Here is a 52,022-nt window from a genome sequence, read left to right on the forward strand (position 1 = left end):
ACTTTTTGGGGAGGGTTACACTCTAATCAATACTCTATTATTGGTGGTTACTTTCAAAAAAAATTAACGATGATAGGAGCCTTTACAGTAAAATGGGCATAACAAAACAAACTAGGAATTTATTATGATTCTGCCAATCATAATGGCCGGAGGTACAGGCAGTAGACTGTGGCCACTTTCGCGCGAGCTATACCCTAAACAATTCTTAACAGTAAGAGGGGAGCAATCGATGTTACAGCAAACGGTCGAACGTTTGTCCGGTCTTGAACATTACAAACCATTAATTGTATGTAATGAAGAACACCGCTTCATCGCTGCTGAGCAAATGCGACTTGGCGGATATGGCCATAGTGGCATAATTTTAGAGCCTGTGGGTAGAAATACAGCTCCTGCAATAGCTCTGGCTGCTTTGCAAGCAATTAATCATATAAAACAAGGTGAAGACCCAATACTGTTAGTTCTCGCTGCAGATCATATCATTGAAGATGAGGAAGCCTTCGTTTCTAGCGTAAGCTCAGCACTCCCACTTGCTGAGGCAGGTAAACTTGTAACTTTCGGCATCATTCCTAGCTCTCCAGAAACTGGCTACGGATACATTAAAGCAGGGAAAAGCGAAAAGAATGCGTTTAAAGTTAGTGAATTTGTAGAGAAACCAGATATTGATACTGCAAGAAAATATTTACAATCAAAAGAGTATTACTGGAATAGCGGTATGTTTTTGTTTAAGGCTAGTCGATATCTCGAAGAACTAGAAAAACAGGCTCCAAACATTTTAGCTGTGTGTAAACAGGCGATTGATTGCAAGCATCAAGACCACGAGTTTTTTAGAGTGGATAAAGCCATATTTGAAACCTGCCCGAATGATTCTATTGACTATGCTGTAATGGAAAAAACAGAATCCGCCATGGTAGTACCGATGGATGCAGGTTGGAGTGATGTGGGCTCGTTTGCTGCTCTGTGGGAGATTTCAAATAAAGATGAACATGACAACGCTGTTAATGGTGATGTCATTACTGTAGATTCTCGAAACAATTTTATTTTTTCGGAAAATAAACTAATAGCCTCCGTCGGAGTAGATAATTTGGTTATTGTTGAAACCAAGGATGCCCTTTTGGTTGCTCAGAAAGACAAAGTACAAAATGTAAAAGTAGTCGTTGAGGAGCTAAAAGCAGCAGCTAGGACAGAACAAAAGCTACACCGAGAAGTATACCGCCCTTGGGGAAAATATGACTCTATTGACCAAGGAAAAAGAGATCAAGTAAAAAGGATCACGGTTAAACCTGGAGAAAAGCTATCTATACAAAAACATCATCACAGAGCAGAGCACTGGATTGTAGTAGCGGGTACCGCTTCTGTACAAATTGGTGACCAAACTCGTCTAGTTACCGAAAATGAGTCTGTATACATCCCATTAGGTACGGTACACGCGCTAGAAAACCCAGGAAAAATTCCTCTAGAGATGATCGAAGTGCAGACTGGTAGCTACTTGGGTGAGGATGATATTGTTCGATTTGAAGATCGGTATGGACGAATTTAAAAATGGTAGATAAAACATTATTGGTCTCTCGAGAGGTCATTGCTGAAAGTGGAGTCTTATTCGGTACAAGCGGGGCGAGGGGCTTAGTAACCCAATTTACCCCTCAGGTTTGTGCTGCTTTTACCCTAGCTTTCATCAATGGAATCAAGAAAGAATATAGCTTTTCAAAAGTGGCGTTAGCTATAGACAATCGCCCTAGCAGCTATGCTATGGCCCAGGCCTGTGCCGCTGCACTTCAGCAATTGAATATTCAGGCCATTTATTGCGGAGTAATTCCAACACCAGCTTTAGCATATTCAGCTCAAGAACAAAAGATTCCAGCAATTATGATTACTGGGAGCCATATCCCATTCGACAGAAACGGACTAAAGTTTTATACGCCCCACGGTGAAATAAGCAAGGCCGATGAACAATCAATCTTGCACAATCCAATTAGTTTCACGCCAATTACTGCATTATCAGACTTACCCGTTTGCAATTTCGCGGAAGAACAGTATATCTCCCGTTATACGTCACTGTTCAAGTCTCAGTGGCTAGATGGTAAACGTATTGGTATTTACGAGCATTCAAGTGCGGGGCGAGATATCTACTATAAGATTTTTGAGTCCTTTGGTGCTGAAGTGGTTAGGTTAGATCGAACTAATCAGTTTGTCCCTATAGATACAGAAGCCGTTTCTGAAGAAGATATCATTAAAGCAATCACTTGGTCTGATGAGCACAATCTTGACCTCGTGTTCTCAACTGATGGAGACGGTGATCGACCCTTGGTATCAGATGAGAACGGGAATTGGCTTCGAGGCGACATACTTGGGCTATTAACCTCTAAAAATCTGAAAATAAAAGCTTTATCTGTACCTGTGAGCTGCAACACATCTATTGAACTATGCAATCAATTCGATCATATTGAGAGAACAAAGATCGGTTCTCCATATGTTATCGCAGAATTTAAGGAGCTAGCATCAAAGTACAGTACAGTAGCCGGTTTTGAAGCCAACGGAGGTTTTTTACTAGGAAGCGATGTCACAGTTGAAGGCAACTTATTAAAATCTTTGCCAACACGAGATGCTTTGCTCCCTGCTCTCATGCTACTTGTATCTTCAAAAACTCAGCCAATCTCCGACTTAGTATCAGAATTACCTGCCAGATTTACTTACAGTGACCGCATTCAAAATTTCGCCACAGAAAAAAGCCAGAGTATAGTTGCACGAGGCCGATCCAATGCAGACCTCTTAATCAAGCAATTAGGGTTCGATGACTTAGATGTGGTAACTGTAGATGAAACAGACGGCCTTAGAATGACACTTTCGAATGGTTGTATTGTTCACCTGCGTCCTTCTGGAAATGCGCCCGAATTACGCTGCTATGCAGAACATTGTGAAACTGATTTAGCTGTGGCGGCTGTTAACATGGTGTTAGACAATATTAAAAACTTTAGCTGAATACTTGAAGCCTATATAGAACGATGATAGCGACAGCGCTCCCTAATACTAGGATAAATACCAAATACCTAACCTATAAGGTAAGAAGTGGCTATCCCACTTGTGGATTTTAACCAAGCCTGTCGCAACATAACTCTTTGACTTAGTTAGTGGAATAATCTTTGCTCCCTCAAGGTTCAATACGCACTATATCCCAAGGTGATGCACTCATTAATCAACAGTGTTGGTTGACAGATCGCACGCTGAAAGCAATTACACAGTGCGTTCCGATAAGTCTATAACGCTATCGCTGCGACATTTTATGCTTAGGATCTGGTGTTTTTTACGCTTGCAACTCTGTCATTAGCATCATCGATACTTTATTCAGTTGAAGTGGGGGCAGGCAAACTGACTTAAACAGCATCAACGTTTTCTATCCTAACAAATAGACTCTATATTTCATCAAATATGCTGGTAAGCTACTCCAATGGATGTATCAGGTAGTCAGAGAATAACAATCTAGCGCAACAATAAAATCGAAAAGCGGATAACTGTCAAATCAGATATCAATTAGTGCATCTCAGTTACGTTTAACCAATCTAATTGAGAATAGTGGATCCCTCGCTTATCGACTTCCTTCTCAAACGACCTTTTCAATCTCTCCAAGTTACCTTGTTTCCAAGCATTTCCTGATTGCTGATAGCATTTATCAAAGTCGATGATCCAAACTTTGTCTTGCTCATCGATGAGGATATTATGAATATTGAGATCCGTATGATTGACCTGTGCATCATGCATTTTACGGATTTCGAGGCCAACCTTTCGATACATATCTTCAGAAAGTGGCTTTTCTATCAGAATGGAAACCAAATCCTTTGCATTAGGAATTTTCTCACTCAGTAGATCCGCTTTATAGGTTACGCCATTCTTTATTGCACGAGCAGCAATTGGTCTAGGTACATTGACACCAGCTTCAATCAAAGTGTTTAGCAACTGAAATTCCTGATAGCTGCGAGTTTTTTCCCAGCTTGAAAAGAGATAACTGTCTTCCACTAGTTTTCCAAACAAGCCTCCACGGCGATAATGCCTGAGTGCCGCGTCAATCGTTTCCGTTTGCACAAACCAAGTCGTGCCACGTCCTTGAGCGCTGCCGATGACTTTACCTGCACGTTGCCAAAACTCAGCGTCGAACACCTGCTTAGGATCTTCCTTGAGCAAGGCATCATCATACCAGATGGTTTGGTTGTCCAATTGCGTGGTTTTCATGCGAGAGCATCTCTGATTAAATTCGAATGGCTATTTTACATTTATTGAGCGCCTCTGCATAATCTTCACCATTGCTAGCCAAGTGAATTATTTATGAGCCTTTTTTCTTCCGCCCCTGACTCTTTGTGTATTTTGCGCTTATCTGCCATTGGTGATGTATGTAATACCCTTGCTGCAGTTCAAGCCATTCAGCGTCAGTGGCCACAAACCGACATCGTTTGGATCACCGGCAAGCTTGAAGCCAAACTGATTGAAGACCTACCTGGCATTCGTGTGATCGTGTTTGACAAGAAGGAAGGCTGGCAGGGCTATAAAAAACTCTGGGCTGCATTAAAAGGACAAAAATTTGATGCATTGCTGCACATGCAGTATGCATTTAGAGCCAGTGTAGCGACTCTTGGCATCAAGGCGAAATACAAGCTTGGCTTTGACTCCATCCGCAGTCAGGATTTGCAAACCTTGTTTACCAATATCAAAGTGCCTTCACCTAGTTCCATGCATGTCTTAGATGGACTGCTCGCCTTTGGCCATAAGCTTGGTATTCAAGATATGAACCCAGTCTGGACACTTCAATATTCAGATGCAGATGAACATTGGGCGCAGCAGCAATTATCGACTGGCAAGCGCAACTTGGTTGTCGTACCAGCAGCAAGTAAAGCCTACAAAAACTGGACACCAGAAGGCTACGCCGAACTTATCCAGCACGCCGTCAACCAAGGCTGGCAAGTAACCTTAGCCGGTAGCCCTGCTCAGGTGGAACTAGATCTCGCGACGAAGGTTGAGAACAAGCTGACGTGTACAATCAACAATCAGGTCGGTCAAAGTTCACTAAAACAAATGCTGGCGCTGTTAGACAAAGCTGATTTGGTGCTCGCCCCCGATACCGGTCCTGCTCATATGGCCAATGCGGTCAATACACCTGTTATTGGCTTGTATGCCCACCATAATCCTGAACGCACTGGGCCTTATCAATATCGCCAATATGTGGTGTCTGCTTATAAAGAAGCCATTCAGGCTGAAACAGGAAAATCTGCAGAGCAACTCAGCTGGCGTGCCCGTGTCAAAGATAAAAACGCCATGCAGCGCATTCAACCACAGCAAGTCATCACCATGTTTGATAAAGTAACCACAGAACTCCATTTACAATAAACTCCGATAGACTTCAGAGGTACCACAGTGAGTAAACCAACCATTGCCGTCGCACTTATCGTTAAGAACGAAGCGCAGCACCTGAAAGCTTGTTTAGAAACCGTTCACGACTGGGTAGACGAGATTGTGGTTCTGGACTCTGGAAGTACAGACAATACCGAAGAGATTGCACGCAGTTTTACGGACAAGTTTTTCGTCAATCCTGAATGGCCTGGCTTTGGCCCTCAGCGCCGCTTAGCTCAGTCCTATGTTGAGTCGGACTACGTCCTTTGGTTAGATGCCGATGAGCGTGTCACTCCCGAGCTCAAGCAAAGCATTTTAGATTCAGTGAGTGCAAACAAGGTGGATACCATTTATCAAACGGCCCGTCTAAGCTGGGTGTTTGGACGCTATATTCGTCATTGCGGCTGGTACCCCGATCGTGTATTGCGCTTATACCCAACCAAGTTGACGCAATACAATGACGCTCTGGTCCATGAAAAAGTTGAAGTAACAAAAACCATGAAAGTCGAAAACTTGAATGGCGACTTGATTCACTTTACCTATAACGACATGAATCACTACTTAGTGAAGTCGGCGGGCTATGCCAAAGCATGGGCTGAGCAGCGCGAGAAAAAAGGTAAGAAGAGCAGTATCTCACAAGGCATTTTGCACGCGTTTGGCTGCTTCTTGAAAATGTACGTTGTCAAAGCAGGCTTTCTTGACGGCAAGCAAGGCTTCTTGCTCTCCCTGCTTTCGGCACACTCTACTTTTGTGAAATATGCGGACCTGTGGATTCGCAGTGAAACAGACAAGATGCCGGATAAATTCTAAGTCCTTCAATATAGACAAAGGGCGATATTTCTATCGCCCTTTTTTATTAACTCAGCTTACGACTTATCCATGGTTGTAACTCTCTCGAGACCACATCTATATCAATTCTGGCCATATTTTCCTGACTGGCTTTATCTTCAGCCTGAGGCGGGCAAAAAGCGATATGGTTACCTGCCGAGTTAATCGGCTTCCAGCGTAGAGGAGTTGCTGATCGCTTGCTTGGGAAAAAGCCAACGGTCGGTACATCTATCGCCGCTGCGATATGCAAGGGCCCAGTAGAGCCTGCAACGAACAAGTCGGCACAAGCGATAGAACAAGAGAAATCGACCAAACCATCGTTCTTGTCATACACCACCGAGGCTCTGCCTTTTTCTTTCAGTAGGCTATGTAACTCAGCGGCTTTCTGTTCTTCTCCCGGCCCAGCCGTCAGTATAATTTCAAACGGCTCCGGCATATCGCAGATTAACTGAGTGTATTGCTGGAGAGATAAGTTATTGGCTGAACCACCGCTACCAGCATGAACGAACACCCATTGCTTCTCTACATTCAAATTCAATTGTTGTGAGAGCTTGCGCTTTTGTTGCTGCAGATCGTCAACTGAGAAGCAGAGGTAGGGTGCGCTAGGCTCAACCACATCTTGGCCAATATCCGTTAAAAACGCACGTACTAAGTCCAGGTTGTATTCGTATTCTGGTTTTGCTGATTGTGAACGCTTCTGTTTGATACGTTTGTTATAAAAGATCTGCGCCAGCTTTGTCGCCGGAGCGAGCCGGTAAGGGATTTTTGCTTTCCAGACCAATTTAGCGTTATATATCGTAGAGAAAAGGTTGATGGATGCATCAAAACGCTCCGCTTTTATTTGCTCAATCAAAATCGATTGCGCCTGCTTAGAACCCTTCTGCGTTGGATCAACCAACACTTTATCAATCCAAGGACACAGCTCTGCCAGCGCTACCGTGTAATTAGGCACCAGCGCGGTAATCTGACAATCCGGCATCGACGCTTTCAGCATCGCAAAGCTGGGCCAAGCCAGCATGAAGTCGCCTATTTTGTCGTTACGAACCACCAGTATCTTTTTCATTACACTTCCTAACTCTCAGTCTTTGCTCCCAATGATAACGGCTATGTTGGGTAAATGTGAGCCTTTTTGTTACCATTAAGCGATACCAAAGAATCATCTGAGTAATGAATTGTGAGCAAAAAACGTCTTTCCCGCGTGATCTATCCAGGAACTTTTGATCCGATTACTAATGGCCATTTAGATCTAATAGAACGAGCAGCAGACATGTTTGATGAGGTCATCATTGCTGTTGCGGCCAGTCCAAGTAAGAACACCATGTTTACGTTAGAAGAGCGCGTCGCTTTCGCACAACAAGTGACTCAGCATCTGGATAATGTCAGCTCTAAAGGCTTTTCCGGTTTAATGGTCGACTTTGCGAAGCAAGAAAATGCGAACGTTCTTATCCGTGGTTTACGTACCACCGTCGACTTTGAATACGAATTTGGTTTAACCAATATGTATCGCAGACTGATGCCAGGATTGGAAAGCGTTTTCCTGACACCCGCAGAAGAACATGCATTTATCTCTTCGACAATCGTCCGTGAAGTGGCTATTCACGGCGGTGATGTCACCAATTTTGTCCCTAAAGCAGTGGCAGCAGCGTTAAAAAGACAAGCAAAAGTCTGAGAATGGAAGCGATAGAGAGCTAAACGTTTTAGCTCTCTATCTGGCTACTTCTGGCAATGACTGCAAAAGAAAGTATTACGCTGGCCAATCTTCTGCTCTTCAATTGCTTCACCACAGCTAGGGCAAGCTTCACCGGCTTTGCCATAAATTTTCAGCTCTTGAGCAAAGTATCCTGGTTTGCCATCCGCCTGAGCAAAATCTTTCAACGTTGTTCCGCCCTGTTTAATGGCTGTATCGAGCACCTGCTTGATCTCTTTAACCAAGCGTTGCCACTCTTTAACCGTGAGTGTGCCTGCTGCTCGCGTCGGATGGATACGTGCACTAAACAAAGACTCATTGGCGTAAATATTCCCTACTCCAACTACGACTTTGTTATCCATAATGAACTGCTTCACCGCGACGCGCTTATTCTTTGCCTTGTCCGCGATATATTGCGCATCAAAGTCTTGCGTTAGCGGCTCTGGTCCCATATGGCCTAACGCATCATGTTCACCATCTTCGGTCCACAGCCAAGCCCCAAATCGTCTCGGATCGTTATAGCGCAATATCTTGCCATTAGTTAGCATCAAGTCGACATGATCGTGCTTTCCCGGCTCCATGTAGGCATCCAGTACACGCAACGACCCCGACATACCCAAATGCACAATAGCGCTACCCATATCGGTTTCAATCAGCAGGTACTTAGCACGGCGGGAGATACTTCGAATCACCTGACCTTCCATTTTCTTTAGCTCATGTGGGATGTCCCAGCGCAGCTTAGGGGTGCGAAAAGTCAGCTTAGCAACGGTTTGTCCAGCCAAATGAGGAGTGATCCCCATACGGCTGACTTCAACTTCGGGTAATTCAGGCATAATGGTATAGTGATGGATAGCTCAGGGTATTTAAGGTATCAGATATTCAGAAGCAACTGAAACGGCTATCCATTGATCCTGCCAGTTTTTCAATAGCCAGAATTGCGGGGTTTGATAGAAGGTGATCCTTTGAGGTTCTTCCTGATCACGGTACCAAACTTCTATCGTCTGTGGTGAGGCCAATTGAGGCTTCAATCCATCAAACATTTTCTGATCAACTTCAGTTCCAACTAACCCCGACCAGCGTTCAAATAACTCCTGTGGAGCAAGGCTACTTTGCTTCGTCAAACTCCACTCACCGTTCAAGTACTCTAGTGACCAGTCAGAAAAATGCAGTGCTTTCAACTCCGCCGACGGATTGAGCAGATAAGGGTAAGGACTAACTTCAGCGACCGGTTCGTCATCAATCAAATAGGTTTTGATGATAGTCGGCAAATTGAGGATCGCGATAAACGCGATAATGCCCAATATCATGATGTTATTCCAGCGGCGACGCCGTGAGGTAGAAACACGCATGAATTTGTAATTCCTTATAGGTAACTATAAGAAAAGGTAGCAGAAAACAACAACGAGGGAAATGGAGAGAGGTAGGTTTGACCGTGGCAACGTTACAAAGTATCAGACAATAAAAAACCCAGCAAAATGCTGGGTTTCAAATACAGACTTCTGTTTAAGAAGCTTCAAAGAAGAATCAATTACTTGATTTTAGCTTCTTTGTACATAACGTGCTGGCGAACAACTGGATCAAACTTTTTGATCTCAAATTTGCCTGGCATGTTACGTTTGTTCTTGTCAGTAGTGTAGAAGTGACCAGTACCTGCAGAAGATACTAGACGGATTTTCTCACGTACGCCTTTCTTTGCCATTGCCTATTTCCTCTTAAACGTTTTCGCCGTTTGCGCGAATGTCAACAAGAACAGCATCAATGCCCTTCTTATCGATGATACGCATACCTTTAGCAGATAGACGTAGTTTAACAAAACGTTTTTCGCTCTCTACCCAGAAACGATGAGTTTGTAGGTTCGGCAGAAAACGACGCTTAGTAGCATTGCGTGCGTGTGAACGGTTGTTACCCGTTACTGGACGCTTACCAGTTACTTGGCATACTCGTGACATGAATGTCTTCTCCAAAATCGTTTCAGCTCGATATCAACCTTGGTGGCCGAACCTCTCAGTTTCTAAATATAGAAGTTTGAGGTCTTATACCGCTATGGAAACCCATACAAGGCTATCAAAGGTCGCGCATTATACTAACTTGACTAGCATTGCTCAAGACCCGAACAGATCCTTTTTCAAGGTTTTCGTGATCTTTTTTAGGCAGAGCTGATAATAGTTCAAAAAATGTCGGGGGATTGTAGCAGAATTCGCGCAACTCACAACAAATAATGTGATTTAAATCCATCCATGTTCAGCGAAAGAAAAAACATCGCCATCTCCAACCACAAAATGGTCGAGAATTCGGATATCGACCAAAGCCAGTGCTTCACTAATACGCCGCGTAATTCGGCGGTCGGACTGACTCGGCTCCGCAACACCAGAAGGATGATTGTGCGCAAGAATCAAAGCCGCTGCATTGAATTCTAACGCCCGTTTAACAACCTCCCTCGGATGAACAGACGCCGAATCAATCGTGCCCTCAAACATCATTTCCTCTTTAATTACTCGATGCTGACTATCGAGGAACAGAATATAGAAAGCTTCCCGATGGCGATCGCGCAACACACTCGAAAGATACAGCTTAGTTTGCTGTGCGCTGGTCAGTGCCTCACCGCGTTGCAAAGTTTCACTCAGGTAGCGCCGTGTCATCTCAAGCACAGCTTGCAGTTGAACATATTTGGCCTCCCCTAATCCTTTGTGCTGACAGAACTCTTCCTTACTCGCTGCGAATAAGCTTCGCAGCGACCCGACATCCTTAAGCAGTTTGTCCGACAACTGCAGAACATTCATACCCTGAGTACCTGTGCGCAAAAAAATCGCCAACAGTTCAGCATCGGTGAGCGACTGTGGGCCTCGGCTGAGCAGTTTCTCTCTAGGCATCGACTCTCGAGGCAACATGCAAACGCTTATCCTTAAGACAATAAAGTGAGTGACGTTAGCTTAAACTCTCCTGCTCACTCTCTGGCAATCAAAACCATTATCTTCGTCGCAGTGAAAGATTTTATGCAAATAATAGGTATATAAAAGAGCAAGAAAGAAAAGGGCAAAAACGCACAGAATCTGCAACAACACTTTCCATTTCTAGAGTCTCTATTGGCTGCGTGGTAATCTACGCGCAGTATTTTTTAAGGATGATCATCATGCAAACACTCGCGGGCAAAAAGATCCTACTTGGTATCGGTGGTGGTATTGCCGCTTATAAATGTGCCGACCTAACACGTCGTCTGATTGAACGTGGCGCTGAAGTTCAGATTGTGATGACGAAAGCAGCAAAAGAGTTCATTACGCCACTGACAATGCAGGCGGTCTCCGGACGTCCAGTCTCCGATAGCTTATTGGATCCGGCAGCAGAAGCCTCAATGGGCCATATTGAGTTGGCTAAATGGGCCGATTTGGTCCTACTTGCACCGGCCACCGCTGATCTAATTGCACGTATGGCAGCAGGGATGGGTAATGATTTACTCACCACACTGGTACTTGCGACCGATGCTCCAATTGCAGTCTCTCCGGCCATGAACCAACAGATGTATCGCAACCAAGCAACACAAGAGAACATTGCGACGCTAGAGAGACGCGGCATGCACACCTGGGGGCCTGCAGCGGGTGAACAGGCCTGTGGCGATGTCGGTCCTGGCCGAATGTTAGAGCCAATGCAACTAGTGGGATTGTGCGAACAGTTCTGGGGCGACAAACCTCTTAAAGGTAAATCCGTATTGATTTCTGCTGGGCCAACCCGTGAAGCCATCGACCCAGTACGTTACATCACTAATCACAGCTCAGGGAAAATGGGCTTCTCATTGGCTGAAGCAGCGGCTCAACTCGGTGCAACGGTCACGTTAGTCGCTGGGCCAGTGAATCTTAAAACACCAGCTGGAGCGCAGCGCATTGATGTGGCGAGTGCAGAAGATATGTATAACGCCGTAATGGACAAGGCTGGCGAGCATGATGTTTTCATCAGTTGTGCAGCTGTCGCGGATTATCGCCCAAAAGCGATTTCAGAGCAGAAAATTAAGAAGACGGATGACAGCGAACAAATGACCATCACTATGGTCAAAAACCCAGATATTGTTGCCTCCGTTGCTGGTATGACTCAACAGCGCCCGTTTACCGTGGGTTTTGCCGCGGAAACTCAGGATGTTGAACACTACGCGCGGACTAAACTGACCAAGAAAAATCTCGATATGATTTGTGCCAACGATGTCTCAGTAGAAGGACAAGGTTTCAACAGCAACGACAATGCAATTAACCTATACTGGAAAGATGGTGAGCAATCACTTACCCTTGCATCAAAACAACAAATTGCGAAGCAGATACTTACAATTATCGCCGCAAAGTTAGACAATTAAGTCGCTATTCTAACAATCAGATATTCGTCTATTCCGCCCGTCTTAGCCTGCTAAGTTGGGCGAATGCCCGTGTCTACGGGCATCAACAGTGGTAACAAAAGGAACACGTTCATGGCCGGAACAAGAAAAAGCAACCGCCGGGAAGAAATCTTACAAGCACTTGCACAAATGCTCGAATCTAACGATGGAGGATCTCGTATCACGACTGCCAAGCTTGCAAAACATGTTGGCGTCTCAGAGGCTGCGTTGTATCGCCATTTCCCGAGTAAAGCGCGCATGTTTGAAGGCCTGATCGAGTTCATCGAGGAATCCTTGATGTCGCGCATCAATCGCATTTTGGATGAAGAAAAAGATACCTTGACGCGCATCCGTTTAGTCCTGCAGCTGATTCTGGCCTTTGCAGAACGCAACCCTGGATTAACGCGTATTCTCTCCGGACACGCACTGATGTTTGAAAATGAGCGATTGAGAGAGCGCATCAACCAACTGTTTGAACGTATTGAAACTTCCCTTCGTCAGATTCTGCGTGAGCGAAAAATCAGAGAAGAGAAATCCTTCCCCGTTGATGAAAGCATTCTGGCAGCACAGTTGCTTGGTCAAGTTGAAGGTAGCCTAAACCGTTTCGTTCGCTCAGATTTTAAATATCAACCCACGGCCAACTTTGAAGAATACTGGTCACTCTTGAGTGCACAAATTAAGTAATCACTATGAGCAAAAAAAATAGCGTCGAAAAACCTCAATTTATCCCAGCCCTGCTTCATCCTAAACATTGGGGGGTATGGTTTGGGTTTGGTTTGCTGGCCCTGACCGTCAATCTGCTTCCTTACGCCCTATTACTTAAAATCGGCCGAGGTATTGGTGCGTTGGGCATGAAGTTGGGTAAATCCCGCGTCAAAATCGCCAAACGTAACCTTGAGCTGGCTTTTCCTGAGATGGAGGCCAAAGAAGTCGACCGCATGGTCGTAGAGAACTTCAAAAACACGGGTATGGCTTTGATTGAGACTGGCATTACTTGGTTTTGGCCCACTTGGCGTTTTAAGCGTATTTTGATTGCAAAAGACATCAAAGAGCTCCAGCGGCTCAACGATGAAGGTAAGGGTGTGCTGCTCTGTTGTGTGCATGCGCTGAACTTAGAAATTACTGCTCGTGCATTTGGTGTTCTGGGTTTACCTGGATACGGCGCTTACCGCCCCCACACCAATCCTGCTTACGAGTTCATCCAATACAGAGGACGCACACGTAACGGCAACCAACTCATTTATCGTCGTGATCTTAAACAAATGGTGCGCGTATTACGCCAAGGCCATCGCCTGTTCTACCTGCCGGATCAGGACTACGGCCACAATAAATCTGTGTTCGTGCCTTTCTTTGCTGTTGAAGAAGCTTGTACAACAACAGGAACCAGCATCCTTGCTTACACTAGTAAGAGTGCCATCGTGCCGGGTTCAGGGTTCCGCAACCAAAGCGGCAAATACGAAATCATGGCCGATAAGTCTATCGACCAAGATTTTCCACAAAAAGATGAAACGGCGGCCGCTGCCTACATGAATAAATTCGTCGAAGAGATTATCATGCGCGCTCCGGAACAGTGGATGTGGCTACACAAGCGATTCAAATCGTTGCCAGACCACTCTCTTACTAACTCAAGATATCAATAACATAGGTGCTACTTTCAATGAGCAACAACGATAAAAATAGCATCGATAAACATTTGCATAACCCTACCTTTGAGTGGGCATTTTTACACCCTAAACACTGGGGTACATGGCTGGGCATTTTATTTGCCACCTTGTTGGCCTTTATTCCCTACCGCTGGCGCGATAACTTGGCGCGAAAACTGTCTGTATTTGTGGTACGCAAAAATGGCCGTGTTGTACGTCGTGCGCGAGTGAACCTCAAATACTGTTTCCCTGAAAAGTCAGACCAAGAACGTCAGGAGATTTTGGAAGAAACCTTTGTTAAGGCCGCTCAGTACCTATTTGGCTATTCTGAATTTCTGATTCGCTCTACCAAGCACAACCAAGACCGCGGGGTCATGATCGGCGAAGAGAACATCTTACCGCTGCTCGACGCGGGGGAAAAAGTGATCATCTTAGCACCTCACGCTTGGGCCGTTGATTATCCAGCCGTGATGCTGGCGGCGAAAGGCTATAAAGTCACCACCATCATGAAGCCGCAGCGCAACCCAATCGGCGATTGGCTAATGCAAGTGCAGCGTATGCAATATGGTGGTCGTATCTTCGCTCGGGAAGCGGGGGTAAAACCTTTCGTACGCTCAATTAAAGATGGGTATCTTGGCTACTGGCTACCAGATGAAGACTTCGGCGCCGCCAACTCGGTATTTGTCCCATTCTTTGGTACAGAGAAAGCAACTCTAAAAGGCTTTGGCAAGATGGCGCGCCTATCGAAAGCCAAGGTGATTCCGGTTTTGCCTGCTTACAACGACAAATCGGGTAAGTACGAAGTGCACATTCTGCCAGCCTTAGAAAACTTCCCGACCGGCGATGAAGAAGCTGATGCTCGTGCAATGAACCAAGCGATCGAAGATTTGGTCAGACCGCATCCTGAACAATACATGTGGAACCTGTCGTTATTGAAAACGCAGCGAGACGGGAGCAAAATCTACGATAACTCTCACTAGGCAATAAAAGCTCATGAGAGGCAAGAAGCCAAAAGGGTTGATGCATTAGCATTAACCCTTCTCGATTCAATCGTTAAGCATGTCATTCCGAGAGGGAGGCACGACCGAGTTGGGAATCTTTTCAAGCGAGTAGCAAATCTCGAGAGATTCCCTACTCACTCCTTCGTCGCTCTATGGAATGACGGCCCTATTAGATGCCGTATTCAGCACGATAAGCTTTTACCGCTTCCAGGTGCTCGGTCGCATTACCTTTCTCTTCAAGATAAGTCACTAAGTCACCTAAGCTAACAATGGAGATCACTGCACAGCCAAAGTCACGCTCGACTTCTTGAATCGCAGACAACTCACCTTTGCCTTTTTCCTGACGGTCAATCGCCACCAATACACCGGCCAAGTCTGCTCCATTGGCTTTGATGATTTCCATCGACTCACGAATCGCAGTACCCGCAGTAATCACATCATCAACCAGCATAATACGGCCTTCTAGCGCACTACCAACAAGGTTGCCGCCTTCGCCGTGGTCTTTCGCCTCTTTGCGGTTAAAGCAGTATGGCGTGTCTATCTCGTGATGATCCGCCAATGCAACGGCTGTGGTCGTCGCAATTGGAATCCCTTTGTATGCTGGGCCAAACAAAACATCAAACTCGATGCCAGAATCTGCCAGCGCAGCGGCGTAGAATCGACCCAAACGCGCTAAATCTCGACCCGTATTGAAAAGACCAGCGTTAAAGAAATACGGGCTCTTACGACCTGACTTTAAAGTAAACTCACCAAACTTTAGTACTTCTTTCTCTAATGCAAACTCAATAAATTCACGCTGGTATGCTTTCATCACTTTCTCTCTAAATAAAAGGTCTAGTTGTCTAGACGGTTTATAAACAGTTCAAAACTTAGCCTTGGCCAAATTTTGATAAAAAAATAGCCCCCGTTGTGGGAGCTATCTAAATCAATTTTCTAACGCCGCCTTCTGCGCCGCTACAATCTCGGTGACCCCTTTGGTCGCCGACTCCAATAACTTCATCAGCTCAGCATGGGTGAACGGTTCGCCCTCTGCGGTACCCTGAACTTCAATCATGCGGCCATCTTCCGTCATGACCACGTTCATATCCGTGTCTGCGGCAGAGTCTTCGACATACTCTAGGTCACACAATACATCTTCACCTAGGATACCGACTGAAACAGCAGCAACATGGCCTTTCATCGGGTTTTTCTTCAGCTTACCGTTTTCAATTAGGTGCTGGAACGCATCGGCCATTGCCACGCTAGCGCCTGAAATCGATGCCGTACGTGTACCGCCATCAGCCTGAATTACGTCACAGTCGACAGTGACCATAATCTCACCCATCGCTTCTAGGTCAACAACGGCACGAAGGCTACGTGCAATCAGACGCTGGATTTCCATGGTACGGCCGCCCTGTTTACCACTTGCCGCTTCACGACGCATACGTGAATGCGTTGAACGTGGCAACATGCCGTATTCAGCCGTCACCCAGCCCTTGCCCTGACCTTTTAGCCAGCGTGGCACATTCTCTTCAACGGTCGCATTACACAATACTTTTGTGTTGCCGAATTCCACTAAAACTGAGCCTTCAGCGTAAGCCGTGTAATTACGAGTGATTTTGATTGGGCGAATTTGATCCGCCTGACGGTCATTTGGACGCATGGGCATCTACCTTAGTTATCTACCTAACGAGAGGGGGAGACGAATTTGGTTGGAGCAGGATTCTAGCAGAAAGCAGGATATCGGGAAAGCACCCCACGGTGTTGCGTTCCAAATCTCGCGCATTCTGCTACTATTGCAACGCGTTATTTTCAAAGATGATGAAATAGGAAAATTCGATGATCTATAGTATGACCGCCTACGCACGTAAAGAAGTGAAAGGCGATTGGGGTACCGCTGTGTGGGAAATCCGCAGTGTGAATCAACGTTACTTGGAAACCTACTTCCGCCTACCGGAACAGTTCCGAGGTTTAGAACCCGTTCTTCGCGAGCGTTTTCGCAAGCGCCTAGCACGCGGTAAAGTGGAATGTGCATTGCGTTTTGAAGCTAACCCAGCAGCAAAAGGCGAGCTAAGCATTAACGAAGGCTTGGCACAACAAGTGATCAATGCCGCTAGCCAAGTGATGAAGATGACGGGTGACGAAAGCCGTCTTAACCCCTTCCAGATCATGAACTGGCCGGGTGTGATGGAAACTTCTGAGCAGGACATGGATGCGGTAAACAAGGATTTGTTGGCGGCTTTTGACCAAGCAGTAAGCGAATTTATCGAAGCCCGTGGCCGTGAAGGCGAAAACATGAAGGCGCTAATTGAACAGCGTTTATCAGCCATTACTGACGAAGTAGTTAAAGTTCGTGCTCGCATGCCGGAAATTCTCGATTGGCAACGTGAGCGCCTGTTTGCCAAATTTGAAGATGCTAAAGTTGAACTTGACCCTTCAAGGGTCGAACAAGAGCTGATTTTATTGGCGCAGAAGTCAGACGTAGCAGAAGAGCTGGACCGCTTGGACTCTCACGTTAAAGAAGCGACCAATATCCTGAAAAAAGGTGGCGCATGTGGCCGTCGTCTCGACTTTATGATGCAAGAGTTCAACCGCGAGTCAAACACGCTCGCATCCAAGTCTATCAGCACTGACATCACCGCATCTGGCGTTGAGCTAAAAGTGCTGATTGAGCAGATGCGCGAGCAGATCCAGAATATTGAATAGCATTTCACCGTTATTCAGTTAACTTAAATGCTTTGAAAATAAAGGGTTCCTATTGGAGCCCTTTATTTTTTGGGGAGGATTATAATGCCGTTATGACCCATCAATTAACACCCGAATCTCTATCGCTTTTTACTAGCCACCCTTCCAATGACATGATTCAAGGCATACCCCGCGATTGGATTGCCTTGTCACGCTTCATCAATTCTCCACTGCGCATTTTTCGTCATAATCACCAATAAAACGAATGATGACTGTATAGGCGGACAGTAAAGAGAAGGCAACGCATTGCTGGAAAATATTCTTTATGGTGCCTGTCTTTGTTATTTATTGTTATTTATTTTTAGATCAAATATTAAAACACGTACGGTCGCCCTGTATGATTTACACTCTCACAAGAAAAGAGTTTATTAATATATAAAATATAATAATATTAGTTACATTGAACATAATCACCCATATTACGCACCAAGAAAAATAGTTATGATTTCATGCTCTTTATTCAATAATGTGAGTAAATCATGAGCAGGAATCCTCCACCGAAAGGTCGAAGCTATCCATTCGCACAGCGCGGTAGTGCTTTTTGGGAAAAGTGTCATGTCACATATGATCAAGCGGTTGATATGTATTATGACCAAACCGCGATGCAGCAACATTTAGGGCATAATCCTATTGTGAATTCATTGGTTTATAAAAGAGTCACATATCCAAACATTTTTGATGCCCAAAGAGCATATACACAGGATCAGAATGCTTTTTACCAAAAGAAAGAGCAGGAACAGCTTGCGTTTGAAGCAAGAGGCATCAAGGCATTTAAAAACATGAATGATGCGATCCGTGGTCGCTTAAATCCTACGGAAGATGGTTTGGCTAATCCGCTTGAGCGTCCGTTAAAACCAATGGGTGACGTATCAAAGGGCATTTTCGAACAGTTTACGAATGAAGTTGTTCATGAGCCGTCAGATAGAAGTGCAGAGACAGCCTCCGTTCAGCCCAATTTGCCTGAAATTCAAGCCAGCGAAGATGGACGCGAATCCGTTCAAGAACAGTGGCAACCTGTGGCGGGAGATTTTTCGTTATTGGTTTTTGAAACAAAAAATAAAATGGATACATTTTGTCATCATAAAGGTAGTTCAGATTGTAATGATGAAGCTATATGTCCAAAAGATATGAGATATGGAGATGAATCAAGAGATGTTATTGAGTCTTATGGATTGATGCAACCATTTAAAAATAAAATGCGTTATTCACCCTCAATGGGGTATGACGTGGTTTCAGAAGACCAGTTTGCTTTACCAGCTAGTGAACATTTTAAGCGTATGCGTAGTTTGGCAAATGATGCGGTTTTAGGTGTTGGCTTTTCAACCGAGGGCGAAACGCAAGGTATCTTTTTTGAAATGGTTGATAAATTTGAGCGCAATGAGGGCGGTTACTACAGTAATCCATTGCTAAGTAAGGCATTGCAAGGACATGAGACAACTCAACGTTTTCATGAAGCTCTAAAAAAATGCCTAGGTGACAACGTTAAGGATGGTAGGTTACCCGATGATATTCTCAGTGTTTCAAGTCAATACATGATGTCCTTAGAAGGTGAGAGGCTGCCTAAGTTTGATTCAAGTCCACTTGGCAGAGACCTTTCTAACGGTACAGTGCTTAGTGTTCACGATATTTGGTCATTGCGTGTTTATGTTGAGCGACTTGAATATAAAGGAAATAAAATTAGAGGGATATTTAAGTATGAAGTTCAAGATCACTTTGGACTCGATACTAATGACATTAATCATGATTTTAGCGATGGTATTAAAAAGCAATACGAACAGTTGGAAGGATTTCGCTCTTGGTATTTGCTTCAACACTTTAAAGGATACGGTTATAAACCATTCATCACTAAAATAGACTTTGAACTATGAGAGTATTAATTAGATATATTTTGCTTACTATCCCTCTGCTTTTCTTAGGTTTGGCGTGGTTTGGTGTGGTCTTTGGAATAGATTTAATCCCTGATGGTTTCTTACGTGATGATACCGTTGAATATAGCGGAGATGGTAAAAAACCAACGGGACTTGTTTCACAAAATTTATTTGACTCCATCGCTATTGTTGCAATGATCCCTGGCTTTTTTATTGGTTCGATATATACGGCTTATAAAAAACTTTGGTGGTGGTTTGCTGCTTACATGTTTCTAGGTTTTGGCTTTTGGCTTTACCTTAAGTTGCCAGGGTGAGATCGTGAACGTTTTTTAGACAAAACAGCGCTCGATTTGACGATCACATTTAGCTGTGATCTTATACTCCCTTTTTAGGGAGAGCATCATGGACATTGACCACTTCAAAGAACATTTTCAAACGATTACCGACCAACGCCAAGGTGCAAAAGTCACTTATTGCCTGTTTGAAGAAATATAAGGACAAAGAAATATAAGGACAGGCACTATTAAAAAGTAACAAACAAATCAATTGCGTACATTATCTCCACCGCTGCAACTTTCTCACTTTGCCTGTTTTCTTGTGATGCTTATTGACTCACTCTTATCCTACAGAATAAGGAGGGAAAGTCATGACTACACCGCGAAAACAGCAAGTCTGTTTAGAGGCCACTCGTTATTATCACTGTGTCTCTCGTTGTGTTCGTCGTTCATTTTTATGTGGATATGACACGCAACATAAACGTGATTACGAACATCGAAAGTCATGGGTTGAGAAGCGGATACATCTTCTTTCTCAAATTTACACCATAGATGTGTGCGCCTATGCCGTCATGAGTAACCACTACCATATTGTGGTGCATATTGATAAAGAACGGGCATCCACTTCGTTGGGAAAGGCTGCATGGTACAATGAAAGGCACTTACGATGCATTCTAAAACAACTGGGAATCGATGAAGCTAAACTATTGGTTGGCGTTTTTAGTTCTACTGCTCTGGCAGGTGGTATCCTTGGGGTTTTGGCTGTAGCTTCTATCCCTGCTACGTTTTTGGCTGGAACACTCATAATAGTAGGATCTAGCTTTGCAGTTTGGACTATTGATAAAACTACTGATTTTCAAAGTAAAGTTGTAGAGGGTGCTATTGAAAATTTTAATTAGTGTATTTTTAATAGCTATCATAGCCCTGCTAGGGTATGTGGCATATTTATGTGCAAGCCCTTTATTTGCTCGATTGAACAAATAGAGAGCGTTCCTTTTTCCTATGTGCCATTCCCATTTATGGCATTGTTTGGTTTTTTTGTTCTCGTTATATCGATAGTTTTTATTTTACTTCCATTACAATTTATTCGAGGTAAAAGAAAAGGGTCTATTCGATGGTTCTATATTCCAATGCTTATTGGTGCATTGATAGGAACTGGCGTTAACTATGCTAATTTTTATTTAGTGATTAAACCCAATAATATGATTGAGTGTCCTGAAAAAGTAGGTTACAAAAAAAACTTAATGAGTGACTATGTTTCTGATATTTCCTTGTGCGAGAAGTTCTAAAATTTGTCGATTATCATAATTGGTTTAATCCGCACCTAAACCAATCTTTTTCTGGTTCGATGTTTCTCATCTCGGGAAAAGGTCACAACCATTAAAGCTCTTACACCTGAGCAACAGAAAATCCAAGAGTTAGAAGTTTAAAAACCGAATGGGTCCCAGCGACTGGTTACCTGACCCAAATTCAGGCCAAGAGAAACATCAGCTATTACCTGATGAACTACTACAATAGGCAACGGCCCCATCAAACAAATGATGGGCTATCGCCAGTGGATGCCGAGAATCGGCTTAAATCTGTGTCCGGAATTTGTTGACCACTACAAAGCAATACGAACAGTTGGAAGGATTTCGCTCTTGGTATTTGTTTCAACACTTTAAAGGATACGGTTATAAACCATTCATCACTAAAATAGACTTTGAACTATGAGAGTATTAATTAGATATATTTTGCTTGCTATCCCTCTGCTTTTCTTAGGTTTGGCTTGGTTTGGAGTGGTCTTTGGAATAGATTTAATCCCTGATGGTTTCTTACATGATGATACATTTGAATATAGTGGAGATGGGAAAAAACCAACAGGTTTTATATCTCAAAGCTGGTTTGATTCCGTATCCATTGTAGCTATGGTTCCCGGTTTTTTTATAGGCTCTATATACACCGCCTACAAAAAACTTTGGTGGTGGTTTGGGGCTTATATGCTTATCGGTGGTTTACCCGTTGGTATTTTTTCTATCGCGGTGTATTTGGGATGATTTAACTAAAATTCTTTAATCCGTATCGACATGTAGGAGCCAAGGCGGGATCGCACTTGGTTAACTAATGTGATCTAATTATGCTAAACCCTTAGAAATACAGTCAGTTTGAACCTTATAGAACACTAATCTGTCGTAAAAGATTCTCGATCGGACATCAAAGGAGTCAGGTCTTACTTTTTGCCACTATTCTACTAATTCTTGAGTCATGTAACCCAAATAACTCCCCTAGCTGCTTAGGACGAAACTGTTTAGTGGGAATTTCTGCGATATCACCCTCTATCACATTTGAACTTTCCATGTGGCGGTTAATGAACTCTTCACTGCCCAGAACACTTGTTGTTTAAGGTTGTTCCATAATAGGGTTAAAGCCATGCTCAAGTTAATTGACTAAAAACAAATCAAACAAACATGTTGCATATTAATCTAAAAGAGATGATTAGAATCAGGATAATTAAAAAAGCCCCGCTCTAAGAGCGGGGCTTTTTAGTTTCAAAATCTTATTACAACAGTACCAAGTACGTCAGGAATATAGCCGATAGAGCGTAAATCACTGGATGCACCTGTTTACCTTTACCTGCCACAACCATGGTAAATGCATAGCTGATAAAACCCATCGCCATACCGTTGGCTGGTGAAAAACTTAGAACGGTGAACATGATGGTAAAGAATGCCGCAATGCGGGATTCTTTTTGTTCCCAGCTAATTTGCCCTAAACGCCCGATCATATAAATGCCAACAACGACCATCGCTGGTGCCACCATGGCGGCTGAAAAAATCGAAAACAATGGATATAGGAATAGAGAGACTAGGAACAAGCCCGCAACCATCACGGCGGCCAATCCGGTTTTGGCACCCTGAGAAGAGGCAATGCCAGACTCTGAGAAGGCAGTAATAGAGGTGGTTCCCAGAACTGAACCAATCACTGTGCCACCAGCATCTGCGACCAATGCAGAACGTGCATTGGGTACTTTACCATCCTTATCGATGATCCCTGCATCACGGCCAACACCAACAATCGTACTCAGGCCATCAAAGAAGTCGACAATCAAGAAAATAATCACAATAAACAACAGGTCAAACATTTTGTCCGCTGTTAATCCTGAAAAATCAAACACCGCACCAAAGCTGCCCGCTAAGCTTGGCGGAGCAGAGACCAATTGCTCTGGAATCGGCGCGTTGTTGGTCCCCATCACCATGTCAGCAAAGACAGTTAACACAATAGCAGTAACAAAAGAAATAAAGGTCGCGAGCTTGATATCGCGCACCATGCAACCCAAAGCGACAAAGATACTGATGTAAGCAATGATGACCTGTGGGTCTGTCACCTTGCCCATGCTGACCAAAATGATCGGGTTAGAAACAATAATGCCGGCATTTTTAAGACCAAGAAAGGCAATGAACAATCCAAGCGAAACGGTAATCGCCAGCTTAAGATCTTCTGGTATCGACTCAATCATCGCTTTGCGGATATTGGTCATCGACAGAATCAGGTACAACACACCGGATAGAAAGATACCAAACAGCGCTTCATGCCACACCAAGGCAACCGAGCTACTCAGTAACATCCCTTTGAAGAAGCCATTCATGCTCATGCCTGGTGCCAACATCACTGGGTAATTACCCCAAATGCCCATGATTAGCGTTGCTACTGCCGCTGCGATCGCCGTCGCCGTAAACACCGCACCTTTATCCATGCCGGGAATGCTACCCAGAATGGCTGGGTTAACCGCCAGAATATAGCTCATTGCCAAAAACGTAATAAAGCCTGCGTACAGCTCAGTACCTAGGGTTGTGTTACGTTGAGTGATTTTAAATACCGATTCCAGTACACCGGACTGATTCTGGTTTTTCAGGGTTGATTCGAGACTCACAATGAAACCTTTACAAGTGGGGTAAATAGTAAACGGATCCAATGCTGTATTGAAGAGAGAGGGGGCAAAGAAACTGTAGTCACCGAGATAGGCTCAGCGGTAGAAACGTCCAATCCATTTCATCAGACATATACAGCATTTAATCGTTTGCGCGGATTTTAAGGATCTTGAGTGAAATCTCAATGCTTTTATGCAAATTTAGCAAACGTTTGCTTCGAACGTGTATTGGTCACACCAATACTAGGTTCATTCACTACTGAACGTAAAACCGAACTGGAACCGTCCAAGTTAAGGTCGCACCGCTGACTTCATCTGGTGGTAATGGCAATGGCATAGCACGGTAGACAAGATCCACCGCCTCTTTATCGAGCGATTCTGTTCCGCTACTGCGTACCAGTTTGACGCCCAGTACTTGCCCCGCTCTATCCATAGTAAAAGTAATCAAGGGCACACCTTGTTTACGCATCCGCTTGGCGCGGCGCGGATACTGCTTATGCTGCTCAAGGTGCAGCACCAGTTGCTGCTTCCAACTCATCTTAACTTGTTTGAGGTGTTGGCTAAATGCCCCAGACACGCCTTGAATCTGCTTATGTTCTTTTTCGACTTCAAGCTTGGGAGCGCTCTTTTTAATCTGAGCGACCGAAGCCTGTTGGCTGACTGAAGGTGTCTCGGCTTGCGGCGTTTCCAACTGTTTTTGAACCTGTGCAACAGGTTTGCTCTCTACTTTCGTTTTTGGCTTCGCCTCTATTGGTTTTTCAGGCGTCGCAATCTCTGAGGAGCGCTGTGCTTCTTTGGCTATAATCGGAGATGGCTCCGGCACACTCTCGACCTCTTGTTGGATCTTCTGTTGTGGATCAATCGGCTCTGTACGAGCCATTGATGCCATAGAATCCATCGACTCATTTTGCTCAGGACCAGAGTTTAACGCGGGCTTTTCAACATGTGGCGCCGCGACGGGTGCAACCAAAGCAACACTGACGGGAATCGCTGCTGGCGGCTGAATAAATTTAGCTTTAGGTTGGTACAAATAATATACCGCAACAGCCAGATGAAAACCGACACTAATGATGATTCCAGGTAGCAACCATGGGCCAAAGCTATCATGCGCTATGGATCTGCCTAACTGACTGCCTCTCATTTCTCTGGTTGTTCCAATCCGACCAGAGCGATCTGTACATAACCCTCTGCAACCAAAGCGTTCATCACTTTCATCAAGCTTTGGTAATCCAGTGCTTTGTCAGCACGTAAATAGATCCGCTGCTCTTTATCAGGCAGTACTTGGGCTAGCGCTTGAGGCAGTTGTTCGAGAGTCACCGTACTCTCCTCGCCTAATGTCAGCGCCAGATCAGTGCTAACAGTCAAGTAAAACGGAGCCTTAGGTTGAGGTGTCGGTGCAGCCGAAGACGTGGGTAAATCGACCGGTATATTGACCGTCGCCAGTGGTGCCGCCACCATTACAATGATCAGCAACACCAGCATGACATCAACAAACGGCGTGATGTTGATCTCATGATTGACCACCAACTCGTCCTGCTGCGAAGCAACTTTAAATCCCATCTCTATGCTCCGCTCAGGCTGCCAACTTTTTTCCATCGATAGAAACGGGCTCTCTATCGAGATCTCGGCTCACCAGCACCATCAGCGCTGCAGAGATATCTGCCATAAGCGCGCGATACTGGCTGACACCGCGAGTAAAGTGGTTATAAAGCACTACCGCAGGAATCGCGGCCACCAAACCAATCGCCGTTGCCAACAACGCTTCTGCAATCCCCGGCGCTACGACAGCTAATGTGGTGTTTTGAGATTTGGCGATGCCGATAAAGGCATTCATGATCCCCCAAACGGTGCCAAATAGCCCGACAAAAGGGCCAACGGAGCCCACTGTTGCCAGCACTCCGGTACCTCCAACCATCGCACTGCTTAAACCAGCCTGAACTCGTTCGAGCCTGAGCTGTAAGCGCTCTTTGATACCGTCCTCATTATCTGCTCGGGCAGACAACGCCAGTTCTTTTTCTGTAGCTTCAATCAACGCCAGCCCAGCGCCTTCTGCACTGCCGCAGCGCAGCTTGCCTTCGACCAAGGTTTCAGAATCAAGCAATTCATTAACAATATAACGCGCACGGCGACACGCTAGGTTCAACTGGATTTGCTTTGCGATACCAATCGCCCAAGTCACACCTGAGGCCACCAGCAGTAAAATCATCACCGCTTTGACCACCCAGTCAGCCGATTGATACATGCCATAGGGGGACATGTCGTGTTGAGCAGTAGCGGCGACCAAATCCGGTGGCGACATGTTGTCGCTCACCGGTGCAGGAAGCGCAGAGATTTCAGCCTTCTCTGCGATGGTCGCACTTTCCTGCATAACGGGTTGTGACCCGGTTTCTGACGTTGTTTCAGCCCAGCTGAATGGGGCCGCTAAAAAAAAGCAAATAATCAGTAGTGATCTGGATAAGCATTCCATTGTTTTACTCACATTCGGTTTATCTGTGCGCACTATGCCTAGCCAAACACGTGCACCTCTATCAGTAACACCGAACCACAATGAAAAATCCGTAAAAGTTTTTTAATTATTTTTTGAAAAAACAATAAGCCATTGATTATTTTCAAAATCTTTTTTCTAGTTTTAGACTGTATTGATGCTGCTTGTAACTGTATGCCCAATCTACATTACTCTTGGTCTGATTGGCTTTGACTTCGATGAGCGGTTGAAATCCGGCAAACAGCTCTGGCAGCGTCACCACTAAGGTATAATTTTGCTCAGTATCGTCGCGCCGCTCACCGAGCACCGCATTGAAGTCACCATAAATACGTTGCCTCAGCGAAGCGAATAAGGTCACATCAGTGTTCAGCGACGTGAAGGTTTTATTCACACCCAATCGACCTCCCCACAAATCGTATTCATGTACAGCCTGTCGGTTTTGTTTCAATGTCCAATCTAAGCCACCAAACAATAGCCACTCATCGGGTAACTGATGCCAATAGGTGCCAAAGACCGACCATTGCCAGTCGGACTGGTAAGCAAAGGTTTGATTACGATAATCGAGATATTCACCTTTTACTTCAAATTTGATGGCAGAAGTCTGACCAAGATTAGCAAACCAATCTGCCTTGAAACCGCCCGAAGCAAACAGAGCCTGATTCGCTAAGGCGCGATACTCGAACTGCGGCGCAATACTGATCTGATGTTTGGCGGTCTGATAGCTGTAGCCAAAGGTCACATTTAAGGTCTGCTCGTTATGTTCTTTGTGGTTTTGGTAATTGGAGCCATAGGCAAAACTGCGTAGCTGCAAGCCATGATGACCACTCAGCGAGAAGCGTCGATTTAAACTGGCGTCGTAGTCAATACCATAGGCAGATTTAACCTTGGGAGCACTGCGCTCTAAAAAGCACTGACCATTGGTGAAATACACCAGACATTCATAATGTTTCGAGGACAAATTCAGGTTGTCATTGTAGGTCGGCCCAAAGGAAAACGCGCCTTGCCAATCATCACGATACTCCAGTGCACTAACGAAGCTTTCTACCGTATTCCGGACTCCCGCCGCTCTTGGATTATCAGCAGGTAAGCGGTTGAGAATGTTATTAAACAACGACAAAGAAGCACTGTTTTCTCTGTCTTCAAACCAGACGCGAGCTAACTCCAGTTCTGCGGGCAAAAAGTTCTCCTGCATCTCAAGTAATGTCGTGTAGTGCGTTTCTGCCCGATCATAATCACGCGCATTGCGTGCCAGTGCCCCCGATGCGTAGTGCACCAGCATAGGATCGAAATCCGCCAACGCCATATACCTTTGCAGCAGATTATCTGCCAGTGCCCATTGACGTTGCCTGACCGCGAGATGCAATGCCGGTCCAAGCTCATTAGCGGTATTCTCTACACTCGACTCAGTGCTTGATGCCGACTGTTCGGCTAGGCGTTCTTTTTCCAGTTCTTCTTCGATAAGTGCATTTTCGTTCTGACGGGAAGATAACGCGTCACGTTGCTGGATACGTAAGTCGGTATCCTGATCCGCATAAGAGCAAGAGGAGTAAATCGCGCTCACCATAAACAGTGAGCCAAGAATAAAGTTACGGTCGATTTTCATTGATGTGTTTCAATCGGAGAAAAAATGGGAGCAAGTCACTTGCTCCCCAAAAGAGAAAGACAAAAACAAAAATTAGTTTTTGCTACCGCCAAAGGCAGTATTGAGCGTGCTGTCGCCAGCAAACTTAGCAAAGCCTGCTAGAAAAGCGGCATCTGCGCCAAAGAAGTGGCCCTGAGAGTGACCGATAGACATGCCATTCGCCACAGCTGTTCCAGAGAATTCCGCTGTAGAGGCATTAATAGCGTTGTTGTACAGATTGATCGCCAAATTGCTGTTTGATAGAGCACCGTTAAGTGTTTGAGCACCAAAGTCCGCCGTGAACTGGCCGCTCAACGTCGCGCCATTATTGATGCCAGCGACTGTATAGGTCGCTGAACCAGAGGTAGGTACCGTCGTGCCTGTGTCATTGCCCACGTAGTACACTGCACGATCCACAGCTTGACCATTTTCAGTACCTGAAGACCATTCACCAAACCAGATATCTTGACCCGCAACCTGAGAGAAAACGTATTTAGAGTTGTTGTGGTCACTGCCAGAGGTATACACATCACCATTTTGGCTAGCAAAAACAGTTAGACCATCAAAGTCGACCTTCTTGCCACCTGTGCTACCGATACCTGCTTTACCTTTAGAGTGGATAAACGGAACCCAGACTTCAGATTCACCCACCTGACGCTGTGAACCATCACTGATGGCACCATCAAAACCAGCATGTGCCAGTGAGCTTAGGCCCAGCATGGCCGCTGAAATCCATGAAAGTTGTACGATTTTCATTATTCAATCCTTATAGGCTATATGTTGTCATCTGCTGCTCAGACGTCGCTATCCGCTGTCTTCAACAGCTTCATTTCATACACCGGATGAAATAAAGGAACCCGTAAATAAGCATGAAAAAAACCGCAGTCTTAGCTGCGGCTTTTTGGTTGAAGTTAGAATCGGCTGGTCAATTTAACGCTGATGGTTCGCCCCGGTGCTGGAATCCCAGTCACGGCTCCAGGTTCGAGATAGTACATATCGGTTAGGTTACTGCCCCGTACTTCAAACTGAAGGTGTTCGTTGTAGGCGTAACCAATATATGCATCCACAGTGGTTACATGATCGCGTTGAACATAGTCTTCTGAATGACTGTCTGCCGCATAATAGGTGCGAGTTCCAGCAATCCACTTCTTGTTAAAGAATCGTGCCCCAAAATGAACACTACCACTGATTTCAGGGGGGATTTTATTGGCAAGATAACTAGTATCGCTAAAGCCACCACGTCGACATTGTTTATACTCCGCGGAGCCCGTGCTAGCAATGTCCGCCATAAAACGCTGCGTGGCTGCACTTTCATCACACACTTCGTATTCTAGATTGTAGGCAACGGATAAATCACCAAAATAATCGCCATCGTCATAATCCAGCTGCAACTCTAAGCCACTGGTACTTAGCTTCTCTAAGTTGGTAAAAAAATTTGTACTCGATGACGTATTTCTGTCCATCACATCTTCAATCACCTGATCAAAGTAGGTCAGTTTGATATTGGCGTGATCGAAATAGTAAACATAGCCTAGCTCCCAGAGTTTGGAACGCTCGGAGTTAAGTGGCGATGACACCGATGGCACCGCCGAAAAGCCCATCGTACTCTCAAACATGCTAGGAAAACGCAATGATTCGGCGTAGCGAATATAACTGCGGCTGTCTTCGGTCATTAACCAAGTTAGAGAAGCCGATGGCATCCAACCGCTGTCACTTGATTCGGTATTGGTATAGGTGCTGGCAGAGGAAGCACTGATGGATTGTGCGGAGCAACTGCCCGCCACATAGTTAGGGTCGTTGGCAGCGGTAATACAGCCATTGTCTGATGCACTGTAGTTATTCTGCCCATCATGGCGCCACTCTGACTCAATATCTTCCACATAAGATGTGTGTTTGGCAGCGTCAGCGACTCCCTGAGCTACTAGCGCATCCTGCTCAATAACTTTGGCAGCTAACTGTGTCTGCACAACGGGAATAAGGAAAGGGGGGACATTGTTTATTGCCTGCCTTAAATCCGCAATCTCTTCGTTTAAAGGGGTATTCTCATTTCTGATGCTACTTTCAATACCAGATAAATATTCCGCACGATTCTCCTCAGTAATCGGCACATTCATCTGGTAAGAAAGCTTATAGCCTTCACTGCCATATTGAGATAACGCTTGAGTATCGCCCGCTGCCAAGCGATTTTTGACATAGTTATCGACGGCTTTGTAGTAGCCATAACGAACACCCGCGTTAAAGATCAACGACTCCGTAGCCCGCCACTCAATATTGGCGCTGCCATTGTATTCCGTTCGCTCCCCCGCTCGCGCTTGTTCAAATTCCTCAATCACAGCGTTCAAGTCGCCTTTAGGTGCCAGCTCATGGAATTGGTAGTTACCAGAGAGAGTGAAATCGACATCACCACCAAGCCGCATTGTGTTACTGACACTCAAGCCATAGCGATCTTCTTCAGCATTTATTCGTGCTGTGTTCTTAATGATAGTTGAACCATTTGTCAGACCATTTGGCGAACCGGATCCCGAATTTGAACTAACATCGGACAAGGTCATCCACAAATTGGATTTAAAATCGATATACGGATTATCAGGCTTAGAACGCAGTTTGAGATTGTAGGCTTGCAGTCTGGTATCGTTTAGCGGCCATTGAGCCACACCTGATAAGTACCTTGCTTCAGCACGACTGGCAAGGATTTCACCATGAGTGCTTTCGGTATAGCGAGCCCCTACCTCGACTTTAGTATCGTAGTTTAGCTTAAAGGCAAATTTACCTAAAAAGGATTCCATTTTAGAAGAAGTATTCGGTACCTCATATCCAGGGTAATAAACCAAGGCTAAGTGCTCTGGGCGAACGACTGTCTGTCGCCCTCCTAATTCTTCTCCTTCCTCCAAAGGCTGTCGGTAAAATCCCGCGTCATTCTTGCCTGAAAAATAGTTACCGCGATTACGATAAGCGTAAGCCGCGAGCCATTCCACTTTTGGCCCAATGCCCGACACCGCAAGTCGGTAAGCGGTATCTTCACCATTTAATGGATTATCATCCTGACGCTGATCAGGATTAATAACCAAAGCAGGGTCGTTATACAACAGTTCACTCGCAGGGTTATCGATGTTGGCATATTCCGGAATGGTGCTAACGTCTTGTCCTGTATATAGCCTCGGCTCTTCTGGTGCCGTTGAATTGCTGCTGCTTTCGACAATAAATTCCATACCAAACGTCTCGCCGGGTTGGACGATATCTCGTGGAGATAAAGTCGTAATTGCCACCGCTCCGCCCACTGAAGTGTTCACTTCTGGATTGATTTGCGCGCCTTTATGTACCGTCATGCCGCCAATCAGGTTTGGGTCGAGGAAACTCCGGTTAGACGCCCCGCGATAACCATTATTCACCGTAATCGCCTGCTCAGTACCATCAATAATCACAGGGACGCGTCCCGGCCCCTGAATACCGCGAATGTTCGGGTCAATACCACCGCCATTACGCGCATCGCCACTGTGCACGTTAGCCATCCCTTTGAAGATATCCGAGGCATCCGCCCCTTTGAAACGTTCAATTTCTTCCTTGCCACGATATTCAGTCGCAGTGTCTTTATCGTAGACATTGGCTTCCCCCGCTTCGTCTCGGCTTACGCCACCATCAAGACTGGTCCCGACCTGAATCGCATCCAGCGACCATTCATCACCACCGTCCACTAGATACGAGCCATCAACCTGCTTTTGCGCACTGAGTCCGGCATCCGCCAGTAAAATACGAAACGCGTCGTCTGGTTGATAATCTCCCTGTAAACCTAAGCTGTATTGACCCTGACTCAGGCTAGCGTCAATCGAATACTCAATACCTGCCTGAAGCGCAAACTGATTCAGTACGCTATCTAAGTCGCCTGCAGATATATCGAAATTCTGTGCCTGAGCAGATAGCGCCACAATCGGCAATGCTAGACAAGCCAAGCCGAGTTGAGTACGAATTGTCATAGACAAAAGGTTCGAGGTGAAAGGAGACGGCACGTTTATGTCCTTATTCGCTGGGTTAACTAGTGATTACACCGAGCGAATGAGTCAAAGCCTCAATCGATAAGAGAAAAATTATGCAAGTTGTCAGTCACTCATGCACTTTTGCTGGAAATACTGATCCAAAAACGAGTACGGAAGTGCACTTCAATAGGCAACAGCTGGCACAGGTTTTCCAGTGTTTGGTCGGTATCTCGAATCGAATACACGCCGGAGATACGCAACGCTGACAGCTCAGGGGATACCTTGATTACGCCTCGGCGATAACGGGACAGCTCTGTAATAAATTCCGGTAGCGGCGTATCGTGGGCGAGGATTTTTTCTTCTAACCACAGCGCATCCGTGGCGAGCAAGCTCTGCTTTCGGCCTTGATGGTAAGCGCTAAACTCGCTTTTCTCCCCAGCGAGCAGATGCTGGCCTTGTGCCTGTCGCTGAGACTTCGCGATTACTTCACCTTCGAACACACTGACCCGCGTCTGTTCAGATTCAAGGCGAACACTGAACTTAGTCCCGATCGGCGTCACGCTGCCCTGTGGAGTGATAACATGGAAAGGCGTCAGGTGATGGCCAGTGGTGAGCATAATTTCACCTTCCATCAGGCGAATAATTCTCTGATGCTGATTGAAGTCGATACGAATACGGCTGGCAGTATTGAGCACCACCACAGTGCCATCTGATAACCTTACCGGCTTTACTTCTCCTGTGGCAGAGGCATATTCCGTTTCACCCTGTAGCATGGCAGCATCGCTAGAAAGCACCAAACTCATGGTGGCTAGAGAAACGCCTCCCCAAATCAACACTTGTCTGCGTGACACGCGTTGACGATAGGTTCCTAGAACCTTACTCCCCGAATGCGGATCCGGCAGTGAGGTCAGTTTTTGCTGTAATGACTCCATTTGCCGCCAAGCATAATCATTATCCGGGTGACGAGTACGCCAAAGATCCAATGCACGCTTATCCTGCTCGGTCACATCGTCAGACCACATACGTGCCATCCATAAAGACGCCTGTTCAATTGATTTACGAGATACACGCTCCATGCTCAGTAATAACCTTCCATGGCAACCAACATGCAACCTTGCAACGCTTTGGCGACATACTTTTCCACTGAAGACACCGACACGTCCAGACGCTGAGCAATCTCCTTATAACTCAAGCCTTCCATCTGCCTCAGGACCAAAGCCTGACGGACTTTAAATGGCAGTTTATGCAACATCGCATCAATCTCCACCAGCACTTCCACCATCATGGTCTGAGTTTCCGGCGATGAGATCACATCCTCTGGCTGCTGTTCGAGCAGCTCTAAATAGGCTGATTCAATCCGGCGGCGGCGATAGAGGTCAATCACCAAGCCTTTCGCAATATGTGTCAGATAACGACGGGAATCTTTACGCTCGGGCAATTTACCACTAACAAGAAGGCGCAAATACGTGTCCTGAACCAGATCAGCACTGACTTGAGGGCAGCTCAATCTCCGCTGAATAAACAACGAAAGCCAGCCATGATGCTCTCGATACATGCTGTCCACTTCGTTGACATCCACAGGGCTGATGGCCGTCATAATTTGCCACTCCTTCTTTCAGTTGCATAAGATCACAAATGAAAATAATTATCATTAAAATTTATTCATAAGCAACGATTATTGAAAAAAAGTGTGCTATGGGAATTCAATCTACTGTCTAAATCATAAATAAATCAGTTAATTACGCTTAAAATTTAGACAAAAAATAATTTAACCACACAACATCCCATTTAAGGGACTGATTGATAAGGAGAAGTTGAGATCCATCAGAGGCATTCAACTGAGCATTCCACAGGAAGAAACGCGTCGATTATCTGCATTTTAAAAACGGCAGCTCACCACGCAAATACTTGTGATGATCCTAAGGATCATGCTACTCTTCGCCTCCATTTTTCTGACCTTATTTTCATCACTTCGGTGATCCTTCATGGTCGGTGCTATCTTTAACATGTCGGCTTTCCAAGTCGGCACGATCAAATCAAACGTGGAATTGTACCTATGGGCAAAGGCACTCTTTATATCGTATCTGCACCAAGCGGCGCTGGTAAATCGAGCTTGATTTCAGCCATGCTGGAAACCAATCCGACTTACGCCATGAAAGTGTCTGTATCGCACACAACACGTGGCATGCGCCCGGGTGAACAAGATGGTGTCCACTACCATTTTGTACAGAAAGAGTACTTTGAAGAGCTGATCGACCAAGGTGCCTTCCTTGAATACGCCGAAGTGTTTGGCAACTACTACGGTACTTCTCGCCCGTGGATCGAAGAAAATCTCGATAAAGGCATTGATGTCTTCCTTGATATCGACTGGCAAGGAGCACGCCAAATCCGCGAGCAAATGCCTCAGGCGCAGAGCATTTTTATTCTGCCACCGTCTAATGGTGAGCTTGAGCGCCGCTTAAATGCTCGCGGTCAGGACAGCGATGCCGTTATCGCCAAGCGCATGGCCGAAGCAAAATCAGAAATTTCACATTACAACGAATATGACTATGTGATCGTCAATGACGATTTCGATAGCGCACTGATGGATTTTAAAGCCATCATCCGTGCAGAAAGATTGAAGCAAGATAAGCAAGCTGCTAAATATAAAGGCATGCTTGACGCGCTTTTAGCAGAATAAACAAGCTGTTTCTCAAGAAATACTGTCTCTGCATACTCTGAACTAGACACTGGGAACACAGAGACTGTATAATTTCTCGTCATACAAAATTTTAGTTAACTAATTTGGAGTCCTCATGGCACGCGTAACTGTTCAAGACGCTGTTGAAAAAGTTGGCAACCGTTTCGACCTAGTTCTCATTGCGGCTCGCCGCGCTCGTCAAATGCAAACTGGCGGTAAAGATTCACTAGTGCCAGAAGAGAATGATAAGGCAACGGTTATCGCTCTGCGCGAAATCGAAGAAGGCCTGATCACTAAAGAAATCCTAGATGCTCGAGAGCGTCAGGAACAGCAGGAACAAGAAGCAGCAGAACTAGCCGCTGTAAGCAGCATCGCTCACAGTCGTTAATCTGACTTTCTTCTCATCAACTATCTTCCGGGCCTAAAGTTTGTATCTATTCGATAGCCTAAAAGACGTTGCCCAAGAATACCTATCAGAGCCTCAAGTTGAGGCTCTGCGTCAATCTTATGTGGTAGCGAAAGACGCCCATGAAGGGCAAACCCGCTCAAGCGGTGAACCTTATATCATCCACCCCGTCGCCGTTGCTCGTATTCTGGCCGAAATGCGTCTGGATATTGAAACGCTACAAGCGGCTCTGCTTCACGATGTCATTGAAGATACAGAAGTCACCAAAGAAGAGTTAGAAACTCAGTTTGGTACGACAGTGGCTGAGTTGGTTGATGGTGTATCTAAGCTGGATAAGCTTAAATTTCGAGACCGCAAAGAAGCTCAGGCTGAAAACTTCCGCAAAATGGTTCTTGCCATGGTGCAAGACATTCGCGTTATTCTGATCAAATTGGCTGACCGCACGCACAACATGCGCACCTTAGGTGCTCTCCGTGCTGATAAAAAACGTCGTATCGCCCGTGAAACGCTGGAAATATTCTCGCCGCTTGCCCATCGCTTAGGTATACACAACATAAAAACTGAGCTTGAAGAGCTCGGCTTTGAAGCGTTATACCCAAACCGCTACCGCGTTCTTAAAGAAGTGGTCAGATCAGCGCGTGGCAACCGTAAAGAGATGATCCAACGCATCCATAGTGAAATCGAAGGCCGTCTTGAAGAAGTCGGCCTCAAAGCCCGTGTGTTTGGTCGTGAAAAAAACCTCTTTTCCATCTATAACAAGATGAAAACCAAAGAGCAGCGCTTCCATACCATTATGGACATTTATGCGTTCCGCGTTGTGGTTGAGGACGCCGATACCTGTTATCGAGTACTCGGACAGGTTCACAGTTTGTATAAGCCACGTCCAGGTCGCATGAAAGATTACATTGCGGTACCTAAGGCTAACGGATATCAATCTATTCACACTTCGATGGTTGGCCCTCACGGCGTACCTGTAGAGGTCCAGATCCGTACCGAAGACATGGACCAAATGGCTGATAAAGGTGTTGCAGCTCACTGGTCTTACAAAGGTAATGGCGATCGCACTGGCACAACTGCACAAGTGAAAGCTCAGCGATGGATGCAAAGCCTTCTTGAGCTCCAACAAAGCGCAGGTAATTCATTTGAATTCATCGAAAACGTGAAATCAGACCTGTTCCCAGACGAGATTTACGTTTTCACACCGAAAGGGCGCATTGTCGAATTACCAGTAGGGGCTACCGCTGTGGACTTCGCTTATGCTGTCCATACGGATGTAGGCAACACCTGTGTTGGCGCGCGAGTTGATCGTAATCCTTATCCTCTCAGCAAGTCGCTGAAAAATGGCCAGACGATTGAAATTATCAGCGCACCGGGAGCTCGCCCGAATGCAGCGTGGCTCAATTATGTGGTGACTTCACGTGCGCGCACCAAGATCCGTCAGGTTCTGAAAACCATGCGTCGCGAAGAATCGGTCACGCTTGGTCGTCGCTTGCTCAATCATGCGTTGGGCGATATGTCCCTGTCTGACATCGACGAAGAAAATATCAATCATGTACTTTCTGAGCTAAAAGTCGACAGCGTGGAAGACTTACTGGCAGATATTGGCTTAGGTGAGCTGATGAGTATTGTGATAGCTCGTCGCTTACTGGGTGATGTCGATGAACTCACCGAAGTAGTAAGCAGCGATAGTAATAAGCCGAAGAAGAAGCTGCCAGTCCGTGGAGCGGAAGGGCTACTGCTGACTTTCGCCAACTGTTGTCATCCAATTCCAGACGATCACATCATTGCCCACGTCTCACCGGGTCGTGGATTGGTTGTTCACCGTGAGACATGTCCAAATGTTCGCGGATATCAGAAAGAACCAGACAAATATATGGCCGTGGAATGGTCAGAAGAGTACGACCAAGAGTTCATCACTGAACTGTATGTTGATGTGCAAAATCGTCAAGGTGTTTTGGCTGAACTGACTAATGTGATCTCCAAAACTGGCTCGAACATTCATGGTCTTTCTACCGAAGAGAGAGATGGTCGACTTTACACAGTGACCGTATTGCTCACGACCAAAGATCGTGTTCACCTTGCTGGAATCATGCGTAAGATTAAAGCGATGCCGAACACACTAAAAGTGCGCCGTCGCAAAAACTAACAACATACTCGCACAGAGTTATGCCCTTGGAATGACAGTTTCAAGGGCTTTTATTTTACGACTACTATGAACTCAGAACGTTACAACCGAATCCAACAAGTTCTCAAGTCTCGTCAGGCTGACCTGACTTTCTGTCTTGAAGAAGTACATAAACCCAATAATGTTTCAGCAGTGATCCGCACCGCTGACGCAACTGGTATTCACAAAATTCATGCTGTATGGCCCAACGAGATGCGCACGCTCAGCCATACCTCTGCTGGCGCACGAAACTGGGTCGAAGTCGAAACCCACGATTCTATTGGTGAAGCGGTTGCCGAGCTCAAGTCTCAGGGCATGCAGATATTGGTGACTAATTTGTCTGAAACTGCAGTCGATTTTCGTGAGATCGACTACACCAAACCGACAGCGATTATTCTTGGTAGCGAGAAAATTGGCGCTTCAGAAGAGGCCAAACAACTGGCTGATCAGGATATTATCATCCCGATGATTGGGATGGTGCAGTCACTCAATGTCTCCGTCGCGAGCGCGGTTATCATGTATGAAGCTCAACGCCAACGCCAAGAAGCTGGCATGTACTCCAATCAAGTCAGCACATTACCGCAAGACACTATTCATCGCATTTTGTTTGAACGGGGTCATCCGGTCCTGGCCAAAGTCGCTAAACGGAAAGGACTGCCTTACCCATCATTGGATGAAGAAGGCCAGATCATCGCCGATGACGAATGGTGGGCAGAGATGCAGAAGAAGTAACGTTCCCCTTGTCGATCGTTCGTCATCCTCAAGAGTGAGGGACGAACGAGTTGGGGATCTCTTTTGGTGAATCAATGAATTAAGAGATTCCCTACTCCTTCCTTCGTCAGTCTATGGAATGACAGACTTTCACTTCTCCCTATATGAAATATACCTAAACAGGCTAGCTCTTCCCTCAATTTTTCCCTGTACAAAAACACAGCTCAGTGGTTAACTATTAGGGTAATCGCCTATGTAACTTACTGAATAACTTACCGAGCTTTGTTATGTCCCAATTACTATCTGCTATCCCTTTGACTTCTCTGACCGGCGTCGGTGCCAAAGTGGCAGAAAAACTGGCGAAAGTCGGGCTAAATTCAGTACAAGATCTTTTATTCCATCTTCCTCTGCGATACGAGGACCGCACTCGCGTTTACCCCATTGTTAAGTTGCATGCCGGGTTATGGGCCGCCGTACAGGGTAAAGTCATGAGTGTCGATACTTTGTTTGGTAAGCGCAAGATGTTGTCGGTAAAAATCAGCGATGGCAATGGCACCATTACGTTACGCTTTTTCAATTTCACAGCAGGCATGAAAAACAATTTTGCTGAAGGCAAAACTATCCACGCCTACGGTGAAGTCAAACGTGGCAGTTTTGGACTGGAAATCGTCCATCCCGATTATAAGTTTTACGCCCCAAATCAGCCTAATGAAGTAGAACAAAACCTAACGCCGGTTTACCCAACCACGGACGGCTTGCGCCAAATCACCTTACGCAATCTGACCGATCAAGCATTAGCCTTGATTGACAAAGCCGCGGTCCAAGAGCTTTTACCCGCTGGTCTGTATAACCAGCAAGTTTCGCTCGCTCAGGCGCTGCACACCATTCACAGGCCGACACCAGATATTGATTTGCAGGCCTTTGATGAAGGCAAACACCCAGCACAAATACGCCTGATCATGGAAGAATTATTGGCGCAGAATCTCTCAATGCTTTCCGTTCGCAGCAAAGGTCAGCAGGATGTTGCTCTGCCTTTATCTGAGCGTAACCAACTTAAACAGCAGTTGCTGGATCAATTACCTTTTTCTCCAACCAAAGCACAATCTCGAGTTGTAGCTGAAATTGAGCAAGATTTGGCAAAGCCTCACCCGATGATGCGCTTGGTTCAGGGAGATGTGGGATCGGGAAAAACTTTAGTCGCAGCATTAGCAGCGCTTAGGGCGCTAGAGCATGGCTACCAAGTGGCGTTAATGGCACCGACTGAACTGCTGGCCGAGCAACATGCGATTAACTTTGCTCAATGGCTGGAGCCTATGGGCATCAATGTTGGTTGGCTAGCTGGCAAACTGAAGGGCAAAGCCAAAGAGGCTGAGCTGGCGAAAATTGCCAGTGGTGAAGCGCAAATGGTAGTAGGTACTCATGCGCTTTTTCAGCAACACGTCGCCTTTCATCACCTAGCCTTAGTCATCATAGATGAACAACACAGATTTGGTGTCCATCAACGTCTTGAACTCCGTGAAAAAGGAGAGAAGCAGGGTGCATTTCCTCATCAGTTGATCATGACAGCAACACCCATCCCACGAACGCTAGCGATGACCGCCTACGCCGATCTCGAGACTTCCGTCATTGATGAGCTTCCCCCGGGGCGCACGCCTATCCAGACCGTCGCCATTCCAGATACGAAAAGAGATGATATTGTCGAACGAGTACGTAATGCCTGCCTCAATGAAGGTAAACAAGCATATTGGGTCTGCACACTGATCGATGAGTCAGAAGTATTGGAAGCTCAGGCCGCCGCCGATACCGCTGAAGAGCTAAAAAGAAAGCTGCCTGACGTTAACATTGGCTTAGTGCATGGCCGGATGAAACCAGCAGAAAAACAAACCGTCATGCAAGATTTCAAAGACAACAAGTTACACCTGCTGGTTGCCACAACTGTCATCGAAGTAGGGGTTGATGTCCCCAATTCAAGCTTAATGATCATTGAAAACCCGGAGCGATTGGGATTGGCTCAGCTCCACCAGTTACGCGGGCGAGTGGGTCGAGGTAGTGTAGCCAGCCACTGTGTACTGCTCTACCATTCTCCATTGTCTAAAACAGCACAAAAGCGTTTAGCAGTACTTCGCGAAAGTAATGATGGATTTGTGATAGCTCAACGCGATCTGGAAATTCGCGGCCCCGGTGAACTTTTGGGTACTAAGCAGACTGGAATGGCCGACTTTAAAATCGCCGATCTGGTTCGCGATCAGCATCTCATACCTGAAGTACAGCGTGTCGCACGTCATATTCATGATAACTTCCCAGACAATGCAGCTGCGATTATCGACCGCTGGCTGGGAGACCGAGACATGTATTCGAAGGCGTAGATTAAACGGGGACGCTTCGCTATGGAACAAGGACGTGGGACCGGACTTCGTCCTCACGGATAACTGGATAACTGGATAACTGGATAACAAAAAAGAGGGTTGGCGTGAAAACGTCAACCCTCTTAGTTTGAATAAACAATACGGCATCTTAATATATGGAATGTTCGTGCATTATTCAGGTACTACTCGAACTAGTCATCCCGCTCTCCATAGGGCGAAGCGCAGCGATCCCGAGGACGAAGTACGTTCTCGCTCATTAGTCCTTAACCTTTAAAATCTCATCCCAAGGTAAGTTCTCATCACCAAGAACCAAGAAGTTTGGGTTTTCCAAGGTTTCACGCTCATTGTAGGACAGAGGCTCAAGCTGAGTACTTAGAATCCGGCCACCCGCCTCTTCAACAATGCACTGAGTCGCAGCGGTATCCCACTCTCCGGTCGGCCCAAGGCGGAGGTAGCAATCCACAGCACCCTCAGCGACCAAGCACGCTTTAAGTGCTGCCGACCCCAAAGGCACCAAATCATAATTCCAACCGCTGCTCATACGACTAGTAATACGATTGATGTCCTGACGACGGCTGATCGCTATCGCGATAGGGTGTGCCTTACCATCATGGTTGTGGGATTTGATCCGCACACTTTCATCCATATCGGGAATCTTCCATGCCCCTTTGTCTTTATAGGCATAGTAAGTCACACCAGACACAGGGCCATAGACGACGCCCATTACTGGTTGATGATTTTCGACCAGTGCAATAATGGTCGCAAAGTCTCCGCTGCGAGCGATAAATTCCTGAGTCCCATCTAGTGGATCAACCAACCAGTAGCGACTCCATTGTGAGCGTTTTTCGAGGCTGATGTCTGCCGCTTCTTCGGACAAAATCGGAATATCCGGTGTTAGTTCAGCAAGCTGTTCCATAATAAGCTTATGGGCCGCGATGTCGGCACTAGTGACAGGTGTTTCATCACTTTTGGTGTAGGCTTGGTATTCTTTTTTCTCATAAATATCGAGAATTAGTTGGCCTGCCGAGCGGGCAATATCAATTACGGCTGGCAAATGGTGGGAGAGGTCTTCTGTCATTGGCATAGTCAATCCTTCACGCTCTACATTGATTATGGTTTTAAGATACGTAGAGCAAGCATCAGCGCGGTAATACTGCGCGCCTCACAAAAATCGAGGTGAGTCAGAAGTTCTTCGGCTTGGGCGAGTGGCCAGCGAATCACTTCCAGTGGTTCCGGTTCATCCCCTTCTAGTTGTTCTGAGTATAGATCCTCTGCGATAAACAGGGTCATTTTGCTTGAGAAATAAGAAGGGGCGAGCACTACATCTTTCATTGGCGTCAGTTTGTTGGTTCCCAAACCGATTTCTTCTTTTAGCTCTCGGTCTGCTGCTTGTGCTGGAGATTCTCCAGAATCAATCAAACCTTTAGGAAAACCAAGCTCATAACGCTCTGTACCCGCCGCATACTCACGAACCAGTAGTATGTCTCCTGCTGCGGTCACCGGTACCATCATCACGGCATTACGACCACTCGGCTTCATGCGTTCATAAGTCCGTTCGACACCATTGCTAAAACGTAAATCAAGTGCCTCAATAGCAAATAATTTGGACCGAGCTACTGTTTGTTTTTCCAAAATTTCTGGTGGATTCCGTTTAGACACTTGCTTGCTCCTTAGCGGTAGAGGAAGTCATTAATATATGAGAAAACTGCTATGTTTGAAAACAAAAAAGGGCTGACTTTTTCGTCAACCCTTTGTAGTACATATGGTTAAATCTTATGTTGAACCATTTATCAGTAGTAAGAGTGCTCGCCGCGATCATGCTCTGTTGCATCGCGAACCGCAGACAGTTCTCCTTCGAACTGTTGCAGTAACTCTTTTTCAATACCTTCTTTTAGCGTCACGTCGACCATAGAACACCCATTACAGCCGCCACCGAAGGCAACAATCGCAACACCGTCATCGGTAATCTCTACTAAGTTAACGTGGCCACCATGACCTGCTAATTGGGGGTTAACCTGCGTTTGGATTGCATATTCAACACGCTCAACCAATGGTGCATCATCAGAGACTTTACGCATTTTCGCGTTAGGCGCTTTCAACGTCAGTTGAGAGCCCATCTTGTCAGTGACGAAGTCAATCTCAGCATCTTCAAGGAATGGTAGACTCAACTCGTCAATGTAAGCGGAGAAACCTTCATACTTGATCTCAGTGTCTGAAGCTTCAATCGCTTCAGTTGGGCAGTAAGAAACGCCACATTCGGCATTTTGCGTCCCTGGATTCACAACAAATACGCGGATGTTTGTCCCTTCTGGCTGCTGGCTCAAAAGGTTAGCAAAGTGTTTTTGGGCATTTTCAGTAATAGTAATAGGATTTGACACGACGAATACCTGAGTAAATTTGTAGGTTATTTAAGCGCCATTTTACTCCTGATTTCCTCAAGATCTAGCCTTTTAGATCAAATCAGCGCTACTTTAGCGATTAGAAGGTTCAGGAGTGCGGCAAATGCAGTAAATATCAATAGTTTTCACACCTGCATCAAGCAACAATTGGCATAATTGATGCACCGTACTGCCTGTAGTTAACACATCATCGATAATAGCAATATGCTCGGCTTTTATCGATTGATTCAGACAAAAAGCCCGGCGAACATTCTCCTTACGCTGCTTTTTATTCATTCCTTGTTGTCTGTCCGTTGCTCGCACCTTTTTAAAGAGCGCTTTACAAGGTACGGCCAGTTCTCGTCCAATTTGGTATGCCAGATGCTGACTTTGGTTGTAGCCTCGATAACAGTAATGACGCCAATGCAAAGGGACAAACGTAATTAGGTCTGGTCGAGTATCGATACGCGGTACCAAAAGCAAAGCCAAGGTTTTAGCTTGCCAGTACTGGCCTTGATATTTCAGGCGGTGAACATAGCTCGATAGAGGCGGTTGATAATCCCCAACGCAGTATAAATTTGTCCACAACGGTGGTGAAACTAAACACTCTCCGCACATATCAACAGATTCAGGCGTCACTAGACCGCACCGTCTGCAACGCGCAACTGGCGCAAAACATTGCTGACAAAAGCTACAAAACAAGGGATGTGTCGCTTGCGATTCAATTATCATCTGGCATAAATCACAATGGCTTGGCAACAGGTAGGCTGTGTGTTTCTTGATCCAATCGGTTAACATGGCGCTCAATATCTTAGAACTCAATAGTTAACTTACCGCTTTAATTCAGGTGTAAAGGATGGAAAACGTGGTACAAAATGAGATCAAACCAACAACGCCATATTGGCAATCAACTGGTCATGGTAGCGATTTGGTCTTAGTACATGGTTGGGGAATGAATGGCGCTGTATGGCATCAGGCCGCTGAGCTGTTAAGCGAGCACTTTCGGGTACACGTTGTTGATCTACCTGGGTTTGGACATAGCCATCAATTGCATTTCGAAACGATGGAAGAGCTCATACAACAAGTGCTGGAGAACGCCCCTGACAATGCAATTTGGCTCGGCTGGTCTTTGGGCGGCTTGGTGGCAACGCATATCGCTATTCATCACCCTGAGCGCATCACTAAACTGATCACCGTGGCAAGCTCACCTAAGTTTTCAGCAGACAAACGCTGGCGCGGAATACAACCTCAAGTATTGAGTGCGTTTACAGAACAATTGGTCGACGACTTTCGTGTTACCGTAGAGCGTTTTATGGCGTTACAGGCAATGGGTAGCCCTTCTGCCCGACAAGACGTCAAAAACCTCAAGAAAGCCATCCTGTCTCGTCCAGAGCCAAATCCTCAATCCCTACTCACTGGCTTAAAGCTACTGGCACATGTAGATTATCGTCAGGCGCTACCTAATATCTCAATACCCACCCTACGCTTATACGGACGCCTTGATGGTTTGGTACCGGCTAAAGTCGCTACTGAGGTGGATACACTGATGCCAACCAGTAAGAGCTATGTATTTAGCGCTTCATCACATGCGCCATTCATGACCGAATTTAATGAGTTTTGTCAGCAAGTTACTCGCTTTTCTACTGACAGATAGCAATTATTTTATCCAACACGCTAAAATTATGACTCTACAGGCCGATAAGTAACCAAGCCAAGAAAACGCTGTTTTATTGTATTTTTGGCAGGGCGTGAGGAGGTTAAATGCTCGTATCACCTACAAATGTAAGTGTACCGCTGATCGCCCCATCGGTTAATGTGCAAACGGAGCAGGCAGCCAGAGACAATAAAGTCCGCGAGCCCGTCACTCCCACTGTGGCATTAACCAAAAGTAACGCTGAACGTAAAGTTAAAGCCGATGATAAAAGGCGACAACAATCCTCTTGGGATCCGGCTGAGCACCCAAGCTATGAAGCCAGCGAACAGGAAGACGTTAAAGCCACTTATCAGGAAGATCCGAAAGATACGCTCGAACGGATTTTTCAATTGATTGCTCTGGACAGCTACAGTGAAGATCAGGGCAAGGGCTACGCGATGCGCTTTCGGTTACCAAGGCACATAATCGATGCGGCGATAACTGAAGGCAAAATGGCCAAGCGCAGAACCGTGATTAAGTTTCACTACGGTGATGCGGTTGCACCCAATACACCTTCAGATGTCATTGCGGTGTTGTAGTACCTAAAGATTGAATTAGGAAATACCGAAAAAAATCCCCGCTATTGCGGGGATTTGTATTCTTAGCCGAAGCTATTTTTTGGCTTTGGCAAAAGCAGCGGCAAATGCCCCGCCCATCGCGCCATTTGCTGGCTCTTCACGACGACGTTGGCTACCTTTGTTGCTTTGGTTCTGACGTTGTTGACCACGTGGCGCGGTAGAACGCTGAGAGCGGTTATCTTGGCCCGGTTCATCATTAAGACGCATAGATAGGCCAATACGCTTACGCTGAATGTCCACTTCCATCACTTTGACTTTAACGATATCCCCCGCCTTAACGACTTCTCTTGGATCAGAGACAAATCGATCGGTTAAAGCAGAAATATGCACTAGGCCATCTTGATGCACGCCAATATCAACGAAAGCGCCAAAATTCGCCACGTTGGATACCACGCCTTCCAGCACCATACCCGGTTCGAGATCTGACACTTCATTTACGCCATCAGCGAACGCTGCGGTTTTGAATTCGGGGCGAGGATCTCGCCCTGGCTTGTCCAACTCTTTGATGATATCGCTGACCGTCGGAACACCAAAATTGTCATCGGTGTAATCCACGGCGTGCAAGCCACGCAGGAACTGAGTGTCACCAATCAATGCGCGAATGTCTTTGCTATTTTTCTCTGCGATGGCTTTCACAACAGGGTAAGCTTCTGGGTGAACCGATGACGCATCCAGCGGGTTATTACCATCCATAATACGGAGGAATCCGGCACACTGCTCAAAGGCTTTTGGCCCAAGGCGAGCGACTTTCTTCAGTGTAGTACGTGCTTCAAAGCGGCCATTTTCATCACGGTAGTCAACAATGTTCTGCGCAATAGTACTCGACAGCCCAGCTACTCGCGTTAACAAAGCAGGAGACGCCGTATTCACATCGACACCAACGGCGTTTACACAGTCCTCGACAACCGCGTCCAGACGCTTAGCCAGCATCGACTGGCTGACGTCGTGTTGATACTGGCCAACACCAATCGATTTAGGGTCAATTTTCACCAGCTCTGCCAGTGGATCTTGTAGACGGCGAGCAATCGACACTGCGCCACGCAGTGACACGTCCAAACCTGGGAATTCTTTGGCAGCCAGCTCTGACGCCGAATAGACGGACGCGCCCGCTTCACTGACCATAATCTTCTGCACTTTAAGGTTATTTCGCTTAATCAGATCAGCGACAAAACTGTCCGTTTCACGCGATGCCGTGCCGTTACCAATGGCAATTAGGTCGACATTAAACTGCTGTACCAGCTTCGCCACCACCTGAGCCGATTTGTCATACTGTTTTTGCGGCGGATGAGGGTAGATGGTTTCTGTTGCTAGCACTTTACCTGTTGAATCTACCACCGCGATTTTCGACCCCGTTCTCAAGCCCGGATCGAGACCTAGCGTAGCTCGTGGACCAGCTGGAGCCGCCATCAACAAATCCTTCAGGTTTGTGGCAAACACTTCAATCGCCTCGATTTCAGCACGCTCTTTCATCGCTCCCATCAGCTCAGTTTCCATGTGCATCGACACCTTGATGCGCCACGCCCAACTGATCGCTTGCTTACGCCACACATCCGCTGGGGCTTGGCTCAGTGAAATACCATAGTGATCGGCAATAATGGTTTCGCAATACGACTGGCGTGCGCCCTCTTCCTGCTCAGGGTCAGCATTCATCGCCAATGTTAAGAAACCTTCATTACGGCCACGCAACATAGCCAGTGCACGGTGTGATGGCACCTTGCTTAAGGCTTCGTTGTGCTCAAAGTAATCTTTGAATTTTTCGCCTTCGCGCTCTTTGCCTTCCACAACGCGAGCCACCAGCTCTGCGCTACGGTTAAGATGCGTACGAATTTTTTCCAGCAGGTTGGCATCTTCAGCAATACGTTCCATCACAATGGCACGCGCGCCATCAAGCGCCGCTTTCGTGTCTGCAATACCTTTGTCTGCATCAAGGTATTGAGCCGCTTCTTGCTCCGGCTCCGTCTGTGGTTCGTTCCATAATTTGTCTGCCAGCGGTTCCAAACCAACTTCAATCGCAATCTGACCTTTGGTGCGGCGCTTAGGTTTATAAGGCAGATACAGGTCTTCCAGACGAGTTTTACTGTCCGCCTGATTGATTTCAGTTTCGAGCTCAGTCGTCAATTTACCTTGCTCCTGAATGGATTTTAGAATCGTCTGACGACGATCATCCAATTCACGCAGGTAAGAGAGGCGGCTGTCGAGATTACGCAGTTGGGTATCATCCAAACCACCTGTCACTTCTTTTCGATAGCGGGCGATAAATGGCACCGTATTGCCATCATCGATGAGATTAACAGCAGCGTTAACTTGCTCAGTACGAACATTCAGTTCGTGAGCAATCATTTGACAGATAGCTTGGCTCATCCGTTGATTCTCTTAATTATATTGTGTGAAGGAGTTGGTCTGCTCTAGACATGGGGGCAAATCATGGATTTTGCAATGTTTTAAATCTTGCCCTGAAAAAATCACCGACGCCTGATAGACACGGTGCACATTTGTGTCAAAACTGCAGTCGCAATTGAAATATATTCATTACATTTAAGTAAGTTATATCATTTCGAGTTAGTTAATAAGCATCGATACATCGATTTAGTTTGGGAAATTATTGCATGAAGAAGCTCTCTTTGATTCTGACTTTGACAAGCGCCCTAATGACAGCCCCGCAAGCTTGGTCTGAAACCCTTTCCACTACCACACAAAACCCTGCCTACCAGCTGGATAACGCACTGATTCTCGGACGCATCGAAAATGTCTACTATGGCGATATTCCAGAACTCAAAGGCGTACCCTTTATGGGCAAGATCGATACTGGCGCCGACACCACATCGATTCATGCTGAAAACATTCACATCACTAGCACGCACCCAGACTTTGAAGACTTGACCGATGATGACCTACTATGGGCAGTGGTCAATGATCGGCGAAGAAACAAGCTAAAGAGAAATACAGAAACCTACTTGTCTTATCAGGTCACGATTGCCTTTACCATTCGCCACCCGTATACCGGCGAAAACATCAACATCAAAGATGATCTCGAACGCATCAGCATCATCCGCAGCCGCTCCAGCGAAAAACCGATCCTTCGTCCAGCAGTACGAATGCCACTGACGATCGGTGGCCGCACCGTGGATGCCATGATTAACCTCACCAAACGTAGCCAGTTCTCGTCACCCATCCTGATCGGTAAAACGTTTCTTGAAGATAATGCTTGGGTGATGGCGAGTTATGATTACCTCCAAGAGCAGCCGCATGCTCAAGTCATCGGCAAAAAAGAAACAGTAGAAGTTGGCGGCGTGCCCTATAAGGTCAGTGTTGCGACCACTAGCCGTTACACCAACGCCCATGCTTTGGATGTAAAAATCGACAAAAAGGCTCAATCAGTCTCGTTCAAATTGGAAGATGACAAAGGCAAACGCAAACCCATGACTCTGCCATTGATTCGTATCTTGAGCACCAGCAATGGTCAGCGTCCGCTGGTTTACCTACCAGTCAAGCTCAACCATAATCACACTCAGCATTGGCTGGTTTATTTACGTGACCGCAGCCATTTAAACAGCCAGATCAGCCTTGGACGAGATGTCGCCAGTGAACATTTCGTTATCGATACCGACAGCGAAAACCTGCTCAAAAAAGCCGATACTAGCTTCAAGACGGCCCTCAAGTCTGATCCATTGGTGATCTCACCCAAAGAGACCATCACCATAGACCAAGAGTTCAGCATTCCTGCACAGCCTAGTTTTATCGTTAAAACTCCACTACTGAGAGTCAAAGAGTTTGAACTCAGCAAGAAAAGCGGCAAGGAACAGGTCAGTTTCACTCTTGAAAACCGCCAAGGTGAAATCAAAACATTGACTAAGCCTGTCCTGCGTAAACTCAAAGTCGGCAAGTCCGTTCGTCCGGTTGTGGAAGGTGTATTCGAGTTAGGAGACAAAAAACGAGAACTAGAATTTGCTATCGATAGTCTTGGCAAAAGTGACACCAAACCTTTCTTTGTCATGGGCCACAGCATGGCGAAAAGCAATGTACTACTCAACACTCGTACAGAGGATCTACTCAGCCCAAGTCCGCTATTCAGAGCTGGTCACATTGAAGTCGTTCAAGTCGAAGATCTGGCTTTTCCGGTCAAACTAGATACAGGAGCGGATGTCAGCTCAATCAATGCCAAGAACATCAAGCAATATCAGAAAGATGGCAAAGATATGGTCACGTTCACCTACGAAAATGATGTCGGGATGAAACAGGAATTCACTCGAGAAGTAGTCGATGTGATGCGCATTACAGCCAAGAAAGGGGAAAAAGCCAACGTGCGCCCTGTGGTTGAAATGCGAGTCAGGCTGGGAGAGTTGGATAAGATCATTCGCGTTAACCTCCAAGACAGAGGGCGCTTCCACTACAGCATGATTTTAGGCAAAAACTTCCTCAAATATGGGGCCATTGTTAGCAGTGATAAGGACTACATCATTACTGAAAAACCGGACTACGAAAAATAAAAGACAAGTGCCGCGCTCATCTGCGCGGCCCCCTTTTCAACGGCTATAACAAATACTGTTCACAAACCACTCTTTCTCGCCTTCCGGCGTTTTGACGCTGAATTCGTCATCCACTTCTTTCTTTAACAGGGCTCGCGCCATTGGCGAGTCAATCGAGATATAATCTTTGGCGCCACCATAAATTTCATCAGGGCCAACAATGCGAAACTTTTTCACTTCTCCAGCTTCATTTTCCACTTCGACCCATGCACCAAAAAACACTTTTCCTTCCTGCTGCGGAGCGTAATCCACCACTTTCACCTGCTCAAGACGCTTGCGCAGATAACGTACACGACGATCAATTTCACGCAGACGTTTCTTATTGTACTGATAATCCGCATTTTCTGAGCGATCACCTAAACTCGCTGCCCAAGTCACTTTTTTAGTCACTTCTGGGCGATCTTCTTTCCATAGAAAATCGAGTTCTTTTTTAAGTCGGTCAAAGCCTTCGCGTGTGATTAGGTTTGTTTTCATATTTCTGACGCTAGTGAATTGAATATGGCGTATACATTAGCTAAAAAGGACTTAAAAAGGTAATAATCGTTAACAATTCTTTGCGCCACTTTCATCAGAACAATGTTACATTTTGATTCGTGAGAAAGGGCTGTACATTAGCTCTGACAAAGCGCTGTCTTATTTAATAGGTGGAATCATTACATGCAAGAAAATCATAAGATCTTAGTCGTTGATGACGATGCACGTTTGCGTGCATTGCTGGAGCGTTACTTGTCTGAACAAGGATTCCAAGTACGTAGTGTCGCTAACAGTGAGCAGATGGACCGCCTTTTAACCCGTGAAAACTTCCACCTGATGGTATTGGATTTAATGCTACCAGGTGAAGATGGCCTGTCTATTTGCCGTCGCCTGCGCAACGCTAACAGTACCTTACCGATCCTGATGCTCACTGCAAAAGGTGATGAAATTGACCGAATTGTTGGCTTGGAAGTTGGCGCAGACGACTACCTGCCAAAACCATTTAACCCACGTGAGCTGCTGGCACGCATCAAAGCAGTATTGCGTCGTCAGACAACTGAACTGCCCGGTGCACCTAGCTCAGAAGAGTCGGTGGTCGAATTCGGTGAGTTCAGCCTAAACCTTGGTACACGTGAAATGTTTCGCGGTGAGGAGTCAATGCCTCTGACCTCAGGCGAATTTGCGGTGCTTAAAGCACTGGTTACCAATGCCCGTGAGCCGATGTCACGTGACAAACTAATGAATATGGCCCGCGGTCGTGAGTATTCTGCCATGGAACGATCCATCGACGTACAGATTTCTCGTCTGCGTCGTATGCTGGAAGTTGATCCGAGTAAACCTCGTTATATTCAAACTGTATGGGGCTTAGGCTACGTTTTCGTACCAGACGGCAAAGAAGCATAATTGCTCACCTGATGAGAGTGCGAGACTGTGTCTCGCACTTTTTGTTTTCACCTCAATCAAGGCCACCAATATGCGTATTCGCAGTTCCTTTACTCAATCGATTTTTATCTTTCTTACCTTATTGATTGCCAGTCAGGTTTACTCCTACTACGCCGTGTTTAACTATGCTTTGATGCCCAGCCTTCAGCAGTTTAATAAGATCCTCAGTCACGAAATCAATTTAATGCTCGACGATTCAGCAGCCATCGAGGGTGGATTGCAGATGGATGCTCCACTAAGACGCAGAGTGTTAGAACAGCTTGGCGTCACCATCCACGCCGACGATAGCCCGATAGCAGATGAGTATTATCATGCTGTCAGTATTGATCTCATGAGCGAGGAGATGAGCAAAGAACTCGGTTCACCGACCGATGTACGCATGATGCTAGGTACTGACAGCTACATTCTGTGGATGAGAATCGATTCATTGCCCGGTTCGCTGCTGCGTATTCCGCTATCTGAACTGCAGGAAGAAGACTTTGCGCCCTTATTTCGCAATAGCTTAATTATGGCGTTACTCATTGTCGCCGGTGGTTGGCTTTTCATCCGTTTACAAAACCGACCTTTGATTGATCTAGAAAAAGCCGCCAAAGGTGTTGGTCGAGGGGACATTCCTCCGCCATTACCTGAGAAAGGCGCGACGGAAATCCGTTCGGTGACAAGGGCATTCAATCAGATGTCTAAAGGTATTCAGGCTCTAGAAGAAGACCGTACTCTGCTCATGGCCGGTATCAGTCATGATTTGAGAACCCCTCTGACTCGGATCCGGCTTGCTACTGAAATGATGTCACCGGAAGATAGCTATTTGGCTGAAGGCATCATCAGTGATACCGAAGAGTGTAACGAGATCATCAGCCAGTTTATGGACTACCTAAAACCCGTCAACAAAGATTCATTCATCGACGTTGACCTTAATGACATCGCCAATGATATTGCAACTTCAGAAGGTGGTTATGAGATTCAAATTGAAACTGAGCTGCAACAGCCCCTTAGGTTTACCAATGGCAGCCCGATCGCGATTAAACGAGCAGTAAGCAACCTAGTTGTAAACGCCATACGGTATGGTGATGGTTGGGTCAAAGTCAGCACCGGTGTCACTGCAGATAATAAACGGGTTTGGGTGTGTATAGAGGACAACGGTCCGGGTATAGAGCAAAGCCAAGTAAGCAAGCTGTTTGAACCTTTCACCCGCGGCGACACCGCCAGAGGCAGTGAAGGTACAGGCCTTGGACTCGCCATAGTGAAGCGTATTGCTAGCCAACATAAAGGGACGGTGCTAATCAATAATCGCAGCGGTGGTGGCTTACGGGCGCAGATCAGTTTTCCAGCAGTCGGCAAATAGCCTCTCTGTCTCGTCCTAAAATACG

The 52,022-nt window shown here is 46.0% G+C and carries 49 protein-coding genes, 1 pseudogene and 1 riboswitch; of the genes and pseudogenes, 26 read left to right on the forward strand and 24 right to left on the reverse strand.

What is annotated here, in order from left to right; all coding sequences use genetic code 11:
• Nucleotides 1-124: 124 nt before the first annotated feature.
• Together TW84_RS15950 and TW84_RS15955 are read left to right on the forward strand one after the other, a co-directional pair.
• Nucleotides 125-1,537, forward strand: a complete 1,413-nt coding sequence (locus TW84_RS15950) for a mannose-1-phosphate guanylyltransferase/mannose-6-phosphate isomerase (RefSeq protein ID WP_045976627.1) — start codon at nucleotides 125-127, stop codon at nucleotides 1,535-1,537.
• Nucleotides 1,538-1,539: 2 nt separating this feature from the next.
• Nucleotides 1,540-2,976 (forward strand): phosphomannomutase, encoded by a 1,437-nt coding sequence (locus tag TW84_RS15955; RefSeq protein ID WP_045976628.1) that lies wholly within the window; start codon nucleotides 1,540-1,542, stop codon nucleotides 2,974-2,976.
• Nucleotides 2,977-3,525: 549 nt separating this feature from the next.
• Here TW84_RS15955 and TW84_RS15960 read toward each other — a convergent pair.
• A complete protein-coding gene (locus tag TW84_RS15960) occupies nucleotides 3,526-4,221 on the reverse strand; it encodes a 3-deoxy-D-manno-octulosonic acid kinase (protein WP_045976629.1) in 696 nt (231 codons plus the stop codon).
• 93 nt (nucleotides 4,222-4,314) lie between these two features.
• Here TW84_RS15960 and TW84_RS15965 point away from each other — a divergent pair, with 93 nt between their 5' ends.
• Together TW84_RS15965 and TW84_RS15970 are read left to right on the forward strand one after the other, a co-directional pair.
• Nucleotides 4,315-5,370: a glycosyltransferase family 9 protein gene (locus TW84_RS15965; protein ID WP_045976630.1), complete on the forward strand. Its 1,056-nt coding sequence runs from the start codon at nucleotides 4,315-4,317 to the stop codon at nucleotides 5,368-5,370.
• Nucleotides 5,371-5,397: 27 nt separating this feature from the next.
• Nucleotides 5,398-6,183 carry a glycosyltransferase family 2 protein gene (locus TW84_RS15970; RefSeq protein ID WP_045976631.1) on the forward strand — a complete coding sequence of 262 codons (786 nt, stop codon included), beginning with the start codon at nucleotides 5,398-5,400 and terminating at the stop codon, nucleotides 6,181-6,183.
• A 46-nt stretch (nucleotides 6,184-6,229) separates the two neighbouring features.
• Here TW84_RS15970 and TW84_RS15975 read toward each other — a convergent pair whose 3' ends face one another.
• Complete coding sequence (locus TW84_RS15975) at nucleotides 6,230-7,264, reverse strand: glycosyltransferase family 9 protein (protein WP_045976632.1); 1,035 nt, start codon at nucleotides 7,262-7,264, stop codon at nucleotides 6,230-6,232.
• A gap of 111 nt (nucleotides 7,265-7,375) precedes the next feature.
• On the opposite strand from TW84_RS15975, the gene coaD reads away from it, so the two are divergent.
• The gene (gene coaD / locus TW84_RS15980) at nucleotides 7,376-7,870 is read left to right on the forward strand and encodes a pantetheine-phosphate adenylyltransferase (protein ID WP_045976633.1); all 495 of its coding nucleotides are present in this window, start codon (nucleotides 7,376-7,378) and stop codon (nucleotides 7,868-7,870) included.
• 44 nt (nucleotides 7,871-7,914) lie between these two features.
• Here coaD and mutM read toward each other — a convergent pair whose 3' ends face one another.
• The 5 genes from mutM to radC form a co-directional block, all read right to left on the reverse strand.
• Entirely contained in the window at nucleotides 7,915-8,721 is an 807-nt protein-coding gene (gene mutM, locus TW84_RS15985) for a bifunctional DNA-formamidopyrimidine glycosylase/DNA-(apurinic or apyrimidinic site) lyase (RefSeq protein ID WP_045976634.1), read from the reverse strand.
• Between the two features lie 30 nt (nucleotides 8,722-8,751).
• Entirely contained in the window at nucleotides 8,752-9,237 is a 486-nt protein-coding gene (locus TW84_RS15990; protein WP_045976635.1) for a hypothetical protein, read from the reverse strand.
• 179 nt (nucleotides 9,238-9,416) lie between these two features.
• Nucleotides 9,417-9,587 carry a 50S ribosomal protein L33 gene (gene rpmG, locus TW84_RS15995; protein ID WP_004410866.1) on the reverse strand — a complete coding sequence of 57 codons (171 nt, stop codon included), beginning with the start codon at nucleotides 9,585-9,587 and terminating at the stop codon, nucleotides 9,417-9,419.
• A gap of 13 nt (nucleotides 9,588-9,600) precedes the next feature.
• Entirely contained in the window at nucleotides 9,601-9,837 is a 237-nt protein-coding gene (gene rpmB / locus TW84_RS16000) for a 50S ribosomal protein L28 (RefSeq protein WP_004410867.1), read from the reverse strand.
• Between the two features lie 276 nt (nucleotides 9,838-10,113).
• Complete coding sequence (gene radC / locus TW84_RS16005) at nucleotides 10,114-10,788, reverse strand: RadC family protein (RefSeq protein ID WP_045976636.1); 675 nt, start codon at nucleotides 10,786-10,788, stop codon at nucleotides 10,114-10,116.
• Nucleotides 10,789-11,018: 230 nt separating this feature from the next.
• Here radC and coaBC point away from each other — a divergent pair, with 230 nt between their 5' ends.
• The 4 genes from coaBC to lpxM all read left to right on the forward strand — a co-directional run bounded on the left by coaBC (nucleotide 11,019) and on the right by lpxM (nucleotide 14,865).
• Nucleotides 11,019-12,224, forward strand: coding sequence for a bifunctional phosphopantothenoylcysteine decarboxylase/phosphopantothenate--cysteine ligase CoaBC (gene coaBC, locus TW84_RS16010; RefSeq protein WP_045976637.1), 1,206 nt, complete (start codon nucleotides 11,019-11,021; stop codon nucleotides 12,222-12,224).
• A gap of 111 nt (nucleotides 12,225-12,335) precedes the next feature.
• Nucleotides 12,336-12,926: a nucleoid occlusion factor SlmA gene (gene slmA, locus TW84_RS16015; protein WP_045976638.1), complete on the forward strand. Its 591-nt coding sequence runs from the start codon at nucleotides 12,336-12,338 to the stop codon at nucleotides 12,924-12,926.
• A 5-nt stretch (nucleotides 12,927-12,931) separates the two neighbouring features.
• The gene (gene lpxL / locus TW84_RS16020; RefSeq protein ID WP_045976639.1) at nucleotides 12,932-13,882 is read left to right on the forward strand and encodes an LpxL/LpxP family Kdo(2)-lipid IV(A) lauroyl/palmitoleoyl acyltransferase; all 951 of its coding nucleotides are present in this window, start codon (nucleotides 12,932-12,934) and stop codon (nucleotides 13,880-13,882) included.
• Nucleotides 13,883-13,899: 17 nt separating this feature from the next.
• Nucleotides 13,900-14,865: a lauroyl-Kdo(2)-lipid IV(A) myristoyltransferase gene (gene lpxM, locus TW84_RS16025; RefSeq protein WP_045976640.1), complete on the forward strand. Its 966-nt coding sequence runs from the start codon at nucleotides 13,900-13,902 to the stop codon at nucleotides 14,863-14,865.
• Nucleotides 14,866-15,055: 190 nt separating this feature from the next.
• On the opposite strand, the gene pyrE is transcribed toward lpxM, so the two are convergent.
• Together pyrE and rph are read right to left on the reverse strand one after the other, a co-directional pair.
• The gene (gene pyrE / locus TW84_RS16030) at nucleotides 15,056-15,697 is read right to left on the reverse strand and encodes an orotate phosphoribosyltransferase (protein WP_006963407.1); all 642 of its coding nucleotides are present in this window, start codon (nucleotides 15,695-15,697) and stop codon (nucleotides 15,056-15,058) included.
• A gap of 114 nt (nucleotides 15,698-15,811) precedes the next feature.
• The gene (gene rph / locus TW84_RS16035; protein WP_045976641.1) at nucleotides 15,812-16,528 is read right to left on the reverse strand and encodes a ribonuclease PH; all 717 of its coding nucleotides are present in this window, start codon (nucleotides 16,526-16,528) and stop codon (nucleotides 15,812-15,814) included.
• Nucleotides 16,529-16,704: 176 nt separating this feature from the next.
• Between rph and TW84_RS16045 the strand changes: the two genes are divergently transcribed.
• From TW84_RS16045 to TW84_RS16070, 7 genes and pseudogenes are all read left to right on the forward strand, one after another.
• Complete coding sequence (locus TW84_RS16045; protein WP_045976643.1) at nucleotides 16,705-17,571, forward strand: YicC/YloC family endoribonuclease; 867 nt, start codon at nucleotides 16,705-16,707, stop codon at nucleotides 17,569-17,571.
• 518 nt (nucleotides 17,572-18,089) lie between these two features.
• Nucleotides 18,090-19,478 (forward strand): DUF3289 family protein, encoded by a 1,389-nt coding sequence (locus tag TW84_RS16050; RefSeq protein WP_045976644.1) that lies wholly within the window; start codon nucleotides 18,090-18,092, stop codon nucleotides 19,476-19,478.
• Nucleotides 19,475-19,792: a hypothetical protein gene (locus TW84_RS16055; protein ID WP_045976645.1), complete on the forward strand. Its 318-nt coding sequence runs from the start codon at nucleotides 19,475-19,477 to the stop codon at nucleotides 19,790-19,792. The genes TW84_RS16050 and TW84_RS16055 overlap by 4 nt, the downstream gene beginning before the upstream one ends.
• A gap of 332 nt (nucleotides 19,793-20,124) precedes the next feature.
• Nucleotides 20,125-20,652: a transposase gene (locus TW84_RS25345; RefSeq protein ID WP_045976646.1), complete on the forward strand. Its 528-nt coding sequence runs from the start codon at nucleotides 20,125-20,127 to the stop codon at nucleotides 20,650-20,652.
• A gap of 521 nt (nucleotides 20,653-21,173) precedes the next feature.
• Nucleotides 21,174-21,353, forward strand: a pseudogene (locus TW84_RS25100) (IS3 family transposase); the annotation flags it as partial.
• On the forward strand, nucleotides 21,350-21,466 hold the full coding sequence (locus TW84_RS25205; protein ID WP_275041676.1) for a DUF3289 family protein: 117 nt from the start codon (nucleotides 21,350-21,352) through the stop codon (nucleotides 21,464-21,466). The pseudogene TW84_RS25100 and the gene TW84_RS25205, both read left to right, overlap by 4 nt.
• Nucleotides 21,463-21,789: a hypothetical protein gene (locus TW84_RS16070; RefSeq protein WP_045976648.1), complete on the forward strand. Its 327-nt coding sequence runs from the start codon at nucleotides 21,463-21,465 to the stop codon at nucleotides 21,787-21,789. Before TW84_RS25205 ends, TW84_RS16070 begins: the two co-directional genes overlap by 4 nt.
• Nucleotides 21,790-22,292: 503 nt before the next feature.
• Here the strand turns inward: TW84_RS16070 and TW84_RS16075 are convergent.
• From TW84_RS16075 to TW84_RS16115, 9 genes are all read right to left on the reverse strand, one after another.
• Nucleotides 22,293-23,663 (reverse strand): NCS2 family permease, encoded by a 1,371-nt coding sequence (locus tag TW84_RS16075; protein WP_045976649.1) that lies wholly within the window; start codon nucleotides 23,661-23,663, stop codon nucleotides 22,293-22,295.
• Nucleotides 23,664-23,719: 56 nt separating this feature from the next.
• Nucleotides 23,720-23,819: riboswitch (purine riboswitch) on the reverse strand.
• A 97-nt stretch (nucleotides 23,820-23,916) separates the two neighbouring features.
• Complete coding sequence (locus tag TW84_RS16080; RefSeq protein WP_045976650.1) at nucleotides 23,917-24,801, reverse strand: TonB family protein; 885 nt, start codon at nucleotides 24,799-24,801, stop codon at nucleotides 23,917-23,919.
• The gene (gene exbD / locus TW84_RS16085) at nucleotides 24,798-25,220 is read right to left on the reverse strand and encodes a TonB system transport protein ExbD (RefSeq protein WP_045976651.1); all 423 of its coding nucleotides are present in this window, start codon (nucleotides 25,218-25,220) and stop codon (nucleotides 24,798-24,800) included. Before exbD ends, TW84_RS16080 begins: the two co-directional genes overlap by 4 nt.
• 13 nt (nucleotides 25,221-25,233) lie before the next feature.
• A complete protein-coding gene (exbB, locus tag TW84_RS16090) occupies nucleotides 25,234-26,208 on the reverse strand; it encodes a tonB-system energizer ExbB (protein WP_084720247.1) in 975 nt (324 codons plus the stop codon).
• Nucleotides 26,209-26,269: 61 nt separating this feature from the next.
• Complete coding sequence (locus TW84_RS16095) at nucleotides 26,270-27,748, reverse strand: surface lipoprotein assembly modifier (RefSeq protein WP_045976652.1); 1,479 nt, start codon at nucleotides 27,746-27,748, stop codon at nucleotides 26,270-26,272.
• Between the two features lie 72 nt (nucleotides 27,749-27,820).
• Entirely contained in the window at nucleotides 27,821-28,522 is a 702-nt protein-coding gene (locus tag TW84_RS16100; protein ID WP_045976653.1) for a Slam-dependent surface lipoprotein, read from the reverse strand.
• A gap of 155 nt (nucleotides 28,523-28,677) precedes the next feature.
• Nucleotides 28,678-31,770 (reverse strand): TonB-dependent receptor, encoded by a 3,093-nt coding sequence (locus tag TW84_RS16105; protein ID WP_045976654.1) that lies wholly within the window; start codon nucleotides 31,768-31,770, stop codon nucleotides 28,678-28,680.
• A 98-nt stretch (nucleotides 31,771-31,868) separates the two neighbouring features.
• Nucleotides 31,869-32,813, reverse strand: a complete 945-nt coding sequence (locus tag TW84_RS16110) for a FecR domain-containing protein (protein WP_045976655.1) — start codon at nucleotides 32,811-32,813, stop codon at nucleotides 31,869-31,871.
• A gap of 2 nt (nucleotides 32,814-32,815) precedes the next feature.
• The gene (locus TW84_RS16115) at nucleotides 32,816-33,334 is read right to left on the reverse strand and encodes a sigma-70 family RNA polymerase sigma factor (protein WP_045976656.1); all 519 of its coding nucleotides are present in this window, start codon (nucleotides 33,332-33,334) and stop codon (nucleotides 32,816-32,818) included.
• Nucleotides 33,335-33,793: 459 nt separating this feature from the next.
• Here TW84_RS16115 and gmk point away from each other — a divergent pair, with 459 nt between their 5' ends.
• From gmk to recG, 5 genes are all read left to right on the forward strand, one after another.
• Nucleotides 33,794-34,417, forward strand: coding sequence for a guanylate kinase (gmk, locus tag TW84_RS16120; RefSeq protein WP_045976657.1), 624 nt, complete (start codon nucleotides 33,794-33,796; stop codon nucleotides 34,415-34,417).
• A 115-nt stretch (nucleotides 34,418-34,532) separates the two neighbouring features.
• Nucleotides 34,533-34,805 carry a DNA-directed RNA polymerase subunit omega gene (rpoZ, locus tag TW84_RS16125; protein ID WP_006957184.1) on the forward strand — a complete coding sequence of 91 codons (273 nt, stop codon included), beginning with the start codon at nucleotides 34,533-34,535 and terminating at the stop codon, nucleotides 34,803-34,805.
• 40 nt (nucleotides 34,806-34,845) lie between these two features.
• Nucleotides 34,846-36,969, forward strand: coding sequence for a bifunctional GTP diphosphokinase/guanosine-3',5'-bis pyrophosphate 3'-pyrophosphohydrolase (spoT, locus tag TW84_RS16130; RefSeq protein WP_045976658.1), 2,124 nt, complete (start codon nucleotides 34,846-34,848; stop codon nucleotides 36,967-36,969).
• A 66-nt stretch (nucleotides 36,970-37,035) separates the two neighbouring features.
• On the forward strand, nucleotides 37,036-37,719 hold the full coding sequence (gene trmH / locus TW84_RS16135; protein ID WP_045976659.1) for a tRNA (guanosine(18)-2'-O)-methyltransferase TrmH: 684 nt from the start codon (nucleotides 37,036-37,038) through the stop codon (nucleotides 37,717-37,719).
• Nucleotides 37,720-37,985: 266 nt separating this feature from the next.
• The gene (gene recG, locus TW84_RS16140; protein ID WP_045976660.1) at nucleotides 37,986-40,064 is read left to right on the forward strand and encodes an ATP-dependent DNA helicase RecG; all 2,079 of its coding nucleotides are present in this window, start codon (nucleotides 37,986-37,988) and stop codon (nucleotides 40,062-40,064) included.
• A gap of 256 nt (nucleotides 40,065-40,320) precedes the next feature.
• On the opposite strand, the gene cysQ is transcribed toward recG, so the two are convergent.
• The 4 genes from cysQ to TW84_RS16160 form a co-directional block, all read right to left on the reverse strand.
• A complete protein-coding gene (gene cysQ, locus TW84_RS16145; protein WP_045976661.1) occupies nucleotides 40,321-41,148 on the reverse strand; it encodes a 3'(2'),5'-bisphosphate nucleotidase CysQ in 828 nt (275 codons plus the stop codon).
• Between the two features lie 26 nt (nucleotides 41,149-41,174).
• Entirely contained in the window at nucleotides 41,175-41,723 is a 549-nt protein-coding gene (nudE, locus tag TW84_RS16150; protein ID WP_045976662.1) for an ADP compounds hydrolase NudE, read from the reverse strand.
• Between the two features lie 131 nt (nucleotides 41,724-41,854).
• Nucleotides 41,855-42,442, reverse strand: coding sequence for a Fe-S biogenesis protein NfuA (gene nfuA / locus TW84_RS16155; protein ID WP_045976663.1), 588 nt, complete (start codon nucleotides 42,440-42,442; stop codon nucleotides 41,855-41,857).
• 93 nt (nucleotides 42,443-42,535) lie between these two features.
• The gene (locus TW84_RS16160) at nucleotides 42,536-43,240 is read right to left on the reverse strand and encodes a ComF family protein (RefSeq protein WP_045976664.1); all 705 of its coding nucleotides are present in this window, start codon (nucleotides 43,238-43,240) and stop codon (nucleotides 42,536-42,538) included.
• A 58-nt stretch (nucleotides 43,241-43,298) separates the two neighbouring features.
• On the opposite strand from TW84_RS16160, the gene bioH reads away from it, so the two are divergent.
• Complete coding sequence (gene bioH, locus TW84_RS16165) at nucleotides 43,299-44,096, forward strand: pimeloyl-ACP methyl ester esterase BioH (protein WP_045976665.1); 798 nt, start codon at nucleotides 43,299-43,301, stop codon at nucleotides 44,094-44,096.
• A gap of 107 nt (nucleotides 44,097-44,203) precedes the next feature.
• Nucleotides 44,204-44,674 (forward strand): hypothetical protein, encoded by a 471-nt coding sequence (locus tag TW84_RS16170; RefSeq protein WP_045976666.1) that lies wholly within the window; start codon nucleotides 44,204-44,206, stop codon nucleotides 44,672-44,674.
• A gap of 72 nt (nucleotides 44,675-44,746) precedes the next feature.
• Here TW84_RS16170 and TW84_RS16175 read toward each other — a convergent pair whose 3' ends face one another.
• Nucleotides 44,747-47,074, reverse strand: a complete 2,328-nt coding sequence (locus TW84_RS16175) for a Tex family protein (RefSeq protein ID WP_045976667.1) — start codon at nucleotides 47,072-47,074, stop codon at nucleotides 44,747-44,749.
• A gap of 245 nt (nucleotides 47,075-47,319) precedes the next feature.
• Between TW84_RS16175 and TW84_RS16180 the strand changes: the two genes are divergently transcribed.
• A complete protein-coding gene (locus TW84_RS16180; protein ID WP_045976668.1) occupies nucleotides 47,320-49,200 on the forward strand; it encodes a putative ATP-dependent zinc protease in 1,881 nt (626 codons plus the stop codon).
• A 36-nt stretch (nucleotides 49,201-49,236) separates the two neighbouring features.
• Here TW84_RS16180 and greB read toward each other — a convergent pair whose 3' ends face one another.
• Complete coding sequence (gene greB, locus TW84_RS16185) at nucleotides 49,237-49,713, reverse strand: transcription elongation factor GreB (RefSeq protein WP_045976669.1); 477 nt, start codon at nucleotides 49,711-49,713, stop codon at nucleotides 49,237-49,239.
• 183 nt (nucleotides 49,714-49,896) lie between these two features.
• On the opposite strand from greB, the gene ompR reads away from it, so the two are divergent.
• A complete protein-coding gene (gene ompR / locus TW84_RS16190; RefSeq protein ID WP_045976670.1) occupies nucleotides 49,897-50,616 on the forward strand; it encodes an osmolarity response regulator transcription factor OmpR in 720 nt (239 codons plus the stop codon).
• 70 nt (nucleotides 50,617-50,686) lie between these two features.
• Nucleotides 50,687-51,997: a two-component system sensor histidine kinase EnvZ gene (gene envZ / locus TW84_RS16195; protein ID WP_045976671.1), complete on the forward strand. Its 1,311-nt coding sequence runs from the start codon at nucleotides 50,687-50,689 to the stop codon at nucleotides 51,995-51,997.
• Nucleotides 51,998-52,022: the final 25 nt, after the last annotated feature.

This window comes from Vibrio neptunius (genome assembly GCF_000967495.1).
GTDB classification, from domain to species: domain Bacteria; phylum Pseudomonadota; class Gammaproteobacteria; order Enterobacterales; family Vibrionaceae; genus Vibrio; species Vibrio neptunius.

What these genes read in the sequence shown, in the direction of transcription:
- TW84_RS15950 (WP_045976627.1), top strand. Translation starts at nt 125, where the DNA reads ATGATTCTGCCAATCATAATGGCCGGAGGTACAGGCAGTAGACTGTGG.
- TW84_RS15955 (WP_045976628.1), top strand. Translation starts at nt 1,540, where the DNA reads ATGGTAGATAAAACATTATTGGTCTCTCGAGAGGTCATTGCTGAAAGT.
- TW84_RS15960 (WP_045976629.1), bottom strand. Translation starts at nt 4,221, where the DNA reads ATGAAAACCACGCAATTGGACAACCAAACCATCTGGTATGATGATGCC.
- TW84_RS15965 (WP_045976630.1), top strand. Translation starts at nt 4,315, where the DNA reads ATGAGCCTTTTTTCTTCCGCCCCTGACTCTTTGTGTATTTTGCGCTTA.
- TW84_RS15975 (WP_045976632.1), bottom strand. Translation starts at nt 7,264, where the DNA reads ATGAAAAAGATACTGGTGGTTCGTAACGACAAAATAGGCGACTTCATG.
- mutM (WP_045976634.1), bottom strand. Translation starts at nt 8,721, where the DNA reads ATGCCTGAATTACCCGAAGTTGAAGTCAGCCGTATGGGGATCACTCCT.
- TW84_RS15990 (WP_045976635.1), bottom strand. Translation starts at nt 9,237, where the DNA reads ATGCGTGTTTCTACCTCACGGCGTCGCCGCTGGAATAACATCATGATA.
- rpmG (WP_004410866.1), bottom strand. Translation starts at nt 9,587, where the DNA reads ATGGCAAAGAAAGGCGTACGTGAGAAAATCCGTCTAGTATCTTCTGCA.
- rpmB (WP_004410867.1), bottom strand. Translation starts at nt 9,837, where the DNA reads ATGTCACGAGTATGCCAAGTAACTGGTAAGCGTCCAGTAACGGGTAAC.
- coaBC (WP_045976637.1), top strand. Translation starts at nt 11,019, where the DNA reads ATGCAAACACTCGCGGGCAAAAAGATCCTACTTGGTATCGGTGGTGGT.
- slmA (WP_045976638.1), top strand. Translation starts at nt 12,336, where the DNA reads ATGGCCGGAACAAGAAAAAGCAACCGCCGGGAAGAAATCTTACAAGCA.
- lpxL (WP_045976639.1), top strand. Translation starts at nt 12,932, where the DNA reads ATGAGCAAAAAAAATAGCGTCGAAAAACCTCAATTTATCCCAGCCCTG.
- lpxM (WP_045976640.1), top strand. Translation starts at nt 13,900, where the DNA reads ATGAGCAACAACGATAAAAATAGCATCGATAAACATTTGCATAACCCT.
- pyrE (WP_006963407.1), bottom strand. Translation starts at nt 15,697, where the DNA reads ATGAAAGCATACCAGCGTGAATTTATTGAGTTTGCATTAGAGAAAGAA.
- rph (WP_045976641.1), bottom strand. Translation starts at nt 16,528, where the DNA reads ATGCGTCCAAATGACCGTCAGGCGGATCAAATTCGCCCAATCAAAATC.
- TW84_RS16045 (WP_045976643.1), top strand. Translation starts at nt 16,705, where the DNA reads ATGATCTATAGTATGACCGCCTACGCACGTAAAGAAGTGAAAGGCGAT.
- TW84_RS16050 (WP_045976644.1), top strand. Translation starts at nt 18,090, where the DNA reads ATGAGCAGGAATCCTCCACCGAAAGGTCGAAGCTATCCATTCGCACAG.
- TW84_RS16055 (WP_045976645.1), top strand. Translation starts at nt 19,475, where the DNA reads ATGAGAGTATTAATTAGATATATTTTGCTTACTATCCCTCTGCTTTTC.
- TW84_RS25345 (WP_045976646.1), top strand. Translation starts at nt 20,125, where the DNA reads ATGACTACACCGCGAAAACAGCAAGTCTGTTTAGAGGCCACTCGTTAT.
- TW84_RS16070 (WP_045976648.1), top strand. Translation starts at nt 21,463, where the DNA reads ATGAGAGTATTAATTAGATATATTTTGCTTGCTATCCCTCTGCTTTTC.
- TW84_RS16080 (WP_045976650.1), bottom strand. Translation starts at nt 24,801, where the DNA reads ATGAGAGGCAGTCAGTTAGGCAGATCCATAGCGCATGATAGCTTTGGC.
- exbD (WP_045976651.1), bottom strand. Translation starts at nt 25,220, where the DNA reads ATGGGATTTAAAGTTGCTTCGCAGCAGGACGAGTTGGTGGTCAATCAT.
- TW84_RS16095 (WP_045976652.1), bottom strand. Translation starts at nt 27,748, where the DNA reads ATGAAAATCGACCGTAACTTTATTCTTGGCTCACTGTTTATGGTGAGC.
- TW84_RS16100 (WP_045976653.1), bottom strand. Translation starts at nt 28,522, where the DNA reads ATGAAAATCGTACAACTTTCATGGATTTCAGCGGCCATGCTGGGCCTA.
- TW84_RS16110 (WP_045976655.1), bottom strand. Translation starts at nt 32,813, where the DNA reads ATGGAGCGTGTATCTCGTAAATCAATTGAACAGGCGTCTTTATGGATG.
- TW84_RS16115 (WP_045976656.1), bottom strand. Translation starts at nt 33,334, where the DNA reads ATGACGGCCATCAGCCCTGTGGATGTCAACGAAGTGGACAGCATGTAT.
- gmk (WP_045976657.1), top strand. Translation starts at nt 33,794, where the DNA reads ATGGGCAAAGGCACTCTTTATATCGTATCTGCACCAAGCGGCGCTGGT.
- rpoZ (WP_006957184.1), top strand. Translation starts at nt 34,533, where the DNA reads ATGGCACGCGTAACTGTTCAAGACGCTGTTGAAAAAGTTGGCAACCGT.
- trmH (WP_045976659.1), top strand. Translation starts at nt 37,036, where the DNA reads ATGAACTCAGAACGTTACAACCGAATCCAACAAGTTCTCAAGTCTCGT.
- recG (WP_045976660.1), top strand. Translation starts at nt 37,986, where the DNA reads ATGTCCCAATTACTATCTGCTATCCCTTTGACTTCTCTGACCGGCGTC.
- cysQ (WP_045976661.1), bottom strand. Translation starts at nt 41,148, where the DNA reads ATGCCAATGACAGAAGACCTCTCCCACCATTTGCCAGCCGTAATTGAT.
- TW84_RS16160 (WP_045976664.1), bottom strand. Translation starts at nt 43,240, where the DNA reads ATGTTAACCGATTGGATCAAGAAACACACAGCCTACCTGTTGCCAAGC.
- bioH (WP_045976665.1), top strand. Translation starts at nt 43,299, where the DNA reads ATGGAAAACGTGGTACAAAATGAGATCAAACCAACAACGCCATATTGG.
- TW84_RS16170 (WP_045976666.1), top strand. Translation starts at nt 44,204, where the DNA reads ATGCTCGTATCACCTACAAATGTAAGTGTACCGCTGATCGCCCCATCG.
- TW84_RS16175 (WP_045976667.1), bottom strand. Translation starts at nt 47,074, where the DNA reads ATGAGCCAAGCTATCTGTCAAATGATTGCTCACGAACTGAATGTTCGT.
- TW84_RS16180 (WP_045976668.1), top strand. Translation starts at nt 47,320, where the DNA reads ATGAAGAAGCTCTCTTTGATTCTGACTTTGACAAGCGCCCTAATGACA.
- greB (WP_045976669.1), bottom strand. Translation starts at nt 49,713, where the DNA reads ATGAAAACAAACCTAATCACACGCGAAGGCTTTGACCGACTTAAAAAA.
- ompR (WP_045976670.1), top strand. Translation starts at nt 49,897, where the DNA reads ATGCAAGAAAATCATAAGATCTTAGTCGTTGATGACGATGCACGTTTG.
- envZ (WP_045976671.1), top strand. Translation starts at nt 50,687, where the DNA reads ATGCGTATTCGCAGTTCCTTTACTCAATCGATTTTTATCTTTCTTACC.